This is a genomic window from Ferrovibrio sp., assembly GCF_046297595.1.
Classification (GTDB): domain Bacteria; phylum Pseudomonadota; class Alphaproteobacteria; order Ferrovibrionales; family Ferrovibrionaceae; genus Ferrovibrio.
This window is the reverse complement of record NZ_JBKBHT010000003.1, coordinates 428525-482829: the sequence shown is the minus strand read 5'-3', so window position 1 is coordinate 482829 and position 54305 is coordinate 428525. Positions and strand designations below refer to the sequence as shown.

The window sequence follows — 54305 nt, the reverse complement described above, 5'->3', positions numbered from 1 at the left end:
GAACCCGATGCACCCATGATGGCTACGAATTCGCCGGCATGGATGTCCAGCGAGATGCCATGCAGCACCTCGACGGCCAGCGTGCCGCGATAGAAGGTCTTGCGGATATCGCGCAGGCGGATCACCGGCATGCGGGTTTGCAGATCGGCGGTCTGGGACGCAGTAGTCTGGGGTGCAGTGGTCTGGGGCGCGGCCATCACGTTCATGGCATGCCTGCTTACAGCCGCGGCGGCGGGCCGCCGGCGCGCGCGGCCGCGGCATTGCGCGATCCGGCCGGCGGCGCATCCAGCACGATCTCCTCGCCGGCCTTCAGGCCGCTGGCGATGGCGGCATGTACGCGGTTGCTGGCCGCCACCTCCACGATGCGGCGCATCGGCTGGCCGTTTTCCATCACGCGCAGGGCGAAACGTGTTTTATCGTTGGGCAGCGGGCGCAGGGCCGCCACCGGCACGACGGGCAGGTTCTCGGCTTTCGCCACCACGAAAAAGACCTGCGCGCTCATCTGGGTCAGCAGATCATGCTCGGGGTTGGGCACGTCGAACAGGGCAGAGTAGAGCACCACGTTGTTGACGGTTTCCGGCGTGGGCAGGATCTGTCGCAGTGTGCCGGCGCGTCTCTTGTCGGGCTGGCCCAGGGTGGTGAACCAGGCCGGCATGCCGATGGCCAGCTTGGGCACGTCGGCTTCGGAGACCTGGGTCTTCACCGTCATGGTGTCGAGGTCGGCCACGCGCAGGATGGTCGGTGCCGACTGGTTGGCGTTCAGCGTCTGGCCCTGCTTGGCGCTGATATCCACCACCGTGCCGGTCATCGGCGCGTAAATCTTGGTATAGCCCAGATTGGCCTGATCCGATTTCAGCGTGGATTCGCCCTGCTGGATCTGCGCGTCGAGCACCGCGATCTGCGCCAGCAGCGAGCGGCGGTTGGCCTCGGCGCTGTCGTAGCTGTCCTGGCTGGTGGCGCGTTCGGCCAGCAGGCGGCGCTGACGCTCGAACTGGCGCTCGGCCAGGCCGAGTTGCACCTGCTTGTCGGCGCGCTGCGCCTTCAGGGCCAGCAGGTTGGCCTGGTCGGCGGCGACGCGGGCCTCGTAGACGGTGGGATCGATCTGCGCCAGCAGGTCGCCCTGCTGCACGCGCTGGCCGTAATCCACGTAGATGGTCCTGAGCTGGCCCGAAACCTGGGTGCCGACATCGACGTAATTCAACGGCTGCAAGGTGCCGACGGCTGCCACCGTGTCCTCCACGCTGCCCAACGCCACGGTCTGGGTGCGGAAGGCGGGCTGGGTGTCGGCGCGGGCGGACCAGTACCACCAGGCGCCGCCGGCCAGCAGCAGGACGAGGGCGGCGGAAGACAGGATCAGGACAGGACGTTTCATGGGAGGCACAGGAAATGGGTAAAACCGACACGATATCCACGCGCCAGAAACCGTAATCCTGCGCAACCCGGCTGACGGGCGAGAGGCCGAAGGGGTCTGGGGCGTGAGAAATCCTACAGGAGCCCGGAGAATTATAGTAGTGAGAATTAGTTGCAATATGGCTCCCGGTAATGTTATGTCGCCAGCCGAGCCGGCCACCCATCTGGGACAGGCCGAGCCAAGAGAAATGACCAAGCCAGCCAATTACCCGGCGACCAGCCGGGCCAGCCAGCCAGGTTCCCACGTCTTCCGCTTCCCTGGGGGTGAACCATGGCTGATTCCGTTTTTCCGCAACCCACGCTTCCTCTGCAGCCCACTGTCGGGCGCCTGCGCCTGGGCCGCGTCTCGCCGCATGTGCTGGGCGCCGCTTCCGCGGTCGCACTGAGCGCCGCCGGCCTGCCGGCCGCTGCCCAGACCACCGCGCCGCCAGCCCAGTTGCCGGCCATCTCGGTCGAAGGCCAGAAGCCTGCCGAGGGGTACAAGGTCGATGAATCGGCCTCGCCGAAATTCACGGCGCCGCTGCTCGACACGCCCAAATCGGTCACCATCATTCCGCAGGAACTGATCCAGGAGCGTGGCGCCACCTCGATGAGCGAAGTGCTGCGTACCACGCCAGGCATCAGCCTCGGCGCCGGCGAGGGCGGCACCGCCATTGGCGACCGCGCCTTCATCCGCGGTTTCGATGCGCTCAGCAGCACCTATGTCGATGGCATCCGCGACACCGGCTCGCAGTCGCGCGACCCCTTCAACCTCGAACAGGTCGAAATCACCAAGGGCACCAATGGCACCTTCGTCGGTCGCGGCTCGACCGGCGGCACGCTCAATCTGGTGAGCAAGACTGCAAAGGCGGAAGATTTCAACGCCGGCAGCGCCACGCTTGGCACCGACATGACCAAACGGCTCACCGTCGATATCAACCGGGTGATCGACGGCAATATCGGCCTGCGCCTCAATGCCATGGCGCATGATGCCGAGGTGGCCGGCCGCGACGAAGTCGAGGTCACCAAATACGGCTTCGCGCCGACGATCACCTTCGGCCTCAACAAGCCGACGCGTCTGACGCTCAGCTACTACCATTACCAGGTCGAGGATATGCCGGACTACGGCCATCCCTTCGATCCACGTACCGGCAAGCCGGTAAACGTCGACCGTGACAATTTCTACGGTCTGACCAGCCGCGATTTTCGCGAGACCTATTACGATGGCCTGACCGGCCGCATCGAACACGACCTGACCGATGCGATCACGCTGAGCAACACCACGCGCTACAGCTATGCCGAGAACAAGTATATCGTCACCAAACCGAATGTGAGCCTGGCGCAGGTTCAGTCGGGTACGATCTCGCGCGAGTCGCGCAGCCGCAACGCCGATACCGAAAGCATCATCAACCAGACCGACATGAAGGCCGAATTCGAAACCGGCGGCCTGAAGCATAATGCAATGGCCGGTATCGAGCTGGCCCGCGAAAACAACGCCAACCGCGGCTATACGCTGAATCCGGCAACCGTGACCGGCAGCAGCGGCAGCCTGTATGACCCCAATCCTTCCGATCCCTATACCGGTACGATCGGGCCATCCTCCAGCTATACTCACACCACAGTGGATACCCAGGCGATTTATCTGCTGGATACCATCGCGCTGGCGCCGCAATGGGATGTCAATCTCGGCCTGCGTTTCGACAATTACGAAACCAAATCCGTCGGTGTCGGAACCTCGGGCAGCTTCGATCTCGGCCGGCGCGACACTTTCCTGAACTATCAGACCGGCCTGGTCTACAAGCCGCTGCCGAATGGCAGTGTCTATGTGTCCTACAGCACATCGTCGAATCCCTCGGGCGGCGGCGCCGGCGAAGGCGGCGACGAGGGCAGCATCTCGGCCACCAACGACAGCCTGAAGCCGGAAGAGAATGTCACCTACGAAATCGGCACCAAGTGGGATCTTCTCGACAAGAAGCTGTCGCTGACTGCGGCGGTGTTCCGCACCGACAAGGAGAATGCCCGTGTCAGCGGCATCAACAACACGGCGGAGAACCTGCCGGTCGGCAAGCAGCGCGTCGACGGCTTTGAAGTCGGTGCCACCGGCAACCTGACCGAGCGCTGGAAGGTGTTCGGCGGCTATACCTACCTGCGGAGCGAATTGCTCGATGACGGCCCGAATGCCAGCAACGATGGCAATGAGTTCCCCTTCATCGCGCCGCATAACCTGAGCCTGTGGACGACCTATGACATCGCGCCGGACTGGACCATCGGCGGCGGCGCCATCTACACGGCCAAACGCTATGCCAACACGGCGAATACCTACACGCTGCCCGACTACTGGCGGTTCGATGCGATGGTCGCCTACCGGTTGACCGCCAGCGTCGATCTGCAGCTGAACGTGCAGAACCTGCTCGACGAAACCTATTACGACGCAACCCATGCCGGACAGTTCGCCATCGTGGCGCCGGGGCGGGTGGCGTTGCTGACCACCAACTTCAAGTTCTGAGTACCGCTTAAAAAAGCCGCGCAGGAGACGCGTGCCCCGCCCGTAATGCATCGGGCGGGGCGTTTCCGTTTCAGGTGCCGCAAGTTCGGAGTCGATGCCATGATGCTGCGCATACCCGGCGTACTGACCAAGCAGCAGGTGACGCAATGCCGCCACCTGATCGATGCCGCCGACTGGGTAGACGGCAACGTCACCGCCGGGCACCAGTCGGCGCTGGCCAAGAGGAACATGCAGCTGCCGGAGGGGTCGCCGGCGGCATTGCAGGCCGGCGACATGATCCTGAACGCGCTGGAACGCAGCCCGCTCTTCATTTCCGGTGCCCTGCCGCTCAAGGTGTTTCCGCCGCTGTTCAACCGCTATGGCGGCGGCGAATCCTTCGGCAACCATGTCGACAATGCGATCCGTCCGCTGGCCGGCAGCGATTTCCGCATCCGCACCGACCTGTCCTGCACGCTGTTCCTGGCGGAGCCAGAAGAATACGAGGGCGGCGAACTGGTGGTGGAGGATACCTATGGCGAGCACAGGGTAAAACTGCCGGCCGGCGACATGGTGCTTTATCCGTCCACCAGCCTGCACCGCGTGACCGAGGTGACGCGCGGCGCGCGCGTCGCCAGTTTCTTCTGGCTGCAAAGCATGGTGCGCGACGACGGCCAGCGCACGCTGCTGTTCCAACTCGACACCTCGATCCAGCAACTGACGGCGCGGCTTGGCAATGCCGATCCGCAGGTCGTGCAGCTCACTGCCATCTACCACAACCTGCTGCGGCGCTGGGCCGACAGCTAAGACGACACGAGGGTCCCGCTCCATGGCTGGCAAATCCAAACTGCAACGCCGCAGCCTACGGTACTGGCTGGAACAGGTTCATTTATGGACCGGCCTGATCCTGCTGCTGCCTTTGGTGATGATGGGCATCACCGGCAGCGTGCTGGTCTATGCCCATGATCTGGAGCATCTGTTCGGCCAGGGCGAGCCGCAGGTCACCACGCCCGGCGAATGGCGCAGTCCGACCGAGCTGATCGAAGCGGCGAAGGCTGCCAATAGCGAGCCGGGCCGGATTCCCATCGCCGTGCGCTGGCCGGCCGAACCGGGTGAGCCCGCTGCCGTGCGGCTGTCGCGCCCCGGCATGGCCGATGAACGGCCGGCGCTGCGCAATACCGAGCCGGCGCCGCCGGGCCAGGTACAGGCGGCGATCCCGCGGGTCAGCCCCTTTGCCGGCAGCCTGCAGATCCTGCTGGATCCGGTGACGGCGCAGCCGATTGAAACCCAGCAGGCCATGACTGGCTGGGTGCGTTTTTTCCATGACCTGCATGGTCACCTGTTCATCTCGGGTGGCCTGGGGCGAGAGCTGGTCGGATACCTCGGCATCGCCATGCTGGTGCTGGGCTGCACCGGGCTGGTGATCTGGTGGCCACGGAACGGGCAGTGGAAAGCCGCCTTCACCATCCGCAAGGGGGCGAAGGGCCTGCGGCTGCACCGCGATCTGCATGGCGCGGTGGGCATCTGGAGCCTGGTGCTGTTCATGCTGGTGAACTTCACCGGTGTCTATCTCGCCTTTCCGCAGCAGATCTCGGCGGCTGTGAACGCCGTCTTCCCGGGCCGCGACATGCGGGCGGCGATGTTTCAGGCCCGCGTCGAGCCGGTGCGCGGCGGCAGCCGCATAGGCCTGGCCGAGGGACTGGTCCTGGCGCAGGAGAGGGTTCCCGATGCACGCTTCCTGAATGCCTTCCTGCCGACCAGGCCGGATCAGGCCCTGCGCATCGGTCTGGTGCGCGGCACGCCGGAAGACGGCGCCCCCGGCATTACCGTGCTGATCGATCCCTGGCGCGGCCAGGTCATCGACGTGTTCGATCCGAAGACCTTTTCGGTGGGCGAGTCCATCATCGCCTGGCAGCGCGCGCTGCATTACGGCACCGGGCTGGGCGGGGTCTACAAATTCCTGGTCTTCGTCTCGGGCGTGATCATTCCGCTGTTTGCCATCACCGGCTTTTTCATGTGGTGGATCAAGCGCCGCAACCGGCGGGCGATGGAACTGGCCAAGCAGGAGGCCCTGCGGCAAGTGGCCGAGTAGAAGCGGCCTGTCACAAAATCCTCAGGCCGGCCGTCTTCGGGGTATCCACAGAAAAAAGGATACCCCCATGACGACCGCCTCCAGTTCGAATCCCGCGCCCGGCCCGGTCTGGCGCGGCCTCGCCGCCCTGCTGGCCGCCGGCCTGGTGCTGAACGGCCTGGTCATGCTGGTCGGGCCGGGCGGCTGGTATGCCGCCGTGCCGGGGGTGAGCGGCACCGGTCCGTTCAACGATCATTTCGTGCGCGATATCGGCGCGGCCTTCATCGCCGTTGGCCTGGGCGCCGGCTGGGCGGCCCGGCGCGGCGAACGCGGCGCGCTGCTGCCGGCGGCAGTATTCCTCGGCCTGCATGCAGGCATTCATCTGGTCGAGACGCTGGTGGCCGGGCATCCCCATGGCGCCGCGCTGGCCGTCGAAGTACTGGGCATCCATCTGCCGGCATTGCTGGCCATCGCGCTGGTCCTGCCGCGCCCGTCCACCGCCACATTGGCCAGGCTGGCCCCGGCAGCCATGATCGAGCAGCGCGTGGCAGCTTCGGAACAGCATCTCGGCGTGCGCCTGGACTACATGCGCGAGATCGGCCGCGTCGCCCCAGCCCTGCTGGCGAAATTCGGCACCATCGCGGGCCTGAGCCGGCAGGACGTGACGGCGCCGGCCGAGGCCCTGCATTTCGCCGCGCTGGGCGCCGTGCAGGTCGACGATTGCGGCGAATGCGTGCAGATCCATGTCAACCTGGCGCTGAAGGACGGCATCGCGCCGGCGCATCTGCAGGCCGCGCTCGATCACCGCCTTGCCGACCTGCCGCCGTTGCAGGCGCTGGCGTTGCGTTTCGGCCGTGCGGCGGCGGAAAACGATCCGGCGCTGGACACACTGGCCGAGCAGCTGCAGCGTCATCTCGGCCGCCGTGCCATGTTCGATCTTGCCTTCGCGCTGGGCCTGGCACGGTTTTATCCTGTCTTGAAGCGGGCTCTGGGCTATGCCAAGAGTTGCAGCCTGATCCGTCTCAAGGTGGCCTGACATGCCGAGCGCGCCGGCGACCGACGCCAAGACCGCGACCTTCGAGCAGCATCGCCGGCGGCTGTTCGGCCTGGCCTACCGCATGCTGGCCAGCGTGGGCGATGCCGAGGATGCCGTGCAGGACACTTTCCTGCGCTGGCATCGCAGCGATGCCGATGCGATCCAGAATCCGGAAGCCTGGCTGGTCACCGCCTGCACGCGGCTCTGCATCGACCGCCTGCGCGCCGCCAAGCTGGAGCGCGCGTCGTATCCCGGCGTATGGCTGCCGGAACCGCTGGTCGAGCTGGAAGTCAGCCTGCCCGATCCCACGCCGGGTGCCGATGCCGCCCATGAGCAGGCCGACGATCTTTCCATGGCGATGCTGCTGGTGCTGGAACGCCTCACGCCGGCCGAACGCGCGGCCTGGCTGCTGCGCGAGGCCTTCGACTACGACTATCCGCAGATCGCCACGGCGCTGCAGAAATCGGAAGCCGCCTGCCGCCAACTGGTCAGCCGCGCGCAGAAACATTTGAAAGATCAACGCCCGCGCTTCGCCGCCGATTCAGCCGAGGCCAAGCGGCTGGCCGAGCGCTTTGCGGCGGCCACGCGCGCGGGCGATGCGCGCATGTTCGCCGGCCTGCTGGCCGAGGATGCGATGATCTGGTCGGATGGCGGCGGCAAGGCGGCGGCGGCGCTGAACGTGATCCATGGCGCCGAGAAGGTGGTGCGCTTCTTTGTCGGCGTGCGCCGCAAGCAGCCCGATACGCTGCGCGGCATGGCGGTGCGCATCAACGGCCAGCCCGGCTGGCTGCTGTTCGATGGCGACAAGCCCTATCTGGCGATGGCGGTGGACATCGTGGATGGTGTGGTGCGCAACGTGTTCATCGTCCGCAACCCTGACAAGCTGGCGCGCCTGCCGGCCGTGGCGTGAGACGGGGCGTGAGGAGTCGTCAGGCTTCGATATCGACCTGGCGACCGATACGGCTGATGGTTTCGCGCAGGATGGCGGCGAAGGACCGGCTGCGGCGGCGCTTCTTCTTCGGCGGTTGCGGCCCTTCCAGCCGGCCCAGCGCACGCTGCCACAGCCGTTCTTCCATGTAGCGCTCGGTGGAACGCGGAATGCTGCGATAGGCACTGATGGCCTGGATTCGCGTGGTGGTCGGCATGGCGGGCTCCTGTCTTCTACAGAGGTGAAGACAGGGTAGCGGGCCCGCCCCGGTGCCGGTTGCGACCAGATCGGGGCGGGATGTGACAAAAACGGGACGACCAAAAGAAAAAGGCGGGCCGTTAAGCCCGCCTTTTTGCGGAAAACCGCTGAAACTGTCGCTTAACCCTTCTGGCGGTTGAGCAGGCGCAGGCGCAGCGCGTTCAGCTTGATGAAGCCCTGGGCATCCTTCTGGTCGTAGACCGAGTCGGCCTCGAAGGTGACGTGGCTGAGCGAGTAGAGCGACTTGGGCGACTTGCGGCCGACCACGTTGACCGAGCCCTTGTACAGCTTCAGCCGCACGGTGCCCTCCACATTCTCCTGGCTCTTGTCGATCAGGGCCTGCAGCATCTCGCGCTCGGGCGAGAACCAGAAGCCGTTATAGATCAGCTCGGCATAGCGCGGCATGATCTCGTCCTTCAGATGCGCCGCGCCGCGGTCGAGCGTGGCCTGTTCGATGCCGCGATGGGCCATGTGCAGGATGGTGCCGCCGGGCGTCTCATAGATGCCGCGGCTCTTCATGCCGACGAAGCGGTTCTCCAGCAGATCCAGACGCCCGATGCCGTGCTTGCCGCCCAGCTCGTTCAGCTTGGTCAGCAACGCGGCCGGCGACAGCTTGGTGCCATTCACGGCCACCGCATCGCCCTTCAGGAATTCGATTTCGATATATTCGGGCTGGTCCGGAGCCTTCTCGGGATCGACGGTGCGGGAATAGACGAAGTCCGGGGCCTCCACCCAGGGATCCTCCAGCACTTTTCCCTCAGCCGAGATGTGCAGAAGGTTGGCATCCACCGAGAAGGGGGCCTCGCCGCGCTTGTCCTTGGCGATGGGGATCTGGTGCTTCTCGGCGAAGTCGATCAGGGCGGTGCGGGAATTCAGCTCCCATTCGCGCCAGGGCGCGATCACCTTGATGTCGGGCTTCAGCGCGTAGTAGCCCAGCTCGAACCGCACCTGGTCGTTGCCCTTGCCGGTGGCGCCGTGGCAGACGGCGTCAGCGCCGACTTCGCGGGCGATCTCGATCTGGCGCTTGGCGATCAGCGGCCGGGCGATCGAGGTGCCGAGCAGGTAAAGGCCCTCGTACATGGCATTGGCGCGGAACATCGGGAAGACGAAATCGCGCACGAATTCCTCGCGCACGTCCTCGATGAAGATCTGCTTCACGCCGAACATCTCGGCCTTGCGGCGCGCCGGCTCCAGTTCCTCGCCCTGGCCCAGGTCGGCGGTGAAGGTCACGACTTCACAGCCATAGGTCTCCTGCAGCCATTTCAGGATCACCGAGGTGTCCAGGCCGCCGGAATAGGCCAGGACGACCTTCTTGACGCTGCCATGCTTGCTGCCGCTCATTGGGCATACTCCTTAAAAGCCGGGAAAATCGGGCCGGAGTATAGGCAGGCGCGGGGGGCATGCAAGCCGCCGGCTTCCGCCGGAGCGCCCCAATTTTGGCTTAATCGGACCCTAAATCGCCTTCAGAAGTCGGAGACGATGCCCTTGCGTTCCCAGTCGCCGTAGCGGGTGGGCTCCGGCCCCTTGGGGCCGTCCTCCTCGCCGGGCGCCTGGGTCAGCTTCACGGCCGGTTTGGCCGGGGCGAGCGGCTTGCCGGTCTTCGGGTCGACCGGGCGGCTATCGGTGACATAACCATCGAGAGAGGGCGGGCTGGTCGGTTTTGTGTCGTCAGTCACGGGTCGGGATATCTTGCGTAAGGATCGACCCTGCATACATATAGCGGTGCGGGCGGCTTGTTAAGCCACCCGGGAGAGAGGACCGGACACGATGAACTACACGAAGACGGCTATTCTGCTGGCGGGCCTGATGGCGCTGTTCGGCGCAGTCGGCTTCCTGATCGGCGGCGAGGCGGGCATGCTGATCGCCTTGGCCATTGCCGCCGCCATGAACCTGTTCGCCTACTGGAACAGCGACCGCATGGTGCTCTCCATGTATGGCGCGCGCGAGGTGGATGCCCGCACCGCGCCGGAATTCCATGGCCTGGTCGCCGAACTGGCCCAGCGCGCCGGTTTGCCGATGCCGCGCGTCTACGTGATCGACAACGACCAGCCGAATGCCTTCGCCACCGGCCGCAACCCGGAAAACGCCGCCGTGGCCGCCACCACCGGCCTGCTGCATAGTCTGAGCCGCGAGGAGATCGCCGGCGTGATGGCGCATGAACTGGCCCATGTGAAGAACCGCGACACCCTGATCATGACGATCACCGCCACGCTGGCGGGCGCCATCGGCATGCTGGCCAATTTCGCCATGTTCTTCGGCGGCTCGTCGGACAACCGCAACAATCCGCTGGGCATCATCGGCTCGATCGCCATCATGATCCTGGCCCCCATCGCGGCCATGCTGGTGCAGATGGCGATCAGCCGCAGCCGCGAATATGCCGCCGACCGCATGGGCGCCGAAATCGCCGGCGATCCGGCCGGCCTGGCCTCGGCCCTGCAGCGCATTTCCGGTGCGGCCGAGCGCATCCCGAACGAGCAGGCCGAGCGCAGCCCGGCCACGGCGCATATGTTCATCATCAATCCGCTGCATGGCCGCGGCATGGACAACCTGTTCTCGACGCATCCCAGCACCGAGAACCGCGTCGCCGCCCTGATGCAGCTGGTCTCAAGTGTGCGCGGCGGCAGCGGCTTCCGTCCGTCGCCCGCGCCGCAATCGCCGTCGCCCGCGCCGTCCTATTCCGGCACCAGCTCGGTGCCGCGTTCGGGCGGCCGCCGTCGTCGCCCCTGGGGTTGATCCCGGAAGGCCTGGATCAGGCGTTGAAGTCCGGCCGGTAGCTGCCGAAGCTCCACAGATGGCCTTCCGGATCGCGCACCGAAAAATCGCGCGAGCCGTAATCGGTGTCGCGGATGGTCATGGCCACCTCGGCGCCGGCGGCACAGGCCCGCTCATACAGCGCATCGATATCGTCGGCAGCTATGTAGCTGCTCTGCGTCGTCACGCCGGCTTCGCGCGGCGTGCGGAAGGCAAAGATGCCTTTGTCCTGGACATTGCTCAGCATCACCATGCCGTTGCCGAAGCGCATCTCGGCATGGATGACCTTGCCATCGGGGTCTTTGTGGCAGGCGACGGTGCGGAAGCCGAAGGCCTTTTCCAGCCAGGCCATGGCGGCCGGCGCGTCGCGGTATTGCACAACGGGGTAGATGCTGGGACGGGTGTCGGTCATGTCTGGCTCCTGAATCTTTGGATGCAGGCACGCTAGCCGTCCCGCCATCGCGGCGCTTGTATAAATGTAACCGGCTGTTCAGCCGACCGGCAGGCCGATCTGGCCCTGCAGGCGGCTGCTGAGGTAATCGCCCGGCGTGCGTCCGGTCAGGCGGCGGAAATCGCGGTTGAAATGCGCCTGGTCATAATAGCCGGCGGCCAGCGCGATATCGGTCCATTTCGCCGGGGCCGTATCGAACAGGTCCAGCGCATGGCGGAAACGCAGCAGGCCGGCCACCGTGCCGGGCGACAGGCCGACATGCTCGCGGAACAACGCGGCCAGATGCTTGCGGCTGCAGCCCATCTCCTCGGCCAGATCCGCGATCGAGATGCCGCCATTGTGATGCGCGATCTGGCGCAGCGCCCAACCCGCATTGCGGATGCCGGCAAGGTCGACGGCCTCGCGCGCGGCGACGCGTGCGGCGATGATGGCATCCAGACGGGCAAAGCAGGTCTGCCAGTCATTGGCGGCCTGCAGGCTTTCGATCAGGCGCGCAGCCGCCGCCGGGCCCAGCAGGTCAGGCAGCAGGAATACACGGTTGGTCAGTTCACTCATCGACAGGCCGAAGAAACGCCGTGCGCCCTGCGGCGTGAACATCACCTGGATGCCGCGCTGGCAGCCGCCGCTTTCCGACACGGCATAGGCATCGCTCAGGCCGGCAGCGAAGCCGCAACCGCTGCCGACCGGCACCACGAAGCCCGTCGTGTCGACGATGGTGATCGGATCGCCCAGGTTGACGATCATCACCGCGTTCAGGCCGGGCAGTTCATGCCGTCGTGTGAAGGCCGTGTCGCGTTCGTCATAGCCGATATAGGCGTCCACCAGCGCGCCAAGCCGGGAATGTGGCGGCGAAAAGGCCATTTCCCAGTAGCCGCGTTCGGAATGATGACGGGTCACCTGCATCAGCACAGTATTTGTCGTGCGGCCGCATGCGTCCAGCAGGATTTCAGCAGGGCATGATGGTCTGTTTTCCGCGGATTGCGCCGCGATGCCCGTTATTCCCGAAATGATCCGGCATGGTGCAGGCCTGCGTTGAAAGAAACACGAGGCACGGAACAAAGCCGGGGCCAGGGGGTTTCGTATGTACCCGTGCACGGGCTGAACCCACAACAGTATGAGGTGCAAAATGACCCATCGTTACTTATGGCTTCCAGCCCTGGCTGTCGCTGTCGCCCTGGGCGGCCCGGCGATGGCTGCTGGCGACATGAAGAAGGACAACAATACCCAGACGCAGACGCGGAACAGTCAGACCCAGACCCCGGATACCCGGGCTCAGGGGACCCAGAATCAGGGCAACTCGACCATGGGTGCCACGACTCCGGGCACGCAGGGCGATTCCCCTGCCACGGCGTCTCCGAACACCCCTCCGGCATCTTCGGCGAACACCGCGCCGAGCCAGAGTTCGTCGCAGACGGCCAGCGCCGTGCCAGCCGATGAACTGCTGGGCGCGGACGTGAAGAACGCCAATAACGAGACCATCGGCGAGGTGGAGTCGATCTATATCGACCGGAACGGCAAGATCCAGTCGGTCATCGTTGGTGTGGGCGGCTTCCTGGGCCTGGGCCAGCGCGATGTCGAGATGAACTGGAACTCGCTGGTGGTGGCCGATGGCGGCGAGACGGTCCGCACGACCATGACCAAGGACCAGCTCAAATCCATGCCGGAATACAAGTATCCGGACAAGGCCTATCGCGGGAAGGTGTTCAACGACAGCGGCGTCTACCAGAACTGATTCCGCGCGACGCATATCCTGAAAGGGCGGCCATTCGGCCGCCCTTTTTTTTGCGGTTTCGGAAAGCAGATCAGCGTTGCAGGGCGAATAATACCGGCACGATGAAGGTGGCGCGGTCGGTTCCGCGCGGAAGCTGCGGCGGCGGAAATGGTGCGGCACGGCGGGCCATGTCGAGGGCTGCCTCGTCGAGCAGGGCGAAGCCGCTGCTCTCCACCAGCGTCAGCGCAAGGATGCGGCCGGAGGTGTCGAGCGTGATGCCGATGCGCGGCATGCCTTCCTGCCGGCGCAGGCGCGCGGCACGCGGATAGTCGCGATGGCGCCCAAGCCAGTCCAGCAGGATTGGCGCATAGGGCGGCATGGCCTGTTGGGCCAGGGTTTGCTGGGCGAGGGCGGGCTGATCCGCAGAGGACTGATGCGACGGGGCCGCTGCGGCGATGGCCGTCGTCTCTGCCGGTGCCGAATCCGCGACCGGGGTCTGGGGAGGCCGAGGCATCGGCTGGCGCTGCGGGCGCGAGACAGGTTTTGCCACCGGCAAAGGCGCTTCGGCCTGCGGCTCCGGTTCCGCGAGGGGTTCTGGCTCAGGTTCGGACTCCGGCATGGCGGCAGCGGGTTCGGGTGCCGCCTCGATCATGGCCGGGGCTGGCTGCGGTGCCGGCTGGGCCGTCGCCGCGGGAAGGACAATTTCAAAAACCGGCAGGGAATCGGGCTGCGGCTGCGGTGCAGACATCGAGCCGGCCAGCAGCAATGCGGCAATGCCGCCGTGAACCAGCCCCGCAACGGCCCAGCTTTGCGGCGCAGGCATAGAAGACGTCCGGGGCGGCGGGAGCCGCCCCGGGATCAAGGCCCCGATGGTATCGGTCGTTACCACCGGAACTCGGCGCCGACATAGACCGCGCGGCCATCGCCGGGATTGAACAGCGCGGAATTGGCATTGGCGGTGGTGGTGGTGCTGACATTCGAGATGAATGTCTTGTCGAGCAGGTTGCGGCCATCGACGAACAGCTTCAGTCCGTTGCCGAAATCGTAGCCGGCCTTGGCGCCCAGCAGCGCATAGGGCGTCGTCTTCAGCGTGTTGGCGTTGTCGACGTAATAACCCTGCGGCACCCATTCCACATTCGGACCGGCATACCAGCCGCTGGCATGGGCGTAACGCAGTTCGGCGCGCAGGTAATGCGCCGGCGCGCCGGGGATGTCGTTGTTGCCGTAGGTCGGGTGGCCATCGAAGTAGAAGTCGCTGTAGGTATAGGCCAGCCGCAGCATCGTGCTGTCGCCAGCCGCCGCCTGATTGCGGGCGAAGACCCAGTCGGCGCCCAGCTCGAGGCCCTGGTGGATGGTGCTGTCGACATTCTGCTGCACTGCCTGGCCGGTTGCGGGCTGGATGGTCTGCAATTCGTTATGCAGCCAGGCGCGATAGATCGCCGCGTCCCAGGCCAGGTCGCCGCGCCGGCCGCGGCTGCCGATCTCCAGCGTTCTGGATTCCTGCTGCTCCAGCGCGATGGTGGTGGCCGTGGTGCCCAGCTCCGAGAAAGGCGGTGGCTCGGTCGACCAGCTGTAATTCACGAAGGCCTGCATCTGCGGCGCGAAATCCCAGCGTGTGCCGAATTTCGGATTGATGCTGTTGTAACCGCGTTCGAAGGACTGGTTGCCGTTGGACAGGAAATTGTCGTCCAGTTCGCGACGCGCCATGGTGCCCTGCAGGCCGGCGATCAGGGCGACGTCCGGCACGACGTAGAAGGCGTTCTCGCCATAGACTTCCAGGGTGTCGGATTTCTGGTCGGCTTCGGCGGTCAGGCTGCCGCGCGCGCCGCCGACATTGGTGAAGCTTTTCGCGTTGTTGATGCCGGTGAAATAGTTGGCGCCCAGCGTCACCTCGTTGCGGTGACCGCCCAGCTGCAGGTCGCCGGTCCAGCGCGCGAAGCCGCCGCCATTGACCTCCTCGTTGTCCACCACCGTGCTGAAGGCCGCTGACGACAGCGGATGGAACAGCGTCTTGCTGGCGGCGAAGAAACCTACCGTGGCTTCGCCGCTGTCGGTCAGGAAGGTGGTCTTGCTGGCGGCGCGCAGGGCTTCGATGTTGCGCTTGGTGTTGCCGGTGAAGCTTTGCGGCGTGGTCGAACTTGGATTGGCCAGCGCCTGGCTCCTGGTCAGGCTGTTGGGAATCTTCTGGTTGATGTTGGCGGCGCTCAAATAAAAGCGCGTCTCGGCACCGTCGCCGAAGCGATAGCCGATATTGCCGTTCAAGCGCATGTAATCCTGGTCGGTATGGTCGCGATAGCCGCTGCTATGGCTGTAGGTCGGTGTGACGTAGTAGTCGAAATTGCCCAGGGCACCGCCGGCGCCGAACTGGCTGCGCAGGCTGTCGAAGCTGCCCAGTTCCTGGCGCAGCAGGAAGCCGGGCTGGCTGCGGCCGGTGGGGCTGACGAAGTTCACCGCGCCGCCCAGCAGCGAGGCGCCGTATTGCAGGGCGTTGGCGCCCTTGTAGACCTCGGTGTAGTCGACGGCGAGCGGATCGATCTCCATGGTGTCGCCGGCGCCGTCGGCATCGGTGATCGGCACGCCGTCGCGCAGGATGCGGGTGCCGCGCAGATGGAAGCTGCGCGACAGGCCCGAGCCGCGGATCGACAGGCGCGAATCCTCCTGACCGTATTTCGGCTGGGCGTACACGCCGGGCACGAAATCCAGCACGTCCTTCACCGTGTTGGCGCGGCCGTCGCGCACTTCCTCGGCCGGCACGACGTCGACGCCGCCGGCCGTTTTTTCGATGCGGCGCCGGGCTTCCTCGGCATCGGGCACGGTGATGGATTCGCTTTCGGCCTTGCCGGTCACGGTGATCGGCTGGGTCACGGTCTGGCTGTGCGCTGCCGGGACCAGCAGGGCGAGGGCCGCGCTGGTGCCCAGCAGGGCCAGCGCCACCTTGGGCAGCAGTTTCTCGGCCTTGCGGCGCAGGGTGAAGAATGCGGGATCGCTATAGTGCATGTGTCTGTCTTTCGATGAATGGCGCGCAGACGGATTCCGCCCCTGCGCAGCCATGGGCCGCGCGGCAGACCGTCCTGTCGGTTCGCTGGATTAGTGCTTGTGGCCGCCGTGGCCGCCGTCACCCATGCTGCCGGCCTTCATGACCGGAACCTGGATGGTGACCGTGCCGGCCTTCTCGAAGGTCAGCGTCAGCGGGAACTGCGTGCCTTCCTTCAGCGGCTGCTTCAGGCCGATCAGCATCACGTGATAGCCGCCCGGCTCAAGCGCAGTCTGGCCACGGGCCGGTACGGGAATATCCTCCACCGGCCGCATGCGCATGGCATCGCCATCCTTCACATGGGTATGCAGCTCGACATTCTCGGCCACCGGCGACGCCGCCTTCACCAGTTTGTCGGCGGTGCCGCCGGCATTTTTCAGCATCATGAAGACGCCGCCGACTTTCGCCGGCGTGGCGCGGGCAAAGGGCTGCTCGATGGCGATGTCGCCGGCCTTCGGCGCGGCGGGCATGGAATGGTTATGTTGCGCAAGCATAACCGGCTTGCCGGCATCGGCCACGCGGATCAGTGCGGCGGGATAGGGCAGGTCATGGGCCGACTGACCGGCGGCGGGCACCTGTTCCCAGCGGATCTCGCCGCTTTCGCAGGTCTGCACCACCGGCAGCCAGAGCTGCGCGCCCGGCTGCTCGGGCAGTCTCATCACCAGGCCGAATTCATCGAACTGCTCGTTTGGCAGCTTGCCGCCGCTCCAGCGCACCGCGCTGACCAGCGTGTCGGTCTTGCGGCCATGGCCGATATCCACCGGCTGGGCCAGCTTGCGGGTTTCGATCGCCACCTGCCAGCCCGGCTTGGCCTGAGGCCGCACGCTCACCACACCGTCGGGGATGCCGACCTGGATGGCGGTGGTGGCGCTGCTGCCGCAGCCATGGGGCACGCGCAGGGCGGTGCGGAAGTAACTGCCCGGTTCGGCCAGCGCCGGATCGGCGGTGACATGGGCCATGGCGGGCAGCGAGATGGTGAGGGCGAGCGCCGCAGCGCCCAGGGAAACGGTCAGGGAAAACAGACGCGACATGTGGGAATCCTCCCGTAAATCCTGAAAAAGACGAAAGCGGTTTCGGTCTGGATCAGGAAACGGGCGGTGCGCGGGCCTGTGGGGGGAGATAATCGGCCTGGGCCAGCGTGCTGTCCGGCGCGGCGCCATAGAGCACGGTGACCGCCAGGCCAGGAACTGGCAGCGGCAGGGCGACGGGCAGGATGGCATGGCCGGTCTGGGCCGTGGCCAGGCAGACCGGGCAGGACTTGCTGGCCTTCAGCGGCTTTTCGGGGTCGGCATCGACCGGCTGGCCGTCCTTCAGCGCGATGGTGCGGGTGCCGAGCGCCGAGCAGAGCACCGTCATCTCGATGCCGTTGGCGGCCTGCACCCGCTGCGCGGCATGCAGGGTCACCGGCAGCAGGGCATGGAACAGCACTGCCAGCAGGGCCAGGCGCGCCACGACACGCGCCCAGTTCGGGCGGCGTGGGGCAGACGGCAGGGTTGCGGCGGCGGTCATGGCTGACAGGCTTACCCCCATGCCTGCCGTTGGGCAAGGGCGGCGGTTTGACGCAGGCCGGCTGGGCTCCTAAGCTCCGGCGCGATGGTCCGGCGGCGATTCACATCTGCCACCGGTTAAAAGGGAATGCGGTACGGGCGGTTCATCTTGCCCCATGCCGCAGCAGCCCCCGCTACGGTAGGCGGCGAGCGCAGCGCCACAATGCCACTGGCCGGGCAACCGGCTGGGAAGGCGGTGCCAAGCGATGACCCGCAAGCCCGGAGACCTGCCATCGCCTGATTGGGCGGTTGCCCTGCTTCAAGGGGAAGGAGGCAGGGCGGGCCGTTTTTCCTGTACGGGAGGTACATCATGTTGCGTCTTACCGCCGCCATCGCGGCCCTGCTGGTCTCCATGCCGGCTCTCGCCCACCATCCGATGGGCGGCGCCACGCCCTCGACCCTGATGGAAGGTCTGCTGTCGGGCTTCGGTCATCCGATCCTCGGCCTCGATCACTTTGTCTTCATCATCGCGGCCGGCCTGCTGGCGGCGCCGCGTGCGCGTCTGGGGTTGGTCCTCCCGCTGGCTTTTGTCATCGGTTCCTTCGTCGGTTCGCTGCTGCATCTGGGCGGCGTCGATCTGCCAGGCGGCGAATTGCTGATCGCCGGTTCGGTGATCGTGATGGGCGTCCTGCTGCTCAGCCAGCGCACGCTGGGCGACGGCGCCTTTGCCGGCCTGCTGGCTTTGGCCGGCCTGCTGCATGGCCACGCGCTGGCCGAAGCGATTTTCGGCGCCGAGAACACCCCGCTGGTGGCCTATCTGGCCGGCCTGGCGGTGACGCAATATCTGATCGCCGCCGGCGCGGCTTTGGCCTGGCGTAAGCTGGCCGGCACTAACCTGCAGCCGCGCCTCGCGCGTGTTGCCGGTGTCGGTGCCGCCGGTCTGGGCGTTCTGTTTCTGGCGCTCAACCTCGCCGGCTGAGCGGCCAGCCGATCTCCTTTTTGTTACAGGGCGGGCGGCTGCAATCGTGGCCGCCCGCCCTTGACTTATCCCGGGCCCGTTGCTATCTCGCTTGGGCAACCGGTCCATCTTCTTTCGGACCGGGGTCGCCACGGCATCCCTTCCGCATTCTCCGAACGCAGCCGCTCCGAGCAGACTCCGCTTCCGGCAGCAGCGCTTCGCAGCAGCGGCCAGGCTGACAACCGCACAGGCGGCTGACATTCCCCCCTTATGGCTGCTGCGTCCCTGGCGGACGCTGGGCCCAAATCTCCCAAACACACCGCCCTCACGAGTCCGCGAGTCCGTCCGATGAATCTGCAGGAACTGAAAACCAAATCCCCGACCGAACTGCTGGCCTTCGCCGAAGAGCTGCAGATCGAGAACGCCTCCACCCTGCGCAAGCAGGACATGATGTTCGCGATCCTGAAGCAGCTGGCCGACAAGGAAGTCGAGATCACCGGCGAGGGCGTGCTGGAAGTGCTGCAGGACGGCTTCGGCTTCCTGCGCTCCGCCCAGGCCAATTACCTGCCGGGCCCCGACGACATCTATGTCAGCCCGAACCAGATCCGCCGCTTCGGCCTGCGCACCGGCGACACCATCGAGGGCACGATCCGCGCGCCGAAGGACGGCGAACGCTACTTCGCCCTGCTCAAGGTCAACACGATCAATTACGAAGACCCCGAGCAGAGCCGCCACAAGGTGCATTTCGACAACCTGACGCCGCTCTATCCGACCGAGCGCCTGCGCATGGAAATGCCGGATGCCGCCGAGGAGCCGGCCGCCGCCGCGCCGGCCGCCGCGACCAAGACGCCGACCATCAAGAGCCGTGGTGGCGAGGGCAAGCGCGAGAAGCTGGTCTCGGCCGCGCCGAAGAAGGATGTCTCGGCCCGCGTGATTGACCTGATCTCGCCGCAGGGCAAGGGTCAGCGTTCGCTGATCGTGGCGCCGCCGCGCACCGGCAAGACGATGCTGCTACAGAATATCGCGCATGCCATCAGCCATAACCATCCGGAAGTCTACCTGATCGTCCTGCTGATCGACGAACGCCCGGAAGAAGTGACCGACATGCAGCGCACGGTGAAAGGCGAGGTGATCTCCTCCACCTTCGACGAGCCGGCCAGCCGCCACGTGCAGGTCACCGAGATGGTGCTGGAAAAGGCCAAGCGCCTGGTCGAGCACAAACGCGACGTGGTGATCCTGCTCGACTCGATCACGCGTCTTGCACGTGCCTACAACACCGTGGTGCCTTCGTCGGGCAAGGTGCTGACCGGCGGCGTGGACGCCAACGCGCTGCAGCGGCCGAAGCGTTTCTTCGGTGCCGCGCGCAACATCGAAGAGGGCGGTTCGCTCACCATCATCGCCACCGCGCTGATCGATACCGGCTCGCGTATGGACGAAGTGATCTTCGAGGAGTTCAAGGGCACCGGCAATTCGGAAATCATCCTCGATCGCAAGCTTTCCGACAAGCGCACCTTCCCGGCCATCGACATCACCAAGTCGGGCACCCGCAAGGAAGAACTGCTGGTCGACAAGGGCATACTGGCCAAGATGTGGGTGCTGCGTCGTATCCTCATGCCGATGGGTGGCCAGGACGCCATGGAATTCCTGCTCGACAAGATCAAGCACAGCAAGACCAACGCGGATTTCTTCGACTCGATGAACACCTGATCGCCGGCCTTGGCTGGCCGACCGGACGGGCGGAGGCAACTCCGCCCGTCTTTTTTGCGCTGCATTTTTTACATTTTGGCCAGCTTGCCGGACCTTTCCCGCCGCTTATCTGTTGGAAAGGGCAACCCGCCCGAGGAGGAAACGACATGCAGCGCGTTCTGATCCTTTCCCTGGTTCTCACTGGTGCCGCCGCCTTTGCGGCCGCCCCGGCACTGGCCGCCGAAAAGGCCATCGATATCCATGCCATCACGGCCAGCGGCGTGGGCGCCAAGATCGGCACCATCGCCGCGAAGGACACGCCCCAGGGCCTGATGCTCAGTCCGACGCTGGCCAACCTGCAGCCGCCGGGCCCGCATGGTTTCCACCTGCATGAAAAACCCGATTGCGCGCCGGGCCCCGGGCCGAACGGTCAGATGGCTGCCGGCATGGCCGCCGGCGGGCATTACGACCCGCACCGCACCGGCCAGCATCACGGGCCGCACAACAAGATGGGACATATGGGCGACCTGCCGCCGCTGGTGGTGAACGGCGACGGCACGGCGACGCTGCCGGTGATCGCGCCACGGCTGAAGGTGAGCGACCTTTCGGGTCACGCCCTGATGATCCATGCCGGCGGCGACAATTACAGCGACCAGCCCGCGCCGCTGGGTGGTGGAGGGGGCCGCATCGCCTGCGGTGTGATCCGCTAGCCGCGTCGCCGTGCGGCGGCTAGACTGCCGTCGCATGACCGGCGCAGATTCCAGGGACTGGTTCCGCTTCGCCCGCGACCGCATTAGCGGCACGGAAGCCATACGCGCCGCCTTCCACAGCCATGCCTATGATCCGCATTTTCATGACCAGGTGCTGGTCGGCGTGACCGAGCGGGGGCTGCAGCAATTCCGCTGCCGCCGCCAGCTGGTGCGCAGCACGCCGGGCCGCGTCATCCTGATGGAGCCGGGCGAGACCCATGACGGCGAGGCGGGGGCCAGCGGCGGCTTCGTTTATGCGATGCTGTATTTCGATCCGGCCTGGTTGCGCGATGCGGCGGCCTTGCATGCCGATGTGTCCGATGGCGCGGCGGTTCTCGGCTTTCCCGCCACGCTGACCGCTGACCCCGCGCTGGCGCGCGCCATTCTTGCCGCCTGGCAGCAGATCGCCGCGCCCGACAGCCGCATGGCCCGCGAGGCTGCACTCGATCATGTGGTGGCCCTGCTGTGGCGGCGGCGTGGTGAAAGTCGCATTCTACCGGTGCAGGCGCCGCACCTGGCAAAGCAGGCGCGGGCCATGATGGACGACGCCTTCGGCACCGATCTTGGCCTGCAAATGATGGCCGACGAACTGGGGGCCGACCGGTTCCGCATCAGCCGCAGCTTCAAGGCCGCCTATGGCATGGCCCCGCATGCCTATCTTGTGCAGCGGCGCCTGAGCCATGCCCGCCGGATGCTGGCCGGCGGCGCCATGCCGGCGACGGTGGCAGCCGCCACCGGCTTTGCCGACCAGAGTCATCTCGGCCGCTGGTTCCGCCGCGCCTATGGCATGACACCAGCCGCCTATCGCCGGCTCTGCACAAATCTTCCAGACAACGTTCCGGCCTGACGCCATCTTCCTTCCGGCAACGGCAGGAGGGATATGTGTCGGAGATGAAGATGGCGTTCGAGACCAAGGTCGCGATCGTGGTGCGCGACGATCTGGCGGTGTGGCAGAAACTGAACGTGACTGCTTTCCTGGCCAGCGGACTTGCCGCCGCCATTCCGGGCTGCATCGGCCAGCCTTATGTGGATTCCGCCGGCCGTCGTTACACCGCCCTGTGCGGCCAGCCGATCCTGGTTTTCGCCGCCGGGTTGGATGACATGCGCCGCGTGCATGAGCGCGCGCTGGTCCAGAGTCTGACCATCGCGCCCTATGTGGAAGCGATGTTTACCACCGGCCACGATGCCGCCAACCGCGCCGTCTTCGCCGAAGGCGATCCGGCCGCGCAGGACTGGGTGGGGCTGGGATTGCATGGCGAGCGCAAGGCGGTGGACAAGGCCGTGAAGGGCCTGCGCCTGCATCCCTGACGTCAGTCGTCGTAGTCGAAGAAATCGGCGGCGAGCAGCAGCATGTCGGGATGGATGCCGTCGTTGGCCAGCGGCAGGCGCAGCACCTCGTAATTGTAGACCCGGCCGTCGATCATCATGTCGGGCCGCTCCACCATCGGGCAGGCCAAGCGCACCACTTCGTCGAACATCGCAGTGATGTGTTCGGCATAATCCGGCTCGGGCAATTCATCCAGCCAGAGTCCGCTGGCCTCGTAGCCGAAGCGCGCGGTGGTGTCGGTGCCCACCAGGCGCACACGATAGCGGCGGATGCCGTTGTCGCCCTCATGCACCTCGACCAGCGAAACGCTGCCGAGCATCCAGGGGAAATCCAGTGGATCGATGTCGGCGCGGGCGGGCAGGGCGCCGTCGCGGCACAGGCCCTGCCAGTAATCCAGCATCCGCCGCAGGCGTGGCTGCGATACGGTTTCCCGGTTTGCCGGAAGCTGGTTCGTCACGCTGTGTCCGCCCTGCCTGTTTTGCGGGAAATCATGCCACGAGCGGCGGCCCCGGGAGGGGCAAAAAAATTTGCGGGGACCCGCAGATCAGTCTTGTAATTGAAAATCATTCTCATATAATCAGCCCCATCGCGCCACTGCTTCCCTGCAGCCGGGGCGGTTTCTTAGGTCGGTCCCGACACTCTGCTGGTCGTGTCGGGATTTGGGTCGGTCCGGTACAATGGGGCATTGCCGGGCCGACCCCGACCGAAATCTCCTGAAAATTGATAGAAATCATCGGCTTGGCGGCCAGCCATGCGGATTCCGCGCATGAGCCATGCATTATCAGCATAAAATCATGTGAATTAAGCTTGACCTGTATTTCAAACTGTGGAATATAGGGGCGTCGGCTTCGGTCGGACCGCGGGATTTGAGGGGCAGCTTGCACCGCGACACCAATGCTAAAGCGCCACGGCGGAAGTCGTGGGCCCGAATGAAAAGTCCGGAGCAACCCATGACCCGCACCTGCATCCGCAAAACCCGACTCTGTTGTTGTCGCTGACCACGCGCCGATCCACCCGCGTTTCCTAAGTCCAGCGATTGAAAGCCGCGTCCCTCAAGCAGGGCCGGCCAACGGAGTTTTCCCATGACCGCATCGACCCCGATCCATGTCACCCGCCATGGCCGCAGCCGGCATCGGCCCGGCCTGACGCATCGCCTGCAGGCCGCCTTCGGTGCCTTCCTCGCGCCCGACCGGCTGCTGCCCGCCGCCAATGATAATCCTGCCGCGGCGCCGGCATCGCTCACCGATCCGCTTGCTCTGCCGCCCGAGTGGCATGGGCGTGAGTGGCAGCAGGGCGGCGACCTGATCGGGCTGAGTTTCCTGCCCTTCGACCGCTGAGGGATCATTGTCCATGATGGAATTACGCCACATCACCAAGCGCTTTGCCGGCGCGTCGGGCAGCGTCGAGGCCCTGCGCGATGTCAGCCTCGAGATCGCGGCGGGAGAAATCTTCGGCGTGATCGGCCGCAGCGGCGCCGGCAAGTCCACGCTGATCCGCTGCATCAACCTGCTGGAACGTCCCACGGAAGGCAGCGTGATCGTCGCCGGCCGCGACCTCACCCAACTGAAATCATCCGAGCTGCGCGCCGCGCGGCGCGACATCGGCATGATCTTCCAGCATTTCAACCTGCTGTCGGCGCGCAGCGTGTTCGACAACGTTGCCCTGCCGCTGGAACTGCGCGGCGAAAGCCGTGCCGCGATCAGGGCCAAGGTCGAGCCGCTGCTGGACCTGGTCGGCCTGGCGGACAAGGCCGACCGCTATCCGGCGCAGCTTTCCGGCGGGCAGAAGCAGCGCGTCGGCATCGCCCGCGCCTTGGCCACCGATCCGAAGGTACTGCTCTGCGACGAGGCCACCTCGGCGCTCGATCCCGAAACCACCGAACAGATCCTGGCGCTGATCAAGGCTATCCGCGACCGGCTGAAGCTGACCGTCGTGCTGATCACCCACGAGATGGCGGTGGTGAAGGACATCGCTGACCGCGTCGCCGTGATGGAGCAGGGCCGCGTGATCGAGCAGGGTCAGACCTTCGATGTCTTCACCCGGCCGCAGCATGCCACCACGCGCAGCTTTGTGGCCGATCAAATCGGCTTCGCCCTGCCGCCGGCGCTGGAACAGCGCATCGCCGCCGATCCGGTGCATGCCGGGGCGAGGCTGTGGCGTATCCTGTTCACCGGGCCGCATGCCGACGAGCCGGTGATCGCGGAACTCAGCCGCAACCTGAATATCGACCTCAATATCCTGCATGGCCGGATCGACGAGATCCAGGGCCGCCCCTTCGGCGTCATGGTCGTGCAGGCACGCGGCAACGAAGCCCAGCTCACTGCTGCGCGCAGCTTCCTGCTCTCCCGCCAGCTTCATGTCGAGGATCTGAATCATGTCGTCCGCCCTGATCGAATTGCTGTTTGACGGCCTGCTCGAGACGCTGGTGATGGTCGGCGTCTCGGGCGGCATCGGCGCCGCCTTCGGCATCCCGCTTGGCGTGGTGCTGATCCTCACCGACCGCGGCGGCATCCTGCAGAACGTGCCGCTCAACCGCGCGCTGGGACTGGTGGTGAATGCCGCGCGCTCCACGCCCTTCATCATCCTGATGGTGGCGGTGATCCCCTTCACGCGACTGGTGGTGGGCACCTCCATCGGCACGCTGGCTGCGGTCGTGCCGCTCACCATCGCCGCCATCCCCTTCATCGCCCGACTGGTGGAAACCGCGTTGCGCGAAGTGCCGGCCGGCCTGATCGAAGCGGCCGAGGCGATGGGGGCGACGCCGTTGCAGATCGTTCTGAAAGTGCTGCTGCCCGAGGCCCTGCCCGGGATTGTCGCGGGCCTCACCATCACGCTGGTCAGCCTGATCGGCTATTCCGCCATGGCGGGTGCGGTGGGCGGCGGCGGCTTAGGGGATATCGGCATCCGCTACGGCTATCAGCGCTTCCTGCCCGAGGTGATGCTCGCCGTCGTAGCCGTCCTGATCGTCTTTGTGCAGGGCGTGCAGTCATTGGGCGACCGCCTGGTGCGCCGCCTCAGCCATCGTTGAGTTTTTTTGTTCAGCCTCTCCACACAGAAAAGGAAAAACACCATGTTGAACCGTCGCAGTTTCGCCGCCCTTGCCGTCGCGGCTCTCGTCTCGCTCCCCGCTGTCGCCCAGGACAAGCCGATCAAGGTCGGCGTCACCGCCGGCCCCCATGCGGAAATCTTCGAAGTGGTGAAGAAGGTGGCCGAGAAGGATGGCCTGAAGATCCAGATCGTGGAATTCAGCGATTACGTGCAGCCCAATGCGGCGCTGAATGCCGGCGACCTGGATGTGAATTCCTATCAGCATCTGCCGTATCTGGAGGCGCAGATCAGGGACCGCGGCTACAAGCTCAGCAATATCGGCTACACGGTGAATTTCCCGATGGGCGCCTATTCCAGGAAGGTGAAGGCCATTGCTGACCTGGCCAGCGGCGCGCGCATCGGCATCCCCAACGATCCCACCAATGGCGGCCGTGCCCTGCTGGTGCTGGAATCGGCGGGCCTGATCAAGCTTAAACCCGATGCCGGCCTGAAGGCCACCCCGCTGGATATCGCCGAGAACCCGAAGAAGCTGAAGATCGTGGAACTCGATGCCGCCCAGCTCCCCAGGGCGCTGGACGAACTCGACGCCGCCGTGATCAACACCAACTACGCGATCCAGGCCGGCCTGTCGCCGGTGAAGGATGCCATCGCCACCGAAGGCGCCAAGGCGCCCTATGTGAACATCATCGCCGTGCGCAGCCAGGACAAGGACAAGCCGGCCTATGCCAAACTGGTGCAGGCCTATCGCTCGCCCGAGGTGAAGGCCTTCGTGGAAGAGAAGTTCAAGGGCGCCGTCGTCGCCAGCTGGTAAACCGTCCGCTTAAAGTCCTCCCCGGACATCGGACGCGAAAGCCCGTCAGCCGAAAGGCTGGCGGGCTTTTTTGAGTTTTTTCTTTGTCATTACCTCTTGTAAGCTGGAATATCGAAATTTGATCTTCTTGTTCAATTTTTATCAATCGACGAATTAAGAAACGAGGGTGGCTATGGAATTTCGTTTGACTTATGAGGGGCCGTTATACGGGACAGGGAACAGCGGAAATAAAAGGCCAGAGCACAAACAAGATTTGCGACGTAAATTCCATAAACAATTAAAGCGTTTTTGGGAACATCATCCTTACTTAAAGGACGCGCATCATAGCCACAAGATTAGTGGTCGGGTAATGCCAGAAGTTAAGCTCTCTGATTATCTTGCTAAGAAATATGCTCTCCACGGGTATAATTTTGTGCCGCTTGTGACTGCTGAGTTAAGAGTGCGATGCGAGTTGAACATTTTATTTATAAGGCCCATGCAGCCTGGAGAGATTTTGAATTCAGGCGACATAGATAATCGGATAAAAACTTTATTTGATGCTCTTACAATTATCCAACATCGAGAGCAATTAGCAGGGCATGAGGCCCCTCAGGACGATGAAAGGCCATTCTATTGCCTCTTGTCCGACGACAAATTGATCTCAAAGGTTTCAGTGGAAACCGATACTCTACTTCAGCCAATCGGGGATAAATGGAATCCGAACGATGCAAGGTTGATAATTCAAGTCAAAGTTCATCCCTATGAGTGGGGATGGGATAATATTGGCTTTGGTTAAAGTGCCCGCGCCTGCTTCACCAGGCGCACCAGTTCCACCCGCGCGCTTTCGGCATCGCGCACCGGTTTGGCGAAAGGCAGGCGGAGCAGTTCGCCCTCATTGTCTTCGTCCGTGCGGATCAGGTCGGCGCCTTCCGGGTCCACGCCGCACATCTTCCATGTGCCATCCGCACGGCCCAGCAGTTTGCTGGCATAAAGCTGCACGGCATCAGCGTGGTCGCCATTCATGTGGTCGATGATGTCGGCTTCCGCCTCGGCCAGCGCCTGCCAGTCGCCGGAATATGTGTAGTCGTCGAACCAGTGGATCCTGCCGAAGCCGGCCACGATATGGGCGCGCGTCACGCTCACACGATAGAAGGCGAAGTCCTTGAAGCCGGCATACATCTCGGCCGAGGGGTGCCGGGCGAGGAAGCGGGTGCGGTGGCGCGGCAGATCGGTTTTTTCGGCAAGGCCCAGCAGGGTGACGCGCGGGCCGGTCAGCGGTTCAGTGAAACCCGTCGTGCCGTCGCAGAGCAGCGACACGCGGTTGTCATTCAGGATGTTCTTCGTGTGGTCGGCCAGGGTGGAGATCAGCAGCAGGGGTGTCGCGTCGACATCGCAGGCCAGCAGGACGAGGGAGGCGTAAGGCTGCCCGCTGCCATCGGCCATGGCTGTGCCCAGCGTGGCCGTGCGGCAGGCGCGGGCCAGCGCGCGGCCCTGCTGTGCGGGAGATGACGGGGCCGGCGTATCGCTTGTCATGTCAGAACCTGTAGGGGCGAGCCACTTCCACGTCGGAAATATACACGATGGCGACGGCATTGGCGAAGCGCTGGTGGAAACCGTCCAGCACCTGGCGCGCCACCGGCTCGGTCGTCACGGCCACGATCATCACGTTGTCAAAGGCGCGCGTGACGTCGTCGCCGCTGCGTTCGCCATGCTGGCCGCCGCCGATCACACGCGGCAACACACTCCAGCCCTTCACGCCCTGCTGGGACAGCCATTCGAGAACCGACCTTTGCAGCGGCGCCTCGACGATGATCTCGATCTTCTTGCGCGGATGGCCCGGCATGGTCTTTAGCCTCCGAACAGGTATTGCGCGGCCAGCAGATAAAGCGGCAGGCCGATGGCGACATTGAACGGGAAAGTGATGGCCAGCGCCAGCGTCACCGACAGCGAGGGATTGGCCGCCGGCAGAGCCAGGCGCATGGCGGCCGGCACGGCGATGTAGGAGGCCGAGGCCGACAGCACCGCCAGCAGCATGGCGCCGCCGGTGCTCAGACCCAGCGCCCAGGCGGTGGCGAGGCCCAGAGCCGCGCCCAGCGGCGGCATCACCAGGCCGAAGAGGATCAGCGGCTTGGGGAAATGTTTCGCCGCCCGGCCCTGGCGCACGGCCACCAGGCCCATATCGAGCAGGAAGATGCAGAGCGCGCCGTTGAACAGGTCGACCACGAAGGGTTTGATCTTGGTCAGGCCGGCATCGCCGGTGATCCAGCCGATCACGAAGCCGCCGACCAGCAGCATCACCGAACCGTTCACCAGCACCTCGCGCACCAGTTCGCCGCGTTCGCTGCTGCCCTGCTGCATGCCGGCCTGCACCTGGCGTCCGGCCAGCAGCAGGCCGATCAGGATGGCGGGCGTCTCCATCACCGCCGTCATCGCCACCAGATATCCTTCATAGGGGATGTCGCGGCTGCGCAGGAATTCGGCGGCCGTGACGAAGGTGACGATGCTGATCGAGCCGTAATGGGCGGCGATGGCGGCGGCATTGGTGCGGTCCTGCCGCCACACGCCGCGCAGCAGCCCGAAGGCCAGCAGCGGCAGGATGGTGCTTAAGACAAGGGCCGCGACGATGGCCCAGAGCAGGGCCAGCCCGCTGGCCGAATGCATGGCGACGCCGCCCTTGAAGCCGATGGCGAACATCAGGTAGATCGCCAGCGCCTTGGCGGCGCCTTCGGGGATTTCGAGGTCGGAACGCAGGAAGGCCGCCAGCGCGCCGAGCGCGAAGGCGAGGATCATCGGCGACAGCAGGTTGCCGGCCGCGAGGCTGAGGAGGTCGGTCATGGCGGCGGCACCATGGCAAAAGCGCCGCCGGCCGGGAAGGGGTAAAAGGCTACCGCATGGCTGGCATGCGGGCGCCCTAACCCATCAACCGTCACCCCGGGTCAAGCCCGGGGTGGCGATTAGGACGGCCCTTATTCTTACGGCAGCAGCAGCGTCGAGCCGGTGGTCTTGCGCGCCTCCAGGTCGGCATGGGCCTTCGCCGCATCCTTCAGCGCGTAGGTCTGCGGCGTCTCGATCTTCACCTTGCCGGCCTTCACCACGTCGAACAGCGCATTGGCCGAAGCGACCAGGTCGGCGCGCTTGGCCGTGTAGGTGACCAGCGTGGGGCGGGTAACGTAGAGCGAGCCCTTGGCGGCCAGCGTGCCAATGGCAAAGGGCGGCACCGCGCCCGAGGCATTGCCGAAACTGACCATCAGGCCGAAGGGCCGCAGGCAGTCGAGCGAACCGTCCCAGGTATCCTTGCCGACGCCGTCATAGACAACCGGCACGCCTTCGCCCTTGGTCAGTTCCTTCACGCGCTCGACGAAATTCTCGGTGCGGTAGTTGATCACATGATCATAGCCATGCGCCTTGGCGAGCTTTGCCTTGTCCTCGCTGCCCACCGTGCCGATCACCGTGGCGCCCAGCGCCTTGGCCCATTGCCCGAAGATCAGGCCGACGCCGCCGGCTGCGGCATGAAACAGGATGGTCTCGCCCGCCTGCACCTTGTAGGTCCGGCGCAGCAGGTATTCCGTCGTCATGCCCTTCAGCATCATGCCGGCAGCCTGCTGGTCGGTGATGCCATCGGGCAGCACAACGCAGCGGTCGGCCTGCATCAGGCGCTCCTCGGAATACGACCCCAGCGGCGAGGAGGCATAGGCGACGCGGTCGCCAACCTTGATGTCGCTCACGCCGGCGCCTACCGCCGTCACGCTGCCGGCGCCTTCCTGGCCGAGGATGAGCGGCAGCGGCAGCTTGTACAGGCCGGAACGGTGATAGGTGTCTATGTAGTTCAGGCCGGCGGCCGAGGTCTTGATGCGGATCTGGCCCGGGCCGGGATCGCCGACCTCGACCTCTTCCCATTTCATCACTTCGGGGCCGCCGTTGGCGTGGATACGGATGGCATGCGCCATGAGTTGTGTTCCTCGGATTATGGTTGGCGTTGACGGTCCTGAGCTAGGGCGCTGCCCGTGTTCAGGCCAGATGCTTCTTGAAAAACTCGGCCGTGCGGCTGTTGGCCAGATCGGCGGCGGCCTTGTCGTAATGCTCGCCGCCCACACGGGCGAAGGCATGGTCGTTGCCCTGGTAATCCAGTCGCGTGACCAGCGGATAGTTCTTCAGTTCGGCGGCGATTTTCGCCTGCGCATCCTTGGGCACGAATTTGTCTTCCGTCGCGCAATGCAGCAGCAGCGGCTTTTTGATGTTTTTCGCTTCGGCCAGATGATCCTGCAGCATCACGCCGTAATAGCCCACGGCGGCATCCACGTCGCTGCGGCAGGCCATCAGATAGGCGAGCCGGCCGCCCAGGCAGTAGCCCACGGTGCCGACCTTGCCGCTGCAGCCCGGCAGCTTGCGCAAAACGGCCAACGAGGATTTCAGGTCTTCGATACCCTTGTCGAGGTTGAAGCCGCCGAACAGCGCGAAGGCCTTGTCCCATTCCGCCTTGGTCTTGTCGGTGATGTCGACGCCGGGCTCCTGGCGCCAGAACAGGTCGGGGCAGAGCGCGATGTAGCCCTGCTGCGCGAGGCCGTCGCAGATGTCGCGCATCACCTTGTTGACGCCGAAGATTTCTTGGATCACCAGGATGCCCGGACCTTTGCCGCCTGCGGGCTCTGCCAGATATCCGGTGAAACGGCCGCCGTCATGGGCCTGGATCTCGATGCTGCGGGCCATGGGTTCCTCCTGTTCGGCTTTTTGGTGACGGGGGACTCTAGCGGCAGCGCGCCGCAGCAATCAACCGGCTTCGGAAATCAACCAGCTTCAGACAGGGGCGGCGTCGCCGCCATCAGCAGTTGATCCACCGTCTGGCCGTCGGAGGAAAGCGGCAGGATCACCGTCTCGTAGCGATAGCGCCGCTGCGCCGTGGTCAGTTCGCGATAGATGCGCAATGGTCTGCGATTGGTCACGACCCAGCGCAGGTTGGTCATGATGGCCTGGCGCAGCTCGGGATCCTGTATCGCCGCGCTGGTGCGGCCGCTCAGTTCCTGGCCGGCCAGTATCGCCATGGCGCCGCCGAAGACCCGGGCCTGGAATTCCGCACCATCCTCCAGCACATCCACCAGCGTGACCCAGCCGATGGCATAGGGAAAATCCACCGGGTCGATGTCGCCACGGGCAGGCGCCATGCGGCCGGCGGCCTTGTCGAACCAGTATTGGAACAGCCGCCGCAGCAGGGGGTGTCGTGTCGCCGCCGCGACATCCTCGCTGCGCTCCACCACGGCGTCGGGCGGGGCTCCGGGCGGGTCGGCGCAGTCGTCGGATACGGTCATGATGCCAGTCCGGCCAGCAGGTCGGTCTGCAGCGGCGGCACATAGGCGCCTTCATGCCGCAGCAGCCAGCGCTTGGTATTCAGCCCGCCCTTGCCGGAATAACCGCCGGCCTCGCCGCCGGCCGCCAGGATGCGGTGGCAGGGGATGATCACCGGGATCGGGTTGGCACCGCAGGCGCCGCCCACCGCGCGCGCCACGGCGCCGGTGGCCTCCGCCGCCTGACCATAGGTGCGGGTCTCGCCGGCCGGGATCGCCAGCATGAAATCCCAGACCGCGCGCTGGAAATCGCTGCCGGCGGGCTGCAGCGGCAGGTCGAAGCGGAAGCTGCCGTCGCTGAAATAGGCGGCGAGCTGGCGTGCCGCCTCGGCCAGCAGGGCGGCGATCTCCGGCGGCTGGTCCACCGCCAGGGCACGCGCGCCGCGGCCGCCCCAGTCCAGTTCGACGATGGCGCCATCCCGCGCGGCCACGCTGAGCGAGCCGAGCGGGCTCGGCACGGTGATCCAGTAGGTGGCGGTTCGGTCTGACATGGGACTGGAAAGGCTTGGTTTTTTCAGGCTCGGACCCGCCCGGGCCGGGACTGGACTCCGGCGGGCAGGCCACTATGGTTACGCCCAACTCATAGCACAGCCGATCCCCCCGGAGTAAGCCCATGTCGCAAACGCCCGTCACCGTCCTGACCGGCTATCTCGGCGCCGGCAAGACCACCTTGCTGAACCGCATCCTCACCGAGCCGCACGGCAAGAAATACGCCGTGATCATCAACGAGTTCGGCGAGGTCGGCATCGACAACGAGCTGGTCGTGGATGCCGACGAGGAGGTATTCGAGATGAACAACGGCTGCATCTGCTGCACCGTGCGCGGCGACCTGATCCGCATCATCGAGGGCCTGTTCAAGCGCCGGGACCGCTTCGACGCCATCATCGTCGAGACCACCGGTCTGGCCGATCCGGGCCCGGTGGCGCAGACCTTCTTCGTCGACGAGGACGTGTCGCGTCGCGCCAAACTGGATTCCATCGTCACCGTGGTGGATGCCCGCCACCTGCCGGCGCGGCTGAAGGACAGCCGCGAGGCCGAAGAGCAGATCGCCTTCGCCGATGTGATCATCCTGAACAAGACCGACCTGGTTTCCCCGGCCGAGCTGGCGGAAGTCGAGGGCCGCATCCGGGCGATCAACGCCTTCGCCAAGATCCACCATGCCACCAAATGCGACGTGCCGCTGGACAGGGTGCTGGACCGCGGTGCCTTCGATCTCGACCGCATCCTCGATCTGGAACCGGAATTCCTGAAGAAGAATCCCGCCCATGGCGAGCCCGGCCATGTGCATGACGACCATTGCGGCCACGATCATCATCACGACCATGATCATCATCACGATCACGGCCACAACCCCGCCCATGGCGAGCCAGGCCATGTGCATGACGAGCATTGCGGCCACGATCACATACACGATGTTTCGGTGAAGAGCGTGTCGTTCACCGTCGATGCGCCGCTGGATGCCCGCAAGTTCGATGCCTGGATCAGCGAGCTGCTGGCGACCAAGGGGCAGGACATCCTGCGCGCCAAGGGCATCCTCGACCTGAAAGGCAGCGACAAGCGCTTCGTGTTCCAGGCCGTGCACATGATCAAGGACGGCGATTTCCAGCGTCCCTGGCGGACCGACGAGAAGAAGCAGTCCAAGCTGGTCTTCATCGGCCGCGAGCTGGATGCCGCCGCCCTGCAGCAGGGTTTCGATGCCTGCCGCGCCTGATGCCGGAACCCAGATCGGCTTTCGCGCCTATCTGTGGCAGTTCAAGGCCGGCGTGATCGCGGTGGCCGCTGCCGAAGCCGCCGGCACAGCCGGCTTCGGTCTGGGCGACGGTTCGATCGCCTTGCGGCCCTTCGACGATCCCCAGGCGGCGAATACCCGCCGCCTGATCGTGCATGCCGATGCCGCCCTGCTGTGCCTGGCCGCGGCGCCGGGCGGCGAGGGCTTCGTGTCGGGCGGCGATGACGGCCGGCTGATGCGCACCACCGTGGCCGGCGAAGGCCACGAGCTGGCCAGCGTGCCGCGCAAGTGGATCGAACATGTCGCCGTGGCCGACAATGGCAGCGGCATCGCTTATGCGGCCGGCAAGACCGTCGGCCTGCTCGATGCGGGCGGCAAGCCGATCGCCACCTTCACGGATCATCCCAGCACGGTCAGCGGCATCGCCTTCAACCCGAAGGGTAAACGGCTGGTGGCGGCGCATTATGGCGGCGTCAGCCTGTGGTGGGCCAAGGCGGAGGCGCAGCAGCCCAAACGGCTGGCCTGGAAAGGCTCGCATGTGGCGGTGACCTGGTCGCCGGATGGCAAATTCGTCATCACCGGCACGCAGGAAAACGAATTGCATGGCTGGCGGCTCGCCGATTCCGCCGACATGCGCATGAGCGGTTATCCGGCCAAGCCGAAGAGTTTCAGCTGGTCGCGCGACGGACGCTGGCTGGCGACCAGCGGCGCCGAAGTGGTCGTGGTGTGGGACTGCAAGGGCAAGGGGCCAATGGGCTCTGCGCCGGTGGAACTCAGCCGCGGTGCCCCGGTGACGGTTGTCGCCTTTCATCCGCGCCATGGACTTGTCGCTTCCGGCCATGATGATGGCCGGCTCAAGCTCGGCCGGATCTCCGATGGCTCCAGCATCGACCTCGAACGCCTTGGCGGCGCCCCGGTCACCGCCCTGGGCTGGACCTCCGATGGCCGTTATCTGATGGCCGGCGCCGAGGATGGCTCAGCGGCGATCCTGGATTTCGGCAAATAGCCATCGCGCGTTACGCGCAGTCCAGTCTTATCGCGCGACGCGCGCAGCTCTGGCGATGCGCAGCAGCGCGTCGCCGCAGGCGCTGGCGGCCGGCATGCCGGTGCTTTTCGCCGTCAGTTCCGCATCGGTGAGGATTTCCAGCGCGCGCATCAGCCGGTCGCTGGACCACATCTTGCTCTGCCGTTCGAATCCGTCGCGCCGCGTCCAGTGCACGCCCAAGCGCTGCGGGTCCATGCGCGCGCCGCTTTCGCGCTGGCCGGCCGCCAGATGCAGCTTCTGGCCATGCTTCTGTGCCACGCGCAGGATCGCCACCGGTGATTCGCCGGCGCTTTCGCAGCGCGTCAGTGCGTCGGTCAGGCCGTTGAAGTCGCCGCCAAAGGCAGCGAAAGCCACGTCATCGAGGAATAGCGACGAACTGTCGCCGATCACCGCCTCGCAATCCTCCAGCCCGATCGGCGTGGCGTCGTCGCCCTTGTACAGCAGCAGCTTGGCAATCTCGCCGCGAGTCACCATGCGGTCGGTGCCCAGGTTGTCGAGCAGATAGCCCAAGGCTTCCGGCGCGATCCGCTTGCCGGCTTCGCGCGCCATATCCTCGACCAGGCCCTGCAAGGCACGCTGATCGTCGGCGTAACAGCCGATGGCGACGGCAAGGTCGCATTCCTCGAAGGCGGCCCGCAGCGACGAGCGCGCCGACAATTCTCCCGCCTCGACCACCACCAGCGTGTCGCCGACCATGGCATCCAGAAACGATTCGAACAGCTTGGCGTTGCGATCGCCGGCGCCAGAGACCATCACGACGCGGCGACCGCCGGTCAGTGCGATGGCGGCGGCCTCGTCGGCCAGGCGAGCGGGATCGTCCTGCAGCTGCGCGCCGGTCAGACTGGTGACCAGGAAGGGGTCGCTCAGGTCCTTCACGACGCTCTGCGCGATGGCCTTGGCGCGTTCGCGGATCATGCCGGCATCGCTGCCGAACAGCAGTACGGCACGGATTTCGGGGCGCGGGCGCCGGACGAAACCCTCGACATCTCGCGTCGCCAGCTTCATGGCTGGCGCGGCGACGGCTGCCTGAACTGGTCGCGGCCGAAATAATTCGCCAGACGGATACGGATCTGTTCGGCCGCATCGCGCAAGGCGCGCTCGCGTGCATTCTTCTCACTGATCAGATTGGAATAATCCGCGACGGTGAGGTTATATGAGGCCTGACTAACAACGGAGAATGAGGTAACCGGCTGGCCAGTCTGGTAATTCCGGAGATAAGCCGAAACCGTGAGCTGCAGATTGTTGCGGGTGATCTCGTCGCTGCGGGTGACGAAGACAGAGCCGACCGCCTCCGTGATGCGATAATCTAGGATATAGGTTGGCCGTTCCGGGCTGCCCTTGGGCGTGATCATGTCGAGCAGGTGGTTGCGCAGCTGCTGGCTGACACGGTCTTCCGGCTGAACAATGCTGATCTGGCTGAGCTGGGGGACAGTCGCGCCCGCGCCCTCCTGCCGGTAAAGCGGCCGGAAGCCGCAGGCGGCGAGACTGACGGCCACCAGAAGGAGGCAGAGGGCCCTAGACCACGACATTGACGATCCGGTTCGGCACGATCACGACCTTGCGTACGGGTTTGCCGTCGATGGCACGCTGCACATTGTCGTTGGCCAGCGCCAGTTTTTCCAGCGCCGTCTTGTCCATGTCGCGTTCCACCTCGATGGTGGCGCGCAGCTTGCCGGCCACCTGCACGGCCACGGTCACGGTATCGTCGCGCACCAGGTCGGCATCGGCCACAGGCCAGGGCTGTTCCAGCAGCAGGCCGTCATGGCCCAGCGCCTGCCAGATTTCCTCTGCCAGGTGCGGCACCATCGGGCCGATCAGCTTGGCCAGCACCTCCAGCGCTTCACGCCGCGCCCAGGCGGTGGCGGCATCGTCGCCCCTGGTGGCTTCCAACAGGTTGGCGAATTCATGTACCCGCGCCACGGCCTTGTTGAAATGGAACTGCTCCAGGTCGCCGGTCATGGCGGCAATGGTCTTGTGCAGGGCGCGGCGCAGATCCAGCGCGGCGCCATTGAATTCGACGGGCTTGGGCAGGGTCTTGTCGGCGATGGGGCCTTTGGGTTCAGACACCAGGCGCCATAGGCGCTGGGTGAAGCGCCAGGCGCCCTCGACGCCGGATTCGCTCCATTCCAGGTCGCGTTCCGGGGGCGAGTCGGAGAGCATGAACCAGCGCGCGGTATCGGCGCCATAGGTGTCGATGATCAGGCCCGGATCGATGACGTTCTTCTTCGACTTCGACATCTTCTCGGTACGGCCCACCGTGACGGGCTCGTTGGTGCGGATATGCACCACCGCGCCGCCATCCTTCTTGACCTCGGTCGGCATCAGCCAGGCGCCGGAGGAATCCTTGTAGGTCTCGTGGCAGACCATGCCCTGGGTGAACAGGCCCGCGAAAGGCTCGCCGCTGGGCAGCGAGACATGGCCGGTATCGCGCAGGGCGCGGGTGAAGAAACGCGAATAGAGCAGGTGTAGGATGGCGTGTTCGATGCCGCCGATATACTGGTCCACCGGCAGCCAGTAATCGACTTCCGCCTTCACCATCGGATCGTCGGCGCGCGGGCTGCAGAAACGGGCGAAATACCATGAGCTGTCGACAAAGGTATCGCAGGTATCGGTCTCGCGCCGGGCCGGTTTGCCACAGGTCGGGCAGTTCACGTGTTTCCAGGTCGGATGATGATCTAGCGGGTTGCCCGGCCGGTCGAAGGTGACGTCCTCGGGCAGCCGCACCGGCAGGTCTTTTTCCGGCACCGGGACGATGCCGCAGGCATCGCAGTGGATCACCGGGATCGGGCAGCCCCAGTAGCGCTGGCGCGACACGCCCCAGTCGCGCAGGCGGAAGGTGACGGTACCTTCGCCAGCCTTCATCTCTTCCAGCCTGGCGATCGCGGCACGCTTGGCCGCCGTAACGTCCAGGCCGTTCAGGAAACCGGAATTGATCGCCACCGTGCCATCGGTATCGGTGAAGGCTTCGGTGCCGATTTCCAGCGCGGACTGGCCTTTCGGCGCAACGACCGCCTTGACCGGAAGGTCGTATTTGCGGGCGAAATCCAGGTCGCGCTGGTCGTGGCCGGGGCAGCCGAAGATGGCGCCGGTGCCGTATTCCATCAGCACGAAATTGGCCACGTAAACCGGCAGGGTCCAGGCCGGATCGAAGGGATGGATGGCATCCAGCGGGATGCGGTAGCCCTTCTTCTCGGCCTTTTCCAGTTCGGCTTCCGCCGTGCCGGTCTGTCGGCATTCCTCGATGAAGGCGGCTAGTTTCGGATCGGTCTTCGCGGCCTCGGTGGCCAGCGGATGGTCAGCTGAAATGGCGACGAAGCTGGCGCCGTAGAGCGTGTCGGGCCGGGTGGAATAGACTTCGATTTTATCGGCACGGCCCTTCAGGGCGAAGGAGAAGCGCGCGCCTTCCGACTTGCCAATCCAGTTCTGCTGCATCAGCCGCACGCGCTCGGGCCAGCGGTCAAGGCCGCCCAGGGCCTGCAGCAGGTCGTCGGCATAGGCGGTGATCTTGAGGAACCACTGCGACAGCTTGCGGCGTTCGACCACGGCACCCGAACGCCAGCCGCGGCCGTCGATCACCTGTTCGTTGGCCAGCACGGTCTGGTCGACCGGATCCCAGTTGACGAAGCTTTCGCGGCGGTAGATCAGCCCGGCCTTCAGGAAATCGAGGAACAGCTTCTGCTGGTGCCGGTAATAACCCGGATGGCAGGTGGCGAGTTCGCGGCTCCAGTCCAGCGACAGGCCCATGCGCTGAAGTTCGGCGCGCATGTTGGCGATGTTGTCGTAGGTCCAGGCGGCCGGATGGACCTTCTTCTCCTGGGCGGCGTTTTCCGCCGGCAGGCCGAAGGCATCCCAGCCCATGGGGTGCAGCACATTGAATCCGCGGGCCCGCTTGTAGCGTGCCACCACGTCGCCCAGCGTGTAGTTGCGCACATGCCCCATATGGATGCGCCCCGAGGGATACGGGAACATCTCGAGCACATAATATTTTGGGCGGGAGGGATCGGCCTTGGCGCGGAAGGCCTGGCGGTCGGTCCAGACCGACTGCCACTTGGTTTCAACCGCCTTGGCGTTATAACGCGACATGTTGCATCCACTTAAGACTGCTGATACCGGCCGAAGGGCCGGGAAAAGGCTGTTTTAGCGGCGAAAGGGCGGCGCGGAAAGCCGTATCGGCAGGGCAGGTTACCGGCGTCGGCTATGGATGGTGTCGGTTCAGCTCCGGCGGCTCAGCGCCAGATCTCTTAGCGGCGGGCCTCGGCCTCCATGCGGAATTCGCGGGCGCGCTGGAGGATGGCGTTTTCCATGGTTGTGGCGGTATTGGGGGCCGCCGGCTGGTCGACCCAGGTCTCGCCCTGGCGCACCTGGCGGAACACGCCCACCCGCAGGCCATCGGCCCGCAGGGTGCGATCCAGGATATAGACGGTCACCTTGAAACGCTCGCCCGGGGTCTGGGGCGGCACATACCAGTCGGTGATGATTACCCCGCCGAACGGATCCGCCGAGGTGAGCGGCATGAACGATACGGTGTCCAGGCTGGCGCGCCAGAGATAGCTGTTCACGCCGATGCCGGAGCCGGACCCCGGTTCTTCCTGCTTCTTGTCCCCACCGAGGATGTTCAGGCCGCCGGAGCCGAAAACCGATTGCCTAGCGCTAGTGGGCGCAGGCTCATAGGTGCCGTACTGGTTTCTTTCGGGGTAATAAGTTTGGGTCTCGCCCTCGCTGCGACCGGCACAACCGCTCAAGGAAGAAGCAAGCAGAAGGGCGGAGACCAAAAATACTGCATAGCGGGGCGGTCTTAAGCGGTAGGCGGCAGTAAAACATATAGATGCCATATCGGCATTTCTCCTAAGACCCATAATCCACCATGTTAATTAAATTATTTTATAACGGCTTTTGGCAGTCAGCCAGCATTATGAATGATAAAACTACCCGCTAAATATAGCTAGGAATTTTAGGGCAATAAAGCATTGAAATAAATAAATATTTACAATTTTCAAGTTTAGTGTGGGAGCTAGATTTAAACATTAAACAACAGGCGCGCTTGATTGGAGCGCGGTCTCAGGTTCCACCCCTACATAATTTGAGGGCTGAATAAGGCGTATAATATTGATTTTTCTAATTTAAATGCCGAACTCGGCTATTCTGTGGCGCGATTGCAACACTTGCGGCAAAAGCATTCTGGAAAATGCCGCTTTCATTGACACTTGCAGGCCAGAAGTGGCTTGATCCTCAGCGATCAATCAGCCCATCCGGGCTGACTGTTCATTGCTAGTACTAGCACTGCAACCCAAATCCCGGTGGGAGAGGAAAGAGGAAAATGAAGAAGACTCTGCTTCTGCAAACAGCGCTCGTTGCCGCTGCCGGCCTGTTCGTGGCCGATATCGCCAACGCGCAGACCAAGGCGGTTCCGATCGGCGTGACTGTCGGCGGTTACTTCAACCAGATGATCCAGTTCCAGGATCGCTCCCCGAATGGTGGTCAGTCGGATCACGGCCTGAAGTCCGATTCGGAAATCTGGTTCAATGTCCGCGGCGTCCTGGACAACGGCACCGTGATCGGCGCCCGTGTCGAGCTGGAATCTGCTACCTATGGCGACCAGATCGACGAACGTTACATGTTCATCGAGCGCGCCGATATCGGCCGTACGGAACTGGGTTCGACCGACTCGGTTACCACCAAGATGATCTATGCGGCCCCGAACTCGCTGCCGAACTACAGCACCACGGTGCATTCGGAATACTCGGCGGTGAACAACGCGCCGCTGATGCGTTTCGTTAACGCGATGGATGACTCTGATCGTGTCAATCTCTACACGGCCTCGAACCGCTACTTCGGCTCGAAGGCGGGCAAGGGTCTGCAGATCGGCGTGAATTATACGCCGGATAACTGCCAGGACCTGACCAGCACGGGCGCGCAGAATGGCTGCGGCGGCGGCTTCTTCTCGCCGGCTGGTAGCGAGCAGGGTTTCAACGCTGCTGCTAACTACCTCGAGTCGTTCGGCTCGTTCGATGTTGCTCTTTATGCTGGTTACAACAGCGTGAAGCTGATCGGCACTGGTACTGCGACTTCCCCGAGCACCCGTGAAGATGGTTTGCAGGGCGGTGCGCTGTTCACCTACAACATCGGTGACGGGTCGTCTGTCTCCTTTGGCGGCGGTTACACCGACGAAGATGTTAGTGCCGTTCGTCAGCGCGAGGCCTACAGCCTTGGCATTCGTTACCTGACCAATGGTGCCGCTCCGGGCTCGATCGGTATCGGTGTGGAATATTATAACCGTGATGAAAAGAACACCCGCGGCGCGACGACCCGCACGGGCGATCTGGACTACTACCATCTCGGCCTGACCTACCAGATTGCCGGTGGCATTCTGGGCTTCGCCGGTGTGGGCGTGTCGGACACTTCCGATCATCCGACTGCTTCGAGCAATGTCGATCAGACCTTCGGCGTTGTCGGTATTAACCTGAACTTCTAATCCTGCTTATCGCTGGATTTGAGGAAAGAGGTGGGGAAACCCGCCTCTTTCTTTTTTTGTCATTATGTGGGTGGCAATTAGGATAAGACCTTCAGTTGAGGCCGCTCCGCGGTGTGGCTTTTTTGTCGCAATGAGCTGCAATCATTTGGCCTGTGCTCTTGATCACTAACGAGGCGGGCGATCCATATAATTGCTTTTCGTTTTCTGACGTTAGGGCTAATTAATATTTCCGTTTGGTGGCCTTGGTTGATCCCTCGTTGCTGACATGACAACCTTCATAAGGATCTCAAGGATGAAAAACGCTCTCCTTCTTCAGACGGCGCTTATCGCCAGCGCATGGCTCGTTCTGCCGAATGTTGCTGCGGCGCAGAACAAGGAAACGCCAATTGCGGTTACTGTCGGTGGTTACTTCACCGAAGTCATTAAGGCTGCTGATTTCGACAATAGCCGCACTCTAAATGGCCGGCAGTCCCATGGCCTCTCAAGCGATGCAGAGATTTACTTCAATGTACGTGGTGTGTTGGCGGACGGAACGGTGATAGGCGCGCGCGTCGAGTTGGAAGGCTCGACGGAAGCTGATCAGATCGATGAGCGTTATATGTTCGTCGAGCGCAGCGATATTGGCCGCGCTGAGTTTGGCTCCACTGATCGCGCGGCGTCCAAAATGGTGTATGGCGCACCCATTGCCATTCCCGGCTACGGCACGGTCGACCCGACAGGTGCCATTGCTGTTACTAATGCGCCTAGCGGCGCCCGCACCACGGGAAACTTCACTAAGTTTGCCGGCGCCCCGGATGATGCTGACGGCATCAATTTGTATACCTCTGCCAACCGTTACTTCGGCTCCAAAGCAGGCAAGGGTCTTCAGGTGGGTTTTTCCTATACGCCTGATGGCTGTCAGGATTTTACTTCCGCCGGTAGCACGGTTGGTTGCGGTGGTGGGTTTACCACAAAAACCGATGCCGGCCAGGTTTCGCGTGCCTATACAGCGTCTGCCAACTATATCGAATCCTTCGGTCCGGTCGATGTTGCTCTCTTTGGCGCTTACAATACTTTTGATATCGAAGCCAACAATGCTGGCTCGCTGACCAACGGTTCGGCGACGGTGTTTAAGAGCGACGGTCTGGAAGGTTGGGCATTCGGTACTACGCTGACTTATAATGTTGGCGATGGTTCGACGGTACAGTTAGGTGGCGCCTGGAAGACGGAAGAGATGGGCGTCGGTAATAATGATGACCGCAAGGTTTACGCTGCCGGTGTGCGCTATTTGACCAACGGTACAAACCCGGGTTCATTCGGTGTAGGCCTCGATTATGCCAAGACCAAAGCGGACCAGGGTAATATTGCCGGTGTCGCGGTGAACGGCGAGGATGAGTACACTTGGTACTCCTTGGGTGTGACCTATCAGATTGCCCGCGGTGTACTCGGTTTCGGTGGTATCGGTCGCTATGAATACGAGGACGCCATTGCCGCCGGTACTGTGGTGGGCGGCCAGTCGCAGGCGGACAACGATGCCAAGGCGAATTTTGCCTTGGTCGGCATGCGCCTCGATTTCTAAGGCAGACGGTTATCATATCTGCGGAAAGGGCCGGGTAACCGGCCCTTTTTGTTGTTCATGCCAGGAGTGTCAATCCCAGCATTATAGCTACAGCCCACAGGGCCCATATGAGAGGTTGCCGCTGTCGCGCATTGAGCAGGGCCTGTATTTCAGATGGAGCAGGATGAGTCCGCTCTACGACTCCCCCCGCGGCCATCACTTCCAAATCCCGTGCTATCTGCGGCAACCGGCGGACGACGTCGATCATGGCGGTGGCGGCCTCGCGCAGCTGCGCTTCCGGGCCCATATTCTCGCGTGCCCAGTCCTCGATCACCGGCCGCGCCACTTCCCAGAAATTGATCTCCGGATCCAGGCTGCGGGCCACGCCCTCCACCGTCACCATCGTCTTCTGCAGCAGCAGGAGATGCGTCTGCGTGCGCATGCCGAAGGTCTCGGTGATCTGGAACAGCTGCGCCAGCAGGCGGCCGATGGAGATTTCCGTCACCGGCCGGTCGAGGATCGGTTCGCCGATCGAACGACAGGCCTGGGCAAACGCGTTCACGTCGCGGTCGGCCGGCACATAGCCGGCCTCGAAATGCACCTCTGCCGCCCGCCGCCAGTTGCCGGTCAGGAAGGCGCCCAGCATCTCGGCCATGAAACGCCGCGTCTTCATGTCGAGCCGGCCCATGATGCCGAAATCCACCAGCTCCAGCCGGCCCCCCGCCGTCGTGCCACCCGCCGCCGTGCCGTCGGGCCGCGAGACGAACAGGTTGCCGTGATGCATGTCGGCATGGAAATAGCCATCGCGCAGGGCTTGCTTCAGGAACACGCGGATCACCCGCGCCGCCAGGTCGTGCAGGTCCAGCCCCACGTCCTGCAGGGCCACGCGATCTTCCACCGGCAGGCCCTCGATGCGCTGTACGGTCATCACGCGGCGCGCCGTGCGCTGCCAGTCCACGGCTGGCACCAGCACATCGGGATCATTGCTGAAATTGTCGCGCAGTTCGCCGGCGGCGGCCGCTTCCAGCCGCAGGTCCAGTTCAATCGCCACCCAGTCGCGCAAGCTGGCCACCACGTCGCGCGGCCGCAGGCGCTCCATATCCGCCACATGCCGCTCGGCGGCTTCGGCCAGCCAGGCGAAGAGGGCAAGATCGTGGGCGAAGGCCGCCTCCACGCCAGGCCGCAGCACCTTCACGGCCACGGCGCGGCCATCGCTGGTCTCGGCGAGATGCACCTGGGCCACGCTGGCCGCGGCCACCGGCTCGGTCTCGATATGGGCAAACAGCGTTTCGACTGGCGCGCCCAGTTCGGCTTCGATCACCGCCTTGGCTTCCGCCCAGGAAAACGGCGGCAGCTTGTCGCGTAACCGGCCCAGATCCTCGGCCAGCGCCGCGCCGACCAGGTCCGGCCGCACGGAGAGCACCTGCCCCAGCTTGATGAAACTCGGACCTAGGTCACTTAAGGCCGCAGCCAGTCGCTCGCCCTCGCGCAGGTCCGGCCGCCGTCGGCCGAACAGGGCCTGGAACAGGCCCAGCATGCCGCGGATACCGGCGCCCATCGGCGCTTCGCGCAGCAGGAACAGCGCATCCTGCCGCGCGAAGCAGCGGCCGATGGCGAACAGGCGGAGCAGGTGGCGCAGGTCGGTCAGCACGGCTGGATCAGTCTCAGATACGGCGGGCCGAATGCAGGGCGGCGATGCCGCCGGTCAGGTCGCGCACCATCACGTTGCCGAAGCCGGCTTCCCGGATCATGGCGGCGAAAGCCTCCTGGTCGGGGAAGCGCCGGATGCTTTCCACCAGATAGCGGTAGGATTCCTCGTCCTTCGCGATCAGGCCGCCCAGCTTGGGCAGCAGGTTGAAGCTGTAGGCATCGTACAGCTTCGCCAGGGCCGGATTGCGCACGGCCGAGAATTCCAGGCACAGGAATCGCCCGCCGGGTTTCAGCACACGAAAGGCCTCGCGCAGGGCCGCGTCGATATGGGTCACGTTACGGATGCCGAACGCGATGGTATAGGCATCGACGGAGCGGTCGGGCAGGGCCAGTTTTTCGGCATCCATGCAGGCCCAGTTCAGGTTCCGCAGGCGGGCGGGATGCTGCGCGCCGGTATCGATGGCCCGGTTGCGACCCTGCTCCAGCATGGCGGCGTTGATGTCGGCCACCACCACGCGGGCCCTGGGCGCACGCTCGACGATGCGGAAGGCGATGTCGCCGGTGCCGCCGGCCAGGTCCAGCACGGTCATCTCGCCGCGCGGGCTCAGCCAGTCGATCATGGCCGACTTCCACAGGCGATGGATGCCGCCCGACATGACGTCGTTCATCAGGTCGTAATTGCCGGCCACCGAATCGAACACGCCGCGCACCAGCCTGGCCTTTTCGGTTTCCGGCACGGTCTGGAAGCCGAAATGGGTCTGGTTTCCCGAAGCGTTTTCAGTCGGTTGGGTCGGATCGGTCATGGCGGGGCCGACCATAGCCGAAATGGGGTCGCCACGGTATAGAGACAGCCCAGAGGATCCGCGAAATGCCCGAATTGCCCGAAGTGGAAACCACGCGCCGCGGGCTGGCGCTCAAGCTGGAAGGCCGGCGCATCGCCCGCATCGAGGCCCGCCGGCCCGACCTGCGTTTCCCCCTGCCGAAGAATTTCGCCAAATCCATCCAGGGCCGCCGGGTCGAGGCACTGGAGCGCCGGGCCAAATACATCCTGATCCGACTGGAAGGCGGCCTGGTCTGGATCATCCATTTAGGGATGTCGGGCCGCATGGTGCTGCGCGCCGGCTGGCCCAACGACATCGGCCCGCATGACCACGTGATCTTCGCCACCGACGAGGGCTGGGCCGCCACCTTCAACGACGCTCGCCGCTTCGGCATGATGGACCTGGTGCCGGCCGACAAACTGGCCGGACACCGCCTGCTGGCCGGCCTGGGGCCCGAGCCACTGGACGACGCCTTCACGCCGGCCGTGCTGGCGGCGGCGCTCAAGGGCAAGAAAACGCCGATGAAAGCGGCCCTGCTGGACCAGACCGTGGTGGCCGGACTGGGCAACATCTATGTCTGCGAGGCCCTGTTCCGCGCCGGCATCGACCCGAAACGGCTGGCGGGCAGCGTCAAGCCCGACAAGCTGGCCAAGCTGGTGCCGGCGATCAAGGCGGTGCTGCGCGAGGCGATCAAGGCCGGCGGCTCGTCGCTGCGGGATTATGTGCAGTCCGACGGCGAACTGGGCTATTTCCAGACCCGCTTCCGGGTCTACGACCACGAGGGCGATCCCTGCCAGGCCTGTGCTGCGCCCATTAAGCGCATCGTGCAATCCGGCCGTTCGACCTTCTACTGCGGCCGCTGTCAGAAATAGCGGTTTTCCAAGGGCGATTCGAGGGCATCCCGGCACTTCCAAAACCCGGCCCGACCTGCCAAATTCCCCGCCATGTTCCGCCCCGGCTGGAGATTTTTCCCGGTCCCGGCGCTAGCTGCACTCGTCGTCCTGGGCCTTGGCTCCGGCGGTCTGTCGCTGGCGGGGCTTCGTGCAAGCTCAGGCCTTCCGCTGATCTCTGACGCCCTGATTGGTAACGCCCGGGCCGCGGCCGGCTTCCTTTCCATCGCCGAGGACGTGCCGCTGATGCCCGGCTTGGCCGAAAGTCCGGATGCCGCCACGGTGTTCGACAAGCCGTCGGGCCGGATTGCCCATACCGAGGCCAAGGGCAAGGTCTCGGTCGCCGCCGTGCGCAAGTTCTACGCCGATACCCTGCCGCAGCTGGGCTGGCAGAATATCGGCCCGGAGCATTACCGGCGCGAGACGGAGCAGCTGCGGCTCAGTGTCACCGGCCGCGACGGCGCACTCACCGTGCGCTTCGAATTGCTGCCCAACCAGTGAAATCCAGACTTCAAGAAGACGAACGAGGAAACCGTCATGGCATATGAAAACATCCTGGTGGAAACGCGCGGCCAGGTCGGCCTGATCACGCTGAACCGGCCCCAGGCGCTCAATGCGCTGAGCGCCGGCCTGGTTGCTGAAATGGCGCAGGCCCTGGATGCTTTCGAAGCCGACGACACCATTGGCTGCATCATCATTACCGGTTCGGAAAAGGCCTTTGCGGCCGGCGCCGACATCAAGGAGATGATGTCCAAGACCTATATGGACGTCTACAAGGAAGACTTCATCACCAAGAACTGGGAACGCGTCACCACCTGCCGCAAGCCGGTGATCGCGGCGGTGGCCGGCTTTGCCCTCGGCGGCGGCTGCGAACTGGCGATGATGTGCGATTTCATCATCGCCGCCGACACCGCCAAATTCGGCCAGCCGGAAATCAACCTCGGCACCATTCCGGGCGCCGGCGGCACCCAGCGCCTCACGCGCTTCGTCGGCAAGTCCAAGGCGATGGAAATGTGCCTCACCGCCCGCATGATGGATGCGGCGGAAGCCGAGCGGTCGGGCCTGGTCAGTCGCGTGGTGCCGGCCGCCGAGCTGCTGAACGAGGCCTTCAAGGCCGCCGATAAGATCTGCTCGCTATCGCGCCCGATCGTGATGATCGCCAAGGAATCGGTGAACCGCGCCTACGAGACCACGCTGGCCGAGGGCATCCGCTTCGAACGCCGCGTCTTCCACTCCACCTTCGCCACCGAAGACCAGAAGGAAGGCATGAGCGCGTTCGCCGAGAAGCGCAAGGCCGCCTTCAAGCACAAGTAACGGAAGCGACCGATCATGGCACCGCGCGGACGCAGTCCTGCGAACGAGGGAGAGAACAGCGCGGCCGCCGGCCTGCTGCCGGCCGGCCTGCGCGACGTTCTGCCGCCGCGCGCCGAATGGGAGGCCCAGGCCAGCGAAAGCCTGCTGGCTGCCTTCGCTGCGCAGGGTTATGCCCGCGTCAAGCCGCCGCTGATCGAATTCGAGGAAACCCTGCTGGCCGGATCGGGCGCCGACCTGGCCGGCCAGATGTTCCGCGTCATGGACCCGGTGTCGCAGCGCATGATGGGCCTGCGCACCGACATCACCATGCAGGTGGCGCGCATTGCCGCCACGCGCCTGAAGGATTCCGCCCGCCCGCTGCGCTTCGCCTATGCCGGCCAGGTGCTGCGCGTGCGCGGCACGCAGCTTCGCCCCGAGCGTCAGTTCGCCCAGGCCGGCGTGGAGCTGATCGGCTCCACGGCGCTGGGTGCCGATGTGGAAGTCGCCGTGCTGGCGGCGGAAGCAGTGGCATCCCTGGGCGTCAGCAGCCTTTCGCTCGACATCACCCAGCCGCTGCTGGCGCCGGCAATCATGGAGGCCCATGGCCTGGAGCCGAAACAGGCCCGTGCCGCCCGCCGCGCGCTGGACCGCAAGGATGCCGCCGAACTGAAAGAGGCCGGCGGTGCCGCCGCGCCCACGTTGCTCAAGCTGCTGCCGCTGGCCGGTCCGGCGCGGGCCGCGCTCGATGGCCTGCAGAAACTGAAACTGCCGCCGGCAGCAGCCCAGATCGTGGCCGATCTGGATGCCCTGGTGCGCGAAGTCTCGGCGGCGGCGCCGGACCTGCTGGTCACGCTCGATCCCGGCGAATTCCGCGGCTTCGAATACCATACCGGCATCGCGTTTACGCTGTTTGCCCGCAACGTGCGCGGCGAGCTGGGTCGCGGTGGCCGCTACAACACGCCTGCCGGCGAGCCGGCCACCGGTTTCACGCTGTATCTCGACAGCGTGATGCGCGCCCTGCCGCCGCGCCCGGCGCCGCAGATGGTGTATCTGCCGTTCGGTACGCCGCGCTCTGCCGCAGCCAGGCTGCGCGCCGAGGGCCATGCCACCTGGGCCGCGCTGGAGTCGGTGGCGGGCGATGTGAAAAAGGCGGCGAAAGCCGCCGGCTGCAGTCATTGGTGGGACGGCAAGGCCGTCCAGCCTGTCTGAATTTCTGTCTGAAGGGTTCCTGAGATGAGCAACGTCGTCGTGGTCGGCGCCCAGTGGGGTGACGAGGGCAAGGGCAAGATCGTCGACTGGCTGAGCCTGCGCGCCGATGTGGTGGTGCGATTTCAGGGCGGCCACAATGCCGGCCATACGCTGGTGATCGGCAACAACGTCTACAAGCTCTCGCTGCTGCCATCGGGCATCGTGCGCCGGAACAAGCTGGCGGTGATCGGCAACGGCGTGGTGGTCGATCCCTGGGCGCTGTTCGCCGAGATCGACAAGCTGCGCGGCCAGGGCGTGGAGATCGGCGAGCATAATCTGAAAGTGGCCGACAATGCCGCGCTGATCCTGCCGCTGCATCGTGAACTCGATGGCCTGCGCGAGGATGCCACCGATGGCGGCGTGAAGATCGGCACCACGCGGCGCGGCATCGGCCCGGCCTACGAGGACAAGATCGGCCGCCGCGCCATTCGTGTGTGTGATCTGGCTGACACCGCTTCGCTCGGCCGCAAGGTCGATGGCCTGCTGGCGCACCACAATGCCCTGCGCAAGGGGCTGGGCGCGCCGCTGGTGGATCGCGCCGCCCTTCTGAAGGACCTGGCCGAGATCGCGCCGAAGATCCTGCCCTACGCCGCGCCCGTGTGGCGCGACCTGGACGAAGCCCGCCGCGCCGGCAAGCGCATCCTGTTCGAGGGCGCGCAGGGCTCGCTGCTCGACGTCGATCATGGCACCTATCCGTTCGTCACTTCGTCGAACACCATGGCCGGCTCGGCTTCGGCCGGCTCGGGCCTGGGGCCGGGTTCGCTCGGCTATATCCTGGGCATCGTGAAGGCCTATACCACGCGCGTCGGCGAAGGCCCGTTCCCCACCGAACTGACTGACGAGATTGGCCAGTGGCTGGGCGAGAAGGGCCATGAATTCGGCGTCGTCACCGGACGCAAGCGCCGCTGCGGCTGGTTCGATGCCGTGCTGGTGCGCCAGACCGTGAAGCTGAACGGCATCCACGGTATCGCGCTGACCAAGCTCGACGTGCTCGACGGCCTGAAGGAGATCAAGCTCTGCGTCGGCTACGAGGTGAACGGCAAAGTGCTGGATTATTTCCCCGCCTCGATGTCGGATCAGGCCGCGGCCAAGCCGGTCTACGAGACGATGGAAGGCTGGTCCGAAACCACCCGGGGCGCGCGGTCCTGGGTCGACCTGCCGGCGACGGCGGTGAAATACGTGCGCCGCATCGAGGAACTGATCGGCGCGCCGGTGGCTTTGCTGTCCACTTCGCCCGAGCGCGACGACACCATCCTGATGAAGGACCCCTTCGAGGATTGAGGCCGGCGGTTACGGCGGTATTCAGTTGCCGTTTCAGGTTATCGATTCTTAACCCCGCCGTTATCGACCCTTAACTACCGCCTGACAGCCGCCCGGAGGAAAGTGGCCGCAACAGCCCTTTGCCCCCGGAGTACGCCATGCTCAGAACCCAGGAAGCCGCCCTTTACAGCATCGGCGAAAACGCCATGTCGGTTCTGTGCGAGGCGATCTGCCTCGATGCCGTCGAGGTGGCCAAGGTCAGCCGGGTCAGCATCTGGTTCTTCGACGAGGGCGGCAACCTGGTCTGCCAGCGGCTGCTGGATGCCCGCGAAGGCCGTTTCCATCAGGGCGCCACGATTCCGCGTTCGGCCACCAATGCCTATGTGAAGGCGGCCTCGGAAGGCCTGGCCTCGCTGACCACCGACGATGCGCCGGCACTGGAGGACGATAATGCCATGCCAGCGGATGTGAGCGCCCGGCTCGACCTGCTGCTGGTCGATAACAAGAATCAGCCCGCCGCCATCTTCCGCTGCGAACGGTATGACTCTGCCGGCGAGTGGAGCGAACGCGACATCACCATCCTGCGTAAGCTGGCGCAGACGCTGGCCACCGCGATCCGGCATGAATGCGAACGCTATGTCGCCCGCCAGGGCGTACCGGCGGTGCCGTCCGTACTGCTGGCGCCGACCGGATCGGCGAAGCAGAATCTGGACTGGCTGCGCAAGAGCTACGAGCCTTCGATCTGGCTGCAATCCGTGCCGGCGGCCTCGGTTTACGACATGCTGGATTTCGAACCGCCGATGTCTGCGGCAGTCGAGGACGATCCCGACTGGGATAACTGAGGACGGACTGGCGGCTCAGGCCGGGGCGGAAAAGCCCGGACTGATCGCGCTGCCATTCATGCCCTGTTCGGCTGCCGCCGCGCGGACCGCCTTCTGCAGCTTCTCGAAGGCCCGCACCTCGATCTGGCGCACGCGTTCGCGGCTGATGCCATAGCGTGCCGAAAGGTCTTCCAGCGTGGTGGGTTCCTCGGTCAGGCGACGCTGCACCAGGATGTCGCGCTCGCGCTCATTCAGATCCTTCATCGCCGCGGCCAGCAGGGCCTTGCGGCTGTCGTATTCATCGCCTTCGGCCAGGCGGGCTTCCTGGTTCGGCGTCTCGTCCACCAGCCAGTCCTGCCACTCGCTGCTGCCTTCCTCGTCGCCGCGCAGCGGCGCGTTCAGCGAATGATCGGGCGCCGCCAGGCGGCGGTCCATGGTGATCACTTCATCCTGCGGCACATTCAGCTGCGTGGCGATCTTCTCGACCTGCTCGGGGCTGAGCTGACCGCCTTCGATCGCCTTCATCTGGCCGCGCAGGCGGCGCAGGTTGAAGAACAGCTTCTTCTGTGCGGCGGTGGTGCCGATCTTCACCAGCGACCACGAGCGCAGGATGTATTCCTGGATCGAGGCGCGGATCCACCACATGGCATAGGTCGAGAGGCGGAAGCCCTTGTCGGGGTCGAAGCGCTTCACCGCCTGCATCATGCCGACATTGCCTTCGGCGATCAGTTCGCCCACCGGCAGGCCATAACCGCGATAGCCCATGGCGATCTTGGCCACCAGGCGCAGGTGGCTAGTCACCAGCTTGTGCGCGGCCTCCACGTCGCCGCGGTCGCGCCAGGCCTTGGCCAGCATGAATTCCTCCTGCGGCTCCAGCATGGGGAAGCGGCGGATTTCGGCCAGGTAGCGGGCAAGGCCGCCCTCGGCCGAGGACAATACGGGTAGGCTGGCTGCGGTACTCATCGGTCTGGAAACTCCCCCGTCCGGGGCTGGTCTGCGACTCTGGCCCGGTTCGGTATCAGAAATGGGTGCCCTGTCTTTCATTTGCAATGAGGGAAACGGCGGATTGCGGCGGAAGTGCGGCGCCGGCGGCGGGTTTGTGCCGGCCGTCACATCGAAGGTCTGATTACTCCATGAAATTCATGGGCTTACGAATGATCGCCCTATCGCGGCGTGTTGCGCTGGCTGGACAGGGCCTTCAGCAGGGCGGCGAAATCCTCCGGCAGCGGGCTCTCAAACCGCAGGGCCTTGCCGCTGACCGGGTGGCGAAACCCGAGCGTGGCGGCATGCAGGGCCTGGCGCCTGAAACCGGCCAGCGCCGCACGGGCCGGCTCGCCGAGTTGGAATCGCTGCAGGCTGCGGGTGCGGCCATAAACCGGATCGCCGATCAGGGCATTGCCCTTGGCCGTCATGTGCACGCGGATCTGGTGCGTGCGGCCGGTTTCCAGCGTGCAGCGCACCAGGGCGCAGACCGGCTGGCCCTTGCCGTCGAACAGCAGTTTCGTGGTGGCGTAATGCGTCACGGCCGGTTTACCGCCGCGCGTGACGATGGCCATGCGCTTGCGGTCCTTCGGGTCGCGGCCGATGGCGCCTTCGATGGTGCCCTGCAGGGGATTGGGATGGCCCCAGACCAGCGCGTCGTAGCTGCGCTCGATGTCGTGTTCGGCGAACAAAGCCGCCAGCGCGTGATGGGCGCGGTCGGTCTTTGCCGCCACCACCAGGCCCGACGTATCCTTGTCGATGCGGTGCACGATGCCCGGCCGCTTCACCCCGCCGATGCCCGACAGGCTGTCGCCGCAATGATGCAGCAGGGCGTTCACCAGCGTGCGTTCGGGATTGCCGGGTGCGGGATGCACCACCAGGCCGGCCGGCTTGTCCACCACGATCAGCTGATCGTCCTCATAGACGATGGTGAGCGGGATATCCTGGGCCTGCGGTTCGGCGGCTACCGCGGCCGGCTGCGTCACGGCATAAACCTCGCCCAGTTTGATCTTGCGCGAGGGGTCGGTTATCGTCACGCCGCCCTCGCGGACATGGCCGTCGAGGATCAGGTTTTTCAGGCGCGAGCGGGAAAAATCCTCCGCGCCGCCGGCCAGAACCGTGGCCAGGTAACGGTCCAGCCGTTCGCCGGCGGCCTCGGGCGGCACCGGTGGCAGGATCTGCGGGCTGGCTGACTCTGGCATGGATTTCAGGACCGGACGGAATGACGGACAGGACGGCGGAAGAGGCGATAAGGATACGGTGGCTGAAAGCCGTCGTCATCGGTCTGGGCATCATCTTCGTCGGCCTTGCCGTGCTGCTGCTGGTGCTGATCATGACCGGCGGTCCGAAACGCACGGCATCCATGGCGCCATCCTCGCCGCGTCCCGTCAGTGTCGAGGAGCTGATCGTCACCCTGCCGAAGAACAGCCGCGTGGCCGATGTGCTGGCCACCGGCAACCGCATCGTGCTGCGCGTGCGGCTGATGGACGGCACCGAACGACTCTACGCATTGGATGGCGAAACGCTGAAACCGCTGGGCAGCGTGACCGTGCAAGTCGAGAAGTGATGCCGCTGCGGCTGACCTCTGCGCAACAGGCCGAGCTTGCCGCGCTGGCGACGGCTGCCTTTCCGCACGAGGCCTGCGCCTTGCTGGTCGGTCGCGAAGATGGCGCGGTGCTGATCGTCGAGCGTATCGTGCCGGCCGCCAATCTCGCAGTCTCGCCCGAGCGGGAATTCGAGCTTGATCCCGCGGTACATGTGGCCGAACTGCGGCGCCTGCGCGAAGCCGATGGGCCGCAGAAAATCCTTGGCCACTGGCACAGCCATCCCAATGGTCGTGACGAACCCTCGGCGCAGGATGCCGCGATGATCTTCGATCCGGCCATGCTGTGGCTGATCAGCACGGTGGATGCCGCCGGTGCCGCGCCGCCGCGCGCCTTCCGTCCGCGTGCCGATGCCTCCGGTTTCGATCCCTTTCCCCTCCAGACCGAATCATAAAAAGGATTGCCCATGGCCGCTGCCAGCCTGGATTTCAGAAGCGACAACGTGGCCGGCGCCGCGCCGGAAATCATGGCTGCGCTCAACGAGGCCAATCGCGGCGATGCCAGCGCTTATGGCGCGGACATCCACAGCAGCGAACTGGATGCCGCCTTCTCGCGCGTGTTCGACACCGAATGCCGCGTCTTCCCGGTCAGCACCGGCACGGCCGCAAATGTATTGTCGCTGGCCTGCATCGCGCCGCCGTATGGCGCGGTCTACTGTCACCAGGACAGTCACATCATGGTGGATGAATGCAACGCGCCGGAATTCTATACCGGCGGCGCCAAGCTGGTCGGCCTGCCGGGCGAGCAGGGCAAGATTACGGGCGCGACGCTGGAGCGGGCGCTGGCCCAGGGCTGGAGCGGCGTGCAGCATCATCCGCAGCCGGCCGCCGTCAGCCTGACCCAGGCCACCGAATCCGGCACGGTCTATTCACCCGACGAAGTGGCCGCCATCGCCCATCTGTGCCGCGACCATGGCCTGCGGCTGCATATGGATGGCGCGCGTTTCGCCAATGCCGTGGCCGGACTGAACTGCTCGGCGGCGGATCTGACCTGGCGCGCCGGCGTCGAGGTATTGAGCTTCGGCGCCACCAAGAACGGCGCCATGGCGGCGGAAGCCGTGGTGTTCTTCAAGCCCGACCTGGCCGAAAGCTTCCTCTATCGCCGCAAGCGCGGCGGCCATCTGTTTTCCAAGTCGCGCTTCCTGTCGGTGCAGCTGCTGGCCATGCTGCAGGATGACCTGTGGCTGAAGCTGGCCCGCCAGGCCAATGCGCGGGCGCGCGAACTGGCCGATGGGTTCGGGCGCATGGGCGCGGAGGTGGTCTGGCCGGTGCAGGCCAACGAGGTTTTCGTCCGTCTGCCGGAGAATAAGGTCGAGGCGATGCGCAGCAGGGGCGCGCAGTTTCACATCTGGAGCTGGCACCCGGAAGACGGCGTCTACCGTTTCGTCTGCGCCTTCGACAAGACGCCCGACGACATCGCGGCCCTGCTGCGCGCCGCCGCCTGATCGACGGCAGGCTGG

The 54305-nt window shown here is 64.8% G+C and carries 58 protein-coding genes and 1 riboswitch (2 of these 59 running past the window's edge); of the genes, 30 read left to right on the top strand and 28 right to left on the bottom strand.

All coding sequences use genetic code 11. The features are described from left to right. A protein-coding gene (locus tag ACK4FJ_RS11275) for a MacB family efflux pump subunit (protein WP_409766732.1) crosses the window boundary here: on the bottom strand, positions 1-197 show its start. It extends 1819 nt beyond the left edge of the window; only the first 197 of its 2016 coding nucleotides appear in the window; it begins with the start codon at positions 195-197; the stop codon falls past the left edge of the window. Positions 198-217: 20 nt separating this feature from the next. Beyond that, complete coding sequence (locus ACK4FJ_RS11270) at positions 218-1372, bottom strand: efflux RND transporter periplasmic adaptor subunit (RefSeq protein ID WP_409766442.1); 1155 nt, start codon at positions 1370-1372, stop codon at positions 218-220. A 309-nt stretch (positions 1373-1681) separates the two neighbouring features. On the opposite strand from ACK4FJ_RS11270, the gene ACK4FJ_RS11265 reads away from it, so the two are divergent. The 5 genes from ACK4FJ_RS11265 to ACK4FJ_RS11245 all read left to right on the top strand — a co-directional run bounded on the left by ACK4FJ_RS11265 (position 1682) and on the right by ACK4FJ_RS11245 (position 7888). After that, on the top strand, positions 1682-3895 hold the full coding sequence (locus ACK4FJ_RS11265) for a TonB-dependent receptor (protein WP_409766440.1): 2214 nt from the start codon (positions 1682-1684) through the stop codon (positions 3893-3895). A gap of 99 nt (positions 3896-3994) precedes the next feature. Further along, complete coding sequence (locus ACK4FJ_RS11260; protein WP_409766438.1) at positions 3995-4678, top strand: Fe2+-dependent dioxygenase; 684 nt, start codon at positions 3995-3997, stop codon at positions 4676-4678. Positions 4679-4700: 22 nt separating this feature from the next. Continuing rightward, on the top strand, positions 4701-5963 hold the full coding sequence (locus ACK4FJ_RS11255; RefSeq protein WP_409766436.1) for a PepSY-associated TM helix domain-containing protein: 1263 nt from the start codon (positions 4701-4703) through the stop codon (positions 5961-5963). A gap of 67 nt (positions 5964-6030) precedes the next feature. Further along, a complete protein-coding gene (locus ACK4FJ_RS11250) occupies positions 6031-6978 on the top strand; it encodes a hypothetical protein (RefSeq protein ID WP_409766434.1) in 948 nt (315 codons plus the stop codon). A gap of 1 nt (position 6979) precedes the next feature. Continuing rightward, entirely contained in the window at positions 6980-7888 is a 909-nt protein-coding gene (locus ACK4FJ_RS11245; RefSeq protein WP_409766432.1) for an RNA polymerase sigma-70 factor, read from the top strand. Between the two features lie 19 nt (positions 7889-7907). Here the strand turns inward: ACK4FJ_RS11245 and ACK4FJ_RS11240 are convergent, their stop codons facing one another. From ACK4FJ_RS11240 to ACK4FJ_RS11230, 3 genes are all read right to left on the bottom strand, one after another. After that, complete coding sequence (locus tag ACK4FJ_RS11240; RefSeq protein WP_409766430.1) at positions 7908-8123, bottom strand: hypothetical protein; 216 nt, start codon at positions 8121-8123, stop codon at positions 7908-7910. Positions 8124-8284: 161 nt separating this feature from the next. Next, on the bottom strand, positions 8285-9505 hold the full coding sequence (locus tag ACK4FJ_RS11235; protein ID WP_409766428.1) for an argininosuccinate synthase: 1221 nt from the start codon (positions 9503-9505) through the stop codon (positions 8285-8287). Positions 9506-9627: 122 nt separating this feature from the next. Then, complete coding sequence (locus ACK4FJ_RS11230; RefSeq protein WP_409766426.1) at positions 9628-9840, bottom strand: DUF1674 domain-containing protein; 213 nt, start codon at positions 9838-9840, stop codon at positions 9628-9630. 91 nt (positions 9841-9931) lie between these two features. Here ACK4FJ_RS11230 and htpX point away from each other — a divergent pair, with 91 nt between their 5' ends. Then, complete coding sequence (gene htpX, locus ACK4FJ_RS11225) at positions 9932-10897, top strand: zinc metalloprotease HtpX (RefSeq protein ID WP_409766424.1); 966 nt, start codon at positions 9932-9934, stop codon at positions 10895-10897. Positions 10898-10913: 16 nt separating this feature from the next. Here the strand turns inward: htpX and ACK4FJ_RS11220 are convergent, their stop codons facing one another. Both ACK4FJ_RS11220 and ACK4FJ_RS11215 read right to left on the bottom strand, forming a co-directional pair. Then, positions 10914-11327, bottom strand: coding sequence for a VOC family protein (locus tag ACK4FJ_RS11220; protein ID WP_409766422.1), 414 nt, complete (start codon positions 11325-11327; stop codon positions 10914-10916). Positions 11328-11405: 78 nt separating this feature from the next. Next, positions 11406-12269, bottom strand: a complete 864-nt coding sequence (locus ACK4FJ_RS11215) for a helix-turn-helix domain-containing protein (RefSeq protein ID WP_409766420.1) — start codon at positions 12267-12269, stop codon at positions 11406-11408. A 223-nt stretch (positions 12270-12492) separates the two neighbouring features. On the opposite strand from ACK4FJ_RS11215, the gene ACK4FJ_RS11210 reads away from it, so the two are divergent. Continuing rightward, positions 12493-13098 (top strand): PRC-barrel domain-containing protein, encoded by a 606-nt coding sequence (locus ACK4FJ_RS11210; protein ID WP_409766419.1) that lies wholly within the window; start codon positions 12493-12495, stop codon positions 13096-13098. 70 nt (positions 13099-13168) lie between these two features. On the opposite strand, the gene ACK4FJ_RS11205 is transcribed toward ACK4FJ_RS11210, so the two are convergent. The 4 genes from ACK4FJ_RS11205 to ACK4FJ_RS11190 all read right to left on the bottom strand — a co-directional run bounded on the left by ACK4FJ_RS11205 (position 13169) and on the right by ACK4FJ_RS11190 (position 17620). After that, complete coding sequence (locus tag ACK4FJ_RS11205; RefSeq protein ID WP_409766417.1) at positions 13169-13900, bottom strand: energy transducer TonB; 732 nt, start codon at positions 13898-13900, stop codon at positions 13169-13171. 59 nt (positions 13901-13959) lie between these two features. Beyond that, the gene (locus tag ACK4FJ_RS11200; protein WP_409766415.1) at positions 13960-16074 is read right to left on the bottom strand and encodes a TonB-dependent receptor family protein; all 2115 of its coding nucleotides are present in this window, start codon (positions 16072-16074) and stop codon (positions 13960-13962) included. Between the two features lie 90 nt (positions 16075-16164). Continuing rightward, positions 16165-17142, bottom strand: a complete 978-nt coding sequence (locus tag ACK4FJ_RS11195; protein WP_409766413.1) for a DUF1775 domain-containing protein — start codon at positions 17140-17142, stop codon at positions 16165-16167. 52 nt (positions 17143-17194) lie between these two features. Beyond that, entirely contained in the window at positions 17195-17620 is a 426-nt protein-coding gene (locus ACK4FJ_RS11190; protein ID WP_409766412.1) for a DUF2946 family protein, read from the bottom strand. A gap of 68 nt (positions 17621-17688) precedes the next feature. Beyond that, positions 17689-17908, top strand: a riboswitch (cobalamin riboswitch). 60 nt (positions 17909-17968) lie between these two features. Here ACK4FJ_RS11190 and ACK4FJ_RS11185 point away from each other — a divergent pair. The 5 genes from ACK4FJ_RS11185 (at position 17969) to ACK4FJ_RS11165 (ending at position 22299) form a co-directional block, all read left to right on the top strand. After that, positions 17969-18577 carry a HupE/UreJ family protein gene (locus tag ACK4FJ_RS11185; protein ID WP_409766410.1) on the top strand — a complete coding sequence of 203 codons (609 nt, stop codon included), beginning with the start codon at positions 17969-17971 and terminating at the stop codon, positions 18575-18577. A 327-nt stretch (positions 18578-18904) separates the two neighbouring features. Continuing rightward, a complete protein-coding gene (gene rho / locus ACK4FJ_RS11180) occupies positions 18905-20263 on the top strand; it encodes a transcription termination factor Rho (RefSeq protein WP_409766408.1) in 1359 nt (452 codons plus the stop codon). A gap of 146 nt (positions 20264-20409) precedes the next feature. After that, positions 20410-20952: a superoxide dismutase [Cu-Zn] SodC gene (gene sodC / locus ACK4FJ_RS11175; RefSeq protein ID WP_409766406.1), complete on the top strand. Its 543-nt coding sequence runs from the start codon at positions 20410-20412 to the stop codon at positions 20950-20952. Positions 20953-20986: 34 nt separating this feature from the next. Next, positions 20987-21838, top strand: coding sequence for an AraC family transcriptional regulator (locus ACK4FJ_RS11170; RefSeq protein WP_409766404.1), 852 nt, complete (start codon positions 20987-20989; stop codon positions 21836-21838). Between the two features lie 44 nt (positions 21839-21882). Next, complete coding sequence (locus ACK4FJ_RS11165; protein WP_409766730.1) at positions 21883-22299, top strand: DUF2000 family protein; 417 nt, start codon at positions 21883-21885, stop codon at positions 22297-22299. Positions 22300-22301: 2 nt separating this feature from the next. Here the strand turns inward: ACK4FJ_RS11165 and ACK4FJ_RS11160 are convergent, their stop codons facing one another. After that, positions 22302-22775, bottom strand: a complete 474-nt coding sequence (locus ACK4FJ_RS11160) for a PAS domain-containing protein (protein WP_409766401.1) — start codon at positions 22773-22775, stop codon at positions 22302-22304. 625 nt (positions 22776-23400) lie between these two features. Between ACK4FJ_RS11160 and ACK4FJ_RS11155 the strand changes: the two genes are divergently transcribed. From ACK4FJ_RS11155 to ACK4FJ_RS11135, 5 genes are all read left to right on the top strand, one after another. Then, positions 23401-23655: a hypothetical protein gene (locus ACK4FJ_RS11155; RefSeq protein WP_409766399.1), complete on the top strand. Its 255-nt coding sequence runs from the start codon at positions 23401-23403 to the stop codon at positions 23653-23655. A 13-nt stretch (positions 23656-23668) separates the two neighbouring features. Beyond that, positions 23669-24724, top strand: a complete 1056-nt coding sequence (locus ACK4FJ_RS11150) for a methionine ABC transporter ATP-binding protein (RefSeq protein ID WP_409766397.1) — start codon at positions 23669-23671, stop codon at positions 24722-24724. Further along, a complete protein-coding gene (locus tag ACK4FJ_RS11145; protein ID WP_409766395.1) occupies positions 24693-25346 on the top strand; it encodes a methionine ABC transporter permease in 654 nt (217 codons plus the stop codon). Before ACK4FJ_RS11150 ends, ACK4FJ_RS11145 begins: the two co-directional genes overlap by 32 nt. A gap of 42 nt (positions 25347-25388) precedes the next feature. Next, positions 25389-26177: a MetQ/NlpA family ABC transporter substrate-binding protein gene (locus ACK4FJ_RS11140; protein ID WP_409766393.1), complete on the top strand. Its 789-nt coding sequence runs from the start codon at positions 25389-25391 to the stop codon at positions 26175-26177. 172 nt (positions 26178-26349) lie between these two features. Further along, the gene (locus ACK4FJ_RS11135; RefSeq protein WP_409766391.1) at positions 26350-26952 is read left to right on the top strand and encodes a hypothetical protein; all 603 of its coding nucleotides are present in this window, start codon (positions 26350-26352) and stop codon (positions 26950-26952) included. On the opposite strand, the gene ACK4FJ_RS11130 is transcribed toward ACK4FJ_RS11135, so the two are convergent. From ACK4FJ_RS11130 to ACK4FJ_RS11100, 7 genes are all read right to left on the bottom strand, one after another. Then, complete coding sequence (locus ACK4FJ_RS11130) at positions 26949-27689, bottom strand: HugZ family protein (protein ID WP_409766389.1); 741 nt, start codon at positions 27687-27689, stop codon at positions 26949-26951. The two genes, ACK4FJ_RS11135 and ACK4FJ_RS11130, sit on opposite strands and share 4 nt — an antisense overlap. A gap of 1 nt (position 27690) precedes the next feature. Next, complete coding sequence (locus tag ACK4FJ_RS11125; protein WP_409766387.1) at positions 27691-27999, bottom strand: P-II family nitrogen regulator; 309 nt, start codon at positions 27997-27999, stop codon at positions 27691-27693. Positions 28000-28004: 5 nt separating this feature from the next. Further along, the gene (locus tag ACK4FJ_RS11120) at positions 28005-28991 is read right to left on the bottom strand and encodes a sodium-dependent bicarbonate transport family permease (RefSeq protein WP_409766385.1); all 987 of its coding nucleotides are present in this window, start codon (positions 28989-28991) and stop codon (positions 28005-28007) included. Between the two features lie 137 nt (positions 28992-29128). Beyond that, positions 29129-30103, bottom strand: a complete 975-nt coding sequence (locus tag ACK4FJ_RS11115) for a quinone oxidoreductase family protein (RefSeq protein ID WP_409766383.1) — start codon at positions 30101-30103, stop codon at positions 29129-29131. Positions 30104-30164: 61 nt separating this feature from the next. After that, positions 30165-30863 carry a dienelactone hydrolase family protein gene (locus ACK4FJ_RS11110; RefSeq protein WP_409766382.1) on the bottom strand — a complete coding sequence of 233 codons (699 nt, stop codon included), beginning with the start codon at positions 30861-30863 and terminating at the stop codon, positions 30165-30167. Between the two features lie 77 nt (positions 30864-30940). Beyond that, a complete protein-coding gene (locus ACK4FJ_RS11105) occupies positions 30941-31459 on the bottom strand; it encodes a PAS domain-containing protein (RefSeq protein WP_409766380.1) in 519 nt (172 codons plus the stop codon). After that, positions 31456-31986 (bottom strand): methylated-DNA--[protein]-cysteine S-methyltransferase, encoded by a 531-nt coding sequence (locus ACK4FJ_RS11100; protein ID WP_409766378.1) that lies wholly within the window; start codon positions 31984-31986, stop codon positions 31456-31458. Before ACK4FJ_RS11100 ends, ACK4FJ_RS11105 begins: the two co-directional genes overlap by 4 nt. Before the next feature lie 122 nt (positions 31987-32108). Here ACK4FJ_RS11100 and ACK4FJ_RS11095 point away from each other — a divergent pair, with 122 nt between their 5' ends. Beyond that, entirely contained in the window at positions 32109-33206 is a 1098-nt protein-coding gene (locus ACK4FJ_RS11095; protein ID WP_409766375.1) for a CobW family GTP-binding protein, read from the top strand. Further along, the gene (locus tag ACK4FJ_RS11090; RefSeq protein WP_409766373.1) at positions 33190-34230 is read left to right on the top strand and encodes a WD40 repeat domain-containing protein; all 1041 of its coding nucleotides are present in this window, start codon (positions 33190-33192) and stop codon (positions 34228-34230) included. Before ACK4FJ_RS11095 ends, ACK4FJ_RS11090 begins: the two co-directional genes overlap by 17 nt. Before the next feature lie 27 nt (positions 34231-34257). Here ACK4FJ_RS11090 and holA read toward each other — a convergent pair whose 3' ends face one another. The 4 genes from holA to ACK4FJ_RS11070 form a co-directional block, all read right to left on the bottom strand. Then, positions 34258-35274: a DNA polymerase III subunit delta gene (holA, locus tag ACK4FJ_RS11085; RefSeq protein WP_409766371.1), complete on the bottom strand. Its 1017-nt coding sequence runs from the start codon at positions 35272-35274 to the stop codon at positions 34258-34260. After that, on the bottom strand, positions 35271-35765 hold the full coding sequence (gene lptE / locus ACK4FJ_RS11080) for an LPS assembly lipoprotein LptE (protein ID WP_409766369.1): 495 nt from the start codon (positions 35763-35765) through the stop codon (positions 35271-35273). The genes holA and lptE overlap by 4 nt, the downstream gene beginning before the upstream one ends. 19 nt (positions 35766-35784) lie before the next feature. Next, entirely contained in the window at positions 35785-38352 is a 2568-nt protein-coding gene (leuS, locus tag ACK4FJ_RS11075; RefSeq protein ID WP_409766367.1) for a leucine--tRNA ligase, read from the bottom strand. Between the two features lie 158 nt (positions 38353-38510). Next, positions 38511-39011, bottom strand: a complete 501-nt coding sequence (locus ACK4FJ_RS11070; protein WP_409766365.1) for a DUF3576 domain-containing protein — start codon at positions 39009-39011, stop codon at positions 38511-38513. Positions 39012-39586: 575 nt separating this feature from the next. Between ACK4FJ_RS11070 and ACK4FJ_RS11065 the strand changes: the two genes are divergently transcribed. Both ACK4FJ_RS11065 and ACK4FJ_RS11060 read left to right on the top strand, forming a co-directional pair. Further along, a complete protein-coding gene (locus tag ACK4FJ_RS11065; protein WP_409766363.1) occupies positions 39587-40741 on the top strand; it encodes a porin in 1155 nt (384 codons plus the stop codon). 292 nt (positions 40742-41033) lie between these two features. After that, positions 41034-42299, top strand: coding sequence for a hypothetical protein (locus ACK4FJ_RS11060; RefSeq protein ID WP_409766361.1), 1266 nt, complete (start codon positions 41034-41036; stop codon positions 42297-42299). Positions 42300-42354: 55 nt separating this feature from the next. Here ACK4FJ_RS11060 and ubiB read toward each other — a convergent pair whose 3' ends face one another. Both ubiB and ubiE read right to left on the bottom strand, forming a co-directional pair. Beyond that, positions 42355-43929 (bottom strand): 2-polyprenylphenol 6-hydroxylase, encoded by a 1575-nt coding sequence (gene ubiB / locus ACK4FJ_RS11055; protein WP_409766359.1) that lies wholly within the window; start codon positions 43927-43929, stop codon positions 42355-42357. Positions 43930-43942: 13 nt separating this feature from the next. Further along, complete coding sequence (gene ubiE, locus ACK4FJ_RS11050) at positions 43943-44731, bottom strand: bifunctional demethylmenaquinone methyltransferase/2-methoxy-6-polyprenyl-1,4-benzoquinol methylase UbiE (RefSeq protein WP_409766357.1); 789 nt, start codon at positions 44729-44731, stop codon at positions 43943-43945. Positions 44732-44796: 65 nt separating this feature from the next. Between ubiE and mutM the strand changes: the two genes are divergently transcribed. The 6 genes from mutM to ACK4FJ_RS11020 all read left to right on the top strand — a co-directional run bounded on the left by mutM (position 44797) and on the right by ACK4FJ_RS11020 (position 50282). Next, positions 44797-45621, top strand: coding sequence for a bifunctional DNA-formamidopyrimidine glycosylase/DNA-(apurinic or apyrimidinic site) lyase (gene mutM, locus ACK4FJ_RS11045; RefSeq protein WP_409766355.1), 825 nt, complete (start codon positions 44797-44799; stop codon positions 45619-45621). Between the two features lie 72 nt (positions 45622-45693). Continuing rightward, entirely contained in the window at positions 45694-46140 is a 447-nt protein-coding gene (locus ACK4FJ_RS11040; protein WP_409766353.1) for a hypothetical protein, read from the top strand. A gap of 36 nt (positions 46141-46176) precedes the next feature. Continuing rightward, entirely contained in the window at positions 46177-46953 is a 777-nt protein-coding gene (locus tag ACK4FJ_RS11035; protein ID WP_409766351.1) for an enoyl-CoA hydratase, read from the top strand. 15 nt (positions 46954-46968) lie between these two features. Continuing rightward, entirely contained in the window at positions 46969-48141 is a 1173-nt protein-coding gene (locus ACK4FJ_RS11030; RefSeq protein ID WP_409766349.1) for an ATP phosphoribosyltransferase regulatory subunit, read from the top strand. A gap of 24 nt (positions 48142-48165) precedes the next feature. Beyond that, entirely contained in the window at positions 48166-49461 is a 1296-nt protein-coding gene (locus ACK4FJ_RS11025) for an adenylosuccinate synthase (RefSeq protein ID WP_409766346.1), read from the top strand. A gap of 137 nt (positions 49462-49598) precedes the next feature. Continuing rightward, complete coding sequence (locus ACK4FJ_RS11020) at positions 49599-50282, top strand: hypothetical protein (RefSeq protein WP_409766344.1); 684 nt, start codon at positions 49599-49601, stop codon at positions 50280-50282. A 15-nt stretch (positions 50283-50297) separates the two neighbouring features. Here ACK4FJ_RS11020 and rpoH read toward each other — a convergent pair whose 3' ends face one another. Continuing rightward, on the bottom strand, positions 50298-51224 hold the full coding sequence (rpoH, locus tag ACK4FJ_RS11015; protein ID WP_409766342.1) for an RNA polymerase sigma factor RpoH: 927 nt from the start codon (positions 51222-51224) through the stop codon (positions 50298-50300). A gap of 200 nt (positions 51225-51424) precedes the next feature. Then, positions 51425-52444: an RluA family pseudouridine synthase gene (locus tag ACK4FJ_RS11010; RefSeq protein WP_409766340.1), complete on the bottom strand. Its 1020-nt coding sequence runs from the start codon at positions 52442-52444 to the stop codon at positions 51425-51427. Between the two features lie 20 nt (positions 52445-52464). Here ACK4FJ_RS11010 and ACK4FJ_RS11005 point away from each other — a divergent pair, with 20 nt between their 5' ends. From ACK4FJ_RS11005 to ACK4FJ_RS10995, 3 genes are read left to right on the top strand one after another with little or no spacing between them, the layout of a single operon-like run. Continuing rightward, positions 52465-52809 (top strand): hypothetical protein, encoded by a 345-nt coding sequence (locus tag ACK4FJ_RS11005; RefSeq protein WP_409766338.1) that lies wholly within the window; start codon positions 52465-52467, stop codon positions 52807-52809. Then, entirely contained in the window at positions 52809-53240 is a 432-nt protein-coding gene (locus tag ACK4FJ_RS11000) for a M67 family metallopeptidase (RefSeq protein ID WP_409766336.1), read from the top strand. Before ACK4FJ_RS11005 ends, ACK4FJ_RS11000 begins: the two co-directional genes overlap by 1 nt. Positions 53241-53252: 12 nt before the next feature. Next, positions 53253-54290, top strand: coding sequence for a threonine aldolase family protein (locus ACK4FJ_RS10995; protein ID WP_409766334.1), 1038 nt, complete (start codon positions 53253-53255; stop codon positions 54288-54290). Here the strand turns inward: ACK4FJ_RS10995 and ACK4FJ_RS10990 are convergent. Beyond that, positions 54221-54305 carry the 3' portion of a LysR family transcriptional regulator gene (locus ACK4FJ_RS10990; protein WP_409766332.1) on the bottom strand. The gene runs 908 nt beyond the window's last position, so 85 of the gene's 993 nt are visible here — the last part of the coding sequence; its start codon lies off the right edge, out of view — the gene reads right to left on this strand; the stop codon is at positions 54221-54223. The genes ACK4FJ_RS10995 and ACK4FJ_RS10990 overlap by 70 nt on opposite strands.

What these genes read in the sequence shown, in the direction of transcription:
- ACK4FJ_RS11270 (WP_409766442.1), bottom strand. Translation starts at nt 1,372, where the DNA reads ATGAAACGTCCTGTCCTGATCCTGTCTTCCGCCGCCCTCGTCCTGCTG.
- ACK4FJ_RS11265 (WP_409766440.1), top strand. Translation starts at nt 1,682, where the DNA reads ATGGCTGATTCCGTTTTTCCGCAACCCACGCTTCCTCTGCAGCCCACT.
- ACK4FJ_RS11260 (WP_409766438.1), top strand. Translation starts at nt 3,995, where the DNA reads ATGATGCTGCGCATACCCGGCGTACTGACCAAGCAGCAGGTGACGCAA.
- ACK4FJ_RS11255 (WP_409766436.1), top strand. Translation starts at nt 4,701, where the DNA reads ATGGCTGGCAAATCCAAACTGCAACGCCGCAGCCTACGGTACTGGCTG.
- ACK4FJ_RS11250 (WP_409766434.1), top strand. Translation starts at nt 6,031, where the DNA reads ATGACGACCGCCTCCAGTTCGAATCCCGCGCCCGGCCCGGTCTGGCGC.
- ACK4FJ_RS11245 (WP_409766432.1), top strand. Translation starts at nt 6,980, where the DNA reads ATGCCGAGCGCGCCGGCGACCGACGCCAAGACCGCGACCTTCGAGCAG.
- ACK4FJ_RS11240 (WP_409766430.1), bottom strand. Translation starts at nt 8,123, where the DNA reads ATGCCGACCACCACGCGAATCCAGGCCATCAGTGCCTATCGCAGCATT.
- ACK4FJ_RS11235 (WP_409766428.1), bottom strand. Translation starts at nt 9,505, where the DNA reads ATGAGCGGCAGCAAGCATGGCAGCGTCAAGAAGGTCGTCCTGGCCTAT.
- htpX (WP_409766424.1), top strand. Translation starts at nt 9,932, where the DNA reads ATGAACTACACGAAGACGGCTATTCTGCTGGCGGGCCTGATGGCGCTG.
- ACK4FJ_RS11220 (WP_409766422.1), bottom strand. Translation starts at nt 11,327, where the DNA reads ATGACCGACACCCGTCCCAGCATCTACCCCGTTGTGCAATACCGCGAC.
- ACK4FJ_RS11215 (WP_409766420.1), bottom strand. Translation starts at nt 12,269, where the DNA reads ATGCAGGTGACCCGTCATCATTCCGAACGCGGCTACTGGGAAATGGCC.
- ACK4FJ_RS11210 (WP_409766419.1), top strand. Translation starts at nt 12,493, where the DNA reads ATGACCCATCGTTACTTATGGCTTCCAGCCCTGGCTGTCGCTGTCGCC.
- ACK4FJ_RS11205 (WP_409766417.1), bottom strand. Translation starts at nt 13,900, where the DNA reads ATGCCTGCGCCGCAAAGCTGGGCCGTTGCGGGGCTGGTTCACGGCGGC.
- ACK4FJ_RS11200 (WP_409766415.1), bottom strand. Translation starts at nt 16,074, where the DNA reads ATGCACTATAGCGATCCCGCATTCTTCACCCTGCGCCGCAAGGCCGAG.
- ACK4FJ_RS11195 (WP_409766413.1), bottom strand. Translation starts at nt 17,142, where the DNA reads ATGTCGCGTCTGTTTTCCCTGACCGTTTCCCTGGGCGCTGCGGCGCTC.
- ACK4FJ_RS11190 (WP_409766412.1), bottom strand. Translation starts at nt 17,620, where the DNA reads ATGACCGCCGCCGCAACCCTGCCGTCTGCCCCACGCCGCCCGAACTGG.
- ACK4FJ_RS11185 (WP_409766410.1), top strand. Translation starts at nt 17,969, where the DNA reads ATGTTGCGTCTTACCGCCGCCATCGCGGCCCTGCTGGTCTCCATGCCG.
- rho (WP_409766408.1), top strand. Translation starts at nt 18,905, where the DNA reads ATGAATCTGCAGGAACTGAAAACCAAATCCCCGACCGAACTGCTGGCC.
- sodC (WP_409766406.1), top strand. Translation starts at nt 20,410, where the DNA reads ATGCAGCGCGTTCTGATCCTTTCCCTGGTTCTCACTGGTGCCGCCGCC.
- ACK4FJ_RS11170 (WP_409766404.1), top strand. Translation starts at nt 20,987, where the DNA reads ATGACCGGCGCAGATTCCAGGGACTGGTTCCGCTTCGCCCGCGACCGC.
- ACK4FJ_RS11165 (WP_409766730.1), top strand. Translation starts at nt 21,883, where the DNA reads ATGAAGATGGCGTTCGAGACCAAGGTCGCGATCGTGGTGCGCGACGAT.
- ACK4FJ_RS11155 (WP_409766399.1), top strand. Translation starts at nt 23,401, where the DNA reads ATGACCGCATCGACCCCGATCCATGTCACCCGCCATGGCCGCAGCCGG.
- ACK4FJ_RS11150 (WP_409766397.1), top strand. Translation starts at nt 23,669, where the DNA reads ATGATGGAATTACGCCACATCACCAAGCGCTTTGCCGGCGCGTCGGGC.
- ACK4FJ_RS11145 (WP_409766395.1), top strand. Translation starts at nt 24,693, where the DNA reads ATGTCGTCCGCCCTGATCGAATTGCTGTTTGACGGCCTGCTCGAGACG.
- ACK4FJ_RS11140 (WP_409766393.1), top strand. Translation starts at nt 25,389, where the DNA reads ATGTTGAACCGTCGCAGTTTCGCCGCCCTTGCCGTCGCGGCTCTCGTC.
- ACK4FJ_RS11135 (WP_409766391.1), top strand. Translation starts at nt 26,350, where the DNA reads ATGGAATTTCGTTTGACTTATGAGGGGCCGTTATACGGGACAGGGAAC.
- ACK4FJ_RS11130 (WP_409766389.1), bottom strand. Translation starts at nt 27,689, where the DNA reads ATGACAAGCGATACGCCGGCCCCGTCATCTCCCGCACAGCAGGGCCGC.
- ACK4FJ_RS11125 (WP_409766387.1), bottom strand. Translation starts at nt 27,999, where the DNA reads ATGCCGGGCCATCCGCGCAAGAAGATCGAGATCATCGTCGAGGCGCCG.
- ACK4FJ_RS11120 (WP_409766385.1), bottom strand. Translation starts at nt 28,991, where the DNA reads ATGACCGACCTCCTCAGCCTCGCGGCCGGCAACCTGCTGTCGCCGATG.
- ACK4FJ_RS11115 (WP_409766383.1), bottom strand. Translation starts at nt 30,103, where the DNA reads ATGGCGCATGCCATCCGTATCCACGCCAACGGCGGCCCCGAAGTGATG.
- ACK4FJ_RS11110 (WP_409766382.1), bottom strand. Translation starts at nt 30,863, where the DNA reads ATGGCCCGCAGCATCGAGATCCAGGCCCATGACGGCGGCCGTTTCACC.
- ACK4FJ_RS11105 (WP_409766380.1), bottom strand. Translation starts at nt 31,459, where the DNA reads ATGACCGTATCCGACGACTGCGCCGACCCGCCCGGAGCCCCGCCCGAC.
- ACK4FJ_RS11100 (WP_409766378.1), bottom strand. Translation starts at nt 31,986, where the DNA reads ATGTCAGACCGAACCGCCACCTACTGGATCACCGTGCCGAGCCCGCTC.
- ACK4FJ_RS11095 (WP_409766375.1), top strand. Translation starts at nt 32,109, where the DNA reads ATGTCGCAAACGCCCGTCACCGTCCTGACCGGCTATCTCGGCGCCGGC.
- ACK4FJ_RS11090 (WP_409766373.1), top strand. Translation starts at nt 33,190, where the DNA reads ATGCCTGCCGCGCCTGATGCCGGAACCCAGATCGGCTTTCGCGCCTAT.
- holA (WP_409766371.1), bottom strand. Translation starts at nt 35,274, where the DNA reads ATGAAGCTGGCGACGCGAGATGTCGAGGGTTTCGTCCGGCGCCCGCGC.
- leuS (WP_409766367.1), bottom strand. Translation starts at nt 38,352, where the DNA reads ATGTCGCGTTATAACGCCAAGGCGGTTGAAACCAAGTGGCAGTCGGTC.
- ACK4FJ_RS11065 (WP_409766363.1), top strand. Translation starts at nt 39,587, where the DNA reads ATGAAGAAGACTCTGCTTCTGCAAACAGCGCTCGTTGCCGCTGCCGGC.
- ACK4FJ_RS11060 (WP_409766361.1), top strand. Translation starts at nt 41,034, where the DNA reads ATGAAAAACGCTCTCCTTCTTCAGACGGCGCTTATCGCCAGCGCATGG.
- ubiE (WP_409766357.1), bottom strand. Translation starts at nt 44,731, where the DNA reads ATGACCGATCCGACCCAACCGACTGAAAACGCTTCGGGAAACCAGACC.
- mutM (WP_409766355.1), top strand. Translation starts at nt 44,797, where the DNA reads ATGCCCGAATTGCCCGAAGTGGAAACCACGCGCCGCGGGCTGGCGCTC.
- ACK4FJ_RS11040 (WP_409766353.1), top strand. Translation starts at nt 45,694, where the DNA reads ATGTTCCGCCCCGGCTGGAGATTTTTCCCGGTCCCGGCGCTAGCTGCA.
- ACK4FJ_RS11035 (WP_409766351.1), top strand. Translation starts at nt 46,177, where the DNA reads ATGGCATATGAAAACATCCTGGTGGAAACGCGCGGCCAGGTCGGCCTG.
- ACK4FJ_RS11030 (WP_409766349.1), top strand. Translation starts at nt 46,969, where the DNA reads ATGGCACCGCGCGGACGCAGTCCTGCGAACGAGGGAGAGAACAGCGCG.
- ACK4FJ_RS11025 (WP_409766346.1), top strand. Translation starts at nt 48,166, where the DNA reads ATGAGCAACGTCGTCGTGGTCGGCGCCCAGTGGGGTGACGAGGGCAAG.
- ACK4FJ_RS11020 (WP_409766344.1), top strand. Translation starts at nt 49,599, where the DNA reads ATGCTCAGAACCCAGGAAGCCGCCCTTTACAGCATCGGCGAAAACGCC.
- rpoH (WP_409766342.1), bottom strand. Translation starts at nt 51,224, where the DNA reads ATGAGTACCGCAGCCAGCCTACCCGTATTGTCCTCGGCCGAGGGCGGC.
- ACK4FJ_RS11010 (WP_409766340.1), bottom strand. Translation starts at nt 52,444, where the DNA reads ATGCCAGAGTCAGCCAGCCCGCAGATCCTGCCACCGGTGCCGCCCGAG.
- ACK4FJ_RS11005 (WP_409766338.1), top strand. Translation starts at nt 52,465, where the DNA reads ATGACGGACAGGACGGCGGAAGAGGCGATAAGGATACGGTGGCTGAAA.
- ACK4FJ_RS11000 (WP_409766336.1), top strand. Translation starts at nt 52,809, where the DNA reads ATGCCGCTGCGGCTGACCTCTGCGCAACAGGCCGAGCTTGCCGCGCTG.
- ACK4FJ_RS10995 (WP_409766334.1), top strand. Translation starts at nt 53,253, where the DNA reads ATGGCCGCTGCCAGCCTGGATTTCAGAAGCGACAACGTGGCCGGCGCC.